This window comes from Rhodopirellula bahusiensis, from assembly GCF_002727185.1.
Lineage (GTDB): Bacteria > Planctomycetota > Planctomycetia > Pirellulales > Pirellulaceae > Rhodopirellula > Rhodopirellula bahusiensis.
Map to the genome: position 1 here is coordinate 1 of NZ_NIZW01000039.1, position 50,957 is coordinate 50,957.

26 protein-coding genes are annotated in these 50,957 nt (G+C 56.7%); 14 read left to right on the plus strand and 12 right to left on the minus strand.

Annotation, left to right across the window (positions count from 1 at the left end):
- Positions 1-367 precede the first annotated feature (367 nt).
- The gene (locus CEE69_RS29380; protein ID WP_099264099.1) at positions 368-748 is read left to right on the plus strand and encodes a response regulator; all 381 of its coding nucleotides are present in this window, start codon (positions 368-370) and stop codon (positions 746-748) included.
- A 207-nt stretch (positions 749-955) separates the two neighbouring features.
- Complete coding sequence (locus tag CEE69_RS29385) at positions 956-1,591, plus strand: leucine-rich repeat domain-containing protein (protein ID WP_099264100.1); 636 nt, start codon at positions 956-958, stop codon at positions 1,589-1,591.
- Between the two features lie 120 nt (positions 1,592-1,711).
- Here the strand turns inward: CEE69_RS29385 and CEE69_RS29390 are convergent, their stop codons facing one another.
- Both CEE69_RS29390 and CEE69_RS29395 read right to left on the minus strand, forming a co-directional pair.
- Complete coding sequence (locus tag CEE69_RS29390) at positions 1,712-2,590, minus strand: hypothetical protein (protein ID WP_099264120.1); 879 nt, start codon at positions 2,588-2,590, stop codon at positions 1,712-1,714.
- A gap of 368 nt (positions 2,591-2,958) precedes the next feature.
- The gene (locus tag CEE69_RS29395) at positions 2,959-4,269 is read right to left on the minus strand and encodes a cytochrome-c peroxidase (RefSeq protein ID WP_233215772.1); all 1,311 of its coding nucleotides are present in this window, start codon (positions 4,267-4,269) and stop codon (positions 2,959-2,961) included.
- 292 nt (positions 4,270-4,561) lie between these two features.
- On the opposite strand from CEE69_RS29395, the gene dnaE reads away from it, so the two are divergent.
- The gene (gene dnaE, locus CEE69_RS29400) at positions 4,562-8,158 is read left to right on the plus strand and encodes a DNA polymerase III subunit alpha (protein WP_099264101.1); all 3,597 of its coding nucleotides are present in this window, start codon (positions 4,562-4,564) and stop codon (positions 8,156-8,158) included.
- Between the two features lie 188 nt (positions 8,159-8,346).
- On the opposite strand, the gene CEE69_RS29405 is transcribed toward dnaE, so the two are convergent.
- A complete protein-coding gene (locus CEE69_RS29405) occupies positions 8,347-9,060 on the minus strand; it encodes a Spy/CpxP family protein refolding chaperone (RefSeq protein ID WP_233215773.1) in 714 nt (237 codons plus the stop codon).
- 294 nt (positions 9,061-9,354) lie between these two features.
- Between CEE69_RS29405 and CEE69_RS29415 the strand changes: the two genes are divergently transcribed.
- The 3 genes from CEE69_RS29415 (at position 9,355) to CEE69_RS29425 (ending at position 31,725) form a co-directional block, all read left to right on the plus strand.
- The gene (locus CEE69_RS29415) at positions 9,355-27,345 is read left to right on the plus strand and encodes a GEVED domain-containing protein (protein ID WP_099264104.1); all 17,991 of its coding nucleotides are present in this window, start codon (positions 9,355-9,357) and stop codon (positions 27,343-27,345) included.
- Positions 27,346-27,561: 216 nt separating this feature from the next.
- Complete coding sequence (locus CEE69_RS29420; RefSeq protein ID WP_233215774.1) at positions 27,562-30,042, plus strand: dockerin type I domain-containing protein; 2,481 nt, start codon at positions 27,562-27,564, stop codon at positions 30,040-30,042.
- A gap of 225 nt (positions 30,043-30,267) precedes the next feature.
- Positions 30,268-31,725, plus strand: a complete 1,458-nt coding sequence (locus CEE69_RS29425) for a Gfo/Idh/MocA family protein (protein WP_099264122.1) — start codon at positions 30,268-30,270, stop codon at positions 31,723-31,725.
- A gap of 453 nt (positions 31,726-32,178) precedes the next feature.
- On the opposite strand, the gene CEE69_RS29430 is transcribed toward CEE69_RS29425, so the two are convergent.
- The 3 genes from CEE69_RS29430 to CEE69_RS29440 all read right to left on the minus strand — a co-directional run bounded on the left by CEE69_RS29430 (position 32,179) and on the right by CEE69_RS29440 (position 35,859).
- Positions 32,179-34,023 (minus strand): chloride channel protein, encoded by a 1,845-nt coding sequence (locus CEE69_RS29430; RefSeq protein WP_099264105.1) that lies wholly within the window; start codon positions 34,021-34,023, stop codon positions 32,179-32,181.
- A 327-nt stretch (positions 34,024-34,350) separates the two neighbouring features.
- Positions 34,351-35,256 (minus strand): cytochrome c, encoded by a 906-nt coding sequence (locus CEE69_RS29435; RefSeq protein ID WP_233215776.1) that lies wholly within the window; start codon positions 35,254-35,256, stop codon positions 34,351-34,353.
- Between the two features lie 102 nt (positions 35,257-35,358).
- The gene (locus tag CEE69_RS29440) at positions 35,359-35,859 is read right to left on the minus strand and encodes a bis(5'-nucleosyl)-tetraphosphatase (RefSeq protein WP_099264123.1); all 501 of its coding nucleotides are present in this window, start codon (positions 35,857-35,859) and stop codon (positions 35,359-35,361) included.
- Positions 35,860-36,008: 149 nt separating this feature from the next.
- On the opposite strand from CEE69_RS29440, the gene CEE69_RS29445 reads away from it, so the two are divergent.
- From CEE69_RS29445 to glnD, 3 genes are all read left to right on the plus strand, one after another.
- Positions 36,009-36,599 (plus strand): cob(I)yrinic acid a,c-diamide adenosyltransferase, encoded by a 591-nt coding sequence (locus CEE69_RS29445; RefSeq protein ID WP_099264107.1) that lies wholly within the window; start codon positions 36,009-36,011, stop codon positions 36,597-36,599.
- Between the two features lie 75 nt (positions 36,600-36,674).
- Positions 36,675-37,034 carry a P-II family nitrogen regulator gene (locus CEE69_RS29450; protein ID WP_008655991.1) on the plus strand — a complete coding sequence of 120 codons (360 nt, stop codon included), beginning with the start codon at positions 36,675-36,677 and terminating at the stop codon, positions 37,032-37,034.
- Between the two features lie 8 nt (positions 37,035-37,042).
- A complete protein-coding gene (gene glnD / locus CEE69_RS29455; RefSeq protein WP_099264108.1) occupies positions 37,043-39,682 on the plus strand; it encodes a [protein-PII] uridylyltransferase in 2,640 nt (879 codons plus the stop codon).
- Between the two features lie 78 nt (positions 39,683-39,760).
- On the opposite strand, the gene CEE69_RS29460 is transcribed toward glnD, so the two are convergent.
- The 6 genes from CEE69_RS29460 to CEE69_RS29495 form a co-directional block, all read right to left on the minus strand.
- Positions 39,761-40,798, minus strand: coding sequence for a sugar phosphate isomerase/epimerase family protein (locus CEE69_RS29460; RefSeq protein WP_233215775.1), 1,038 nt, complete (start codon positions 40,796-40,798; stop codon positions 39,761-39,763).
- A complete protein-coding gene (locus tag CEE69_RS29465) occupies positions 40,738-41,523 on the minus strand; it encodes a class I SAM-dependent methyltransferase (RefSeq protein WP_099264110.1) in 786 nt (261 codons plus the stop codon). The genes CEE69_RS29460 and CEE69_RS29465 overlap by 61 nt, the downstream gene beginning before the upstream one ends.
- 168 nt (positions 41,524-41,691) lie before the next feature.
- Positions 41,692-42,852, minus strand: coding sequence for a ribosome small subunit-dependent GTPase A (gene rsgA / locus CEE69_RS29470; RefSeq protein ID WP_099264111.1), 1,161 nt, complete (start codon positions 42,850-42,852; stop codon positions 41,692-41,694).
- 3 nt (positions 42,853-42,855) lie between these two features.
- Positions 42,856-44,874, minus strand: a complete 2,019-nt coding sequence (ftsH, locus tag CEE69_RS29475; RefSeq protein ID WP_099264112.1) for an ATP-dependent zinc metalloprotease FtsH — start codon at positions 44,872-44,874, stop codon at positions 42,856-42,858.
- 484 nt (positions 44,875-45,358) lie between these two features.
- Positions 45,359-46,744 (minus strand): outer membrane protein assembly factor BamB family protein, encoded by a 1,386-nt coding sequence (locus tag CEE69_RS29485; RefSeq protein ID WP_099264124.1) that lies wholly within the window; start codon positions 46,742-46,744, stop codon positions 45,359-45,361.
- A gap of 302 nt (positions 46,745-47,046) precedes the next feature.
- Positions 47,047-47,262 (minus strand): hypothetical protein, encoded by a 216-nt coding sequence (locus CEE69_RS29495; RefSeq protein WP_099264114.1) that lies wholly within the window; start codon positions 47,260-47,262, stop codon positions 47,047-47,049.
- Positions 47,263-47,533: 271 nt separating this feature from the next.
- On the opposite strand from CEE69_RS29495, the gene CEE69_RS32240 reads away from it, so the two are divergent.
- From CEE69_RS32240 to CEE69_RS29525, 5 genes are all read left to right on the plus strand, one after another.
- Positions 47,534-47,974, plus strand: coding sequence for a hypothetical protein (locus CEE69_RS32240; RefSeq protein ID WP_143549372.1), 441 nt, complete (start codon positions 47,534-47,536; stop codon positions 47,972-47,974).
- Positions 47,975-48,125: 151 nt separating this feature from the next.
- Positions 48,126-48,464, plus strand: a complete 339-nt coding sequence (locus CEE69_RS29505; RefSeq protein ID WP_099264116.1) for a hypothetical protein — start codon at positions 48,126-48,128, stop codon at positions 48,462-48,464.
- 152 nt (positions 48,465-48,616) lie between these two features.
- Positions 48,617-49,558: an IS30 family transposase gene (locus CEE69_RS29515; protein ID WP_143549373.1), complete on the plus strand. Its 942-nt coding sequence runs from the start codon at positions 48,617-48,619 to the stop codon at positions 49,556-49,558.
- A 181-nt stretch (positions 49,559-49,739) separates the two neighbouring features.
- Positions 49,740-50,387 carry a trypsin-like peptidase domain-containing protein gene (locus CEE69_RS33780; RefSeq protein WP_390180009.1) on the plus strand — a complete coding sequence of 216 codons (648 nt, stop codon included), beginning with the start codon at positions 49,740-49,742 and terminating at the stop codon, positions 50,385-50,387.
- On the plus strand, positions 50,384-50,896 hold the full coding sequence (locus CEE69_RS29525; RefSeq protein ID WP_099264119.1) for a hypothetical protein: 513 nt from the start codon (positions 50,384-50,386) through the stop codon (positions 50,894-50,896). Before CEE69_RS33780 ends, CEE69_RS29525 begins: the two co-directional genes overlap by 4 nt.
- The last annotated feature ends 61 nt before the right edge of the window (positions 50,897-50,957 follow it).

Below are 50,957 nucleotides of genomic sequence, written 5' to 3' on the forward strand. Positions count from 1 at the left end.
GTTACGGACTGCTCATTCGCTTTTGGTTGCTCTCCACCCTTTCTGTTGAAAACGCAGTTACCATCAGCTACGGGGCGGTAACGAATTCCCCAATCAGGACTTTCACCTGACAATTCAATCGCCTTTGCAGGCGCACTAGCGGCGTCTCTCAGAGACGCTGTCATTTGCGAGTCTCAGAGAGACTCGCCTACGTGAGGTTCTACCCGATCATTCCTGCCGACCTGCTTAGGGAACCATTCGGAAACAACTTCGGGATTCAAAAAGTAGCGGAAGGGCGCGAGCCCTCCGGTGACACACCGGGCTGCTCGCGCCGCTCCGCTACAGCCGAACTTGATTCCGAACGATTCCTAGAAGTACTCGATCTAGAATGACCACCGCATACCGAATTCTAGCCGCCGGATGGTCGTGCAACGATGTCTCTCTACTGCGTGAAGCTGTCGCGGACTTTTTGTGTGACTTCAAAATCGCTCACGACGGAGCCGACTGCCTCGTGCAATTGCAACGATTTCAGCCACACCTCGTGCTGCTGGACACCAGCATCCTCGATCCTGACGCATTTGAACTTTGCCGCCGCATCAAGAACGATCACATGGCGATGGTCGTGATCGTCACTGCGCTCACAGAGTTTGGCGACATTGATCGCGCCGTTGATGCGGGAACGGATGACTTTTTGCCCAAACCAATCGATGGAATAGAACTTCGGCGGCGAGTGGCGATTCTCATTGCGTTGAACGACACTCTTCGCTGATCCAATAGAATTTCGAAGCAGAATTGAGAGTGACCATGGCGTTCCCTCTCGCGCGGACAGCGAGGCTTATTAAATTCGGCTTATCAAATTCTTTGTGCCCGACGATTGTGCCGCTACCCGATTTCGGCAATGAGATCCGGCGTGATAGGCTGTTCGCTTATGTCTTGATATCGCAGAACGCACCCTTCGAAAAGAACGGCATCAATCATGCATTCGGATCCTGCACGCATTTTCGCGTTCCTTGTGGCCTTGTCTTTCGTCGTCGATGCGAAGGCACAGGATGCGGAAACGCCGACCGAAATCTTGCGAGGGCTGGGGGCAACCATTCGTAGTGAAAAGGTCAAGCTCACGAGCGAGATAACACCGGAAGAGAAGGAGCAAGGAACGGTGTTCCGGTTCGTTGTAATCGGATCCAACTGGAAAGGCCGCGATACGGACTTGGCACAACTGAAGTCCATTCCGAATCTGGTGTACCTCGACCTGGACAATTGTCCATTCGACGGGACCGGTAAATTTCTCCGTTCCTTGAAGCAGGTTGAATACATTTCGGTGGATGAAACCGAGGCAAATGATAAATTCCTACAACACCTGACTCATCTCTCGGAACTGAGGTTTCTGTCACTCAAGCAGACAAATATCACCGATGCTGGGCTGAAGCATCTGAGCGGATTATCCAAGCTTCAGTCACTTTTCCTGAGTGGAAACAATGTGACGGATCGTGGACTCGCCGATATCGGCAAGCTGAAATCACTCGAGTACCTTCACCTCGACGGTACGAAGGTGAGTCCGAAGGGAATTGAAGACTTCAGGAAGGCTCTTCCGAAATTGAAGTTCATTCGATGAGGTTGGTTCGGTCGCTTCACGATCCAACTCGTCGTCAGTTCACAGTATTCGGATTGCCGTCACGCAGACTGAAAGAAGCGAACGCATCAAAATGGTTGGAAACGAGCATTCGGCTGGTGCTTAGCGGAACCACTGGGCGAGCGCGGTCGCGTGCAGTTGCTCGTAGGCGTTCACGGTGGTGGATTCGTTGACGTCAGGTCGGAGGAATTCTGCGATCATTTGATCGGTTTGGTCGACCTTGCTTTCGATTCGGTGCATCCACAAAGACTTCAGCGTCCCGATGCTGTCGAACAAGTCGGCTCGCATCATCATCATGACACTGTCGGCGACGCCTTGATTCGCGGCGGGCAAGGAGGCTTGCTTGGCAACGTGCTTTTGAAATCCCTCGGTCATCGCGGCGCGTGTCAGCCAAGCGACGGTTTCGTGCGACGGGGTGGTACTGCATTCTCTCGCTGCGGTCGCGTGAGATTGTGTCCGGGTGAGATCCATTCCAAATCGCGTGAGTTCAGAATCGTAGGCAGCCAGGCTGCCAATCAGAACATCGATCCATCGCTCGGTGACACGTCGTAGTCGGTTGAGCCTCACCGCGTCAGAGACGCTGCAACCGCGACGATCCAGGATCGCCCATTGGACTCGGTTGCGGGCTTCCAAGTGAGACAGATGAATCGCTTGGGTGATCGGCGAACACTCGTCGGTGCCATGTCGTCGATCGATGCCGTCACCGATCGCAGCGACGACGCGGGTCAGCACTTCGCTGGCCAAGATCTCCTCCAGGACTCCCATGTGGTCGGTCCACCAACACCGCATCCGGTAGAAATCCCCCGTCGCTTTGACGCGATTGAACCGTGCCATGACTTGATGCCACAGATCCAAGCGGTTGCGAGAAGCGGACCAATACTGCGCAATCGCCTCGGGCGAAATTGGGCTGCGTTGCAACAACATCGCTGGGCCGTGATAGGCCAGGACGGAAGCAAGTTCGGTGAGCTGGACAACGTGCATGCAGAAACACTGGAAAACAAGTCGGAAGACCTCCGCGGTCGAACCGGAACCGAATTGCAGACGCCGCGCCAACGGCACTCGCCCGCCAGTGTTTCTCTCGCAAGGCGTTGCGAACACGTGACTTAGAGAATGCGGATCGGATTCGCAGAAGCCTAGCTTCATCCCAGACGTTGTAAAAACGCCACATCAAGTGGATTCCTTGCAACGCGTTTCGTTGTCGATCCGAGGACGACTTGAAACCAGGGCGGGTGTAGCTCATCAGTCTGCACGGCAGCAGTTGGCTGATGAAGTTCAGACCCGGTGCATTGCGGAAACCGGTGCTAACGCACATCGGCTGACCTAGCGAAAGCTCGACCTGCGAACGCGTGTCACTTGATGTTTGACGTTTGTCCGCCTTGATCCACGGAGGATGCCGAGACAAACGGATCGCTCCATTTCTCTTCCGTCAAAACTGAGCGATCGGTCAATGTTCTCAAGAAAGCGACCAAGGCAACCTTGGGAACTTCCGGCAGGGCCATTCCGTTGGCGGCGAAGTTGTCCAAGCGACCGTCCAAATTCGGGTGTGGTTTGATGCTCCAGTTGTAGTGTTCAACCACCTGATCGAGAGTTCGGAACCGCCCGTCGTGCATGAACGGTCCCGTCAACTCAACGTTGCGGAGCGATGGCGACTTGAACCGGCCACGATCCATCTCAGCATTGCTGATCGCACCCACGCCCAAATCGACTTCGTCCGTGTCCGCGTCCACTCCGTTGACCGCCGGAGTCGTCATCGTGAAAAACGCGGCTTGCCGGGATGGGCGTTTGGACGAGTCATAGGGTTCATCGGGTCGATGCGGGTTGAACGGCAAAGCATTGCTCAAGTGGCACGACACGCAATTGGCTCGGCGAAGGAAAACGTCTTTCCCCAAGTTTTCCTGTTCAGTGAAGTTGGGAAACGACCTGCGATACGAACCGGCTTCCGCCAAACCGATGTCGTACTTCGATTGGTACGAGACTATTGAACGAACGAATTGGGCCAACGCCTTCGCCACCCGATCGATCGTGACCTCCGATGATCCAAATGCTTTGGTGAACAGAGGCGGGTAAATCGGATCGGCCGCCAACTGAGGGATCAACTCATCCAAGTCATGCCCCATCTCGATCGGGTTCTCGATCGGCATCAGGACTTGTTGTTCCAAGGTCCGAGCACGTTCGTCCCAGAAGAAACGACCACGTTGATAGAAGCGAGCGTTCACGAGGCTCATTGAGTTGCGAGCGACTTTCTCGCCGTCAAAGCCGACGCTCAAGGGTTCGTCATCTGTGAACGACAACTCCTGTTTGTGACACGATGCGCACGACACGGTTCCGTTGGCGGACAGCGACATGTCGTAGAACAGGACTCGTCCGAGCGTCGCGCCGTCATCGGTGAGCGAGTTGTCCGGTGGCGTGTTGTCGAAGCGTTCCACGGCGGACCGAAAGTGTTCCGGCCAATCGATATCGCTGTAGTTGAACGGAGTCTCGGGCAGTTCCAATCGCCGCGTCTCCGGTGCGGTGCCCTGCCCCACCGCAGAAGGTTCGGCGGCGACGCTGTAGCGAAAACCCATCACGCACGTGGCGAGCCCGAAAGCGATTGCCAATTGCCACACCGCCCTACCCTGCTGCGTTCTCGAATCAGTCCGTGCAAAATGCAGATTCGTCATGATTGGCATCGTGGCATGTCTCGGGAAGGCGGGAGATTCGACCGCGGCAGTTTAGCATTTTGACGAGGAATGCGAGACGCAATGTCCACCGCCCTGCCCTGCTCCGACCGCAAAACCGGACATCGCGAATCCTGACCGAAGATCACTGGTAGCTTGAATCGCCGCGGCTTTTTGGGCGGAAACGTCGTGCAAAACGGAGCGAAAGACGCAATCGCGAAATGCGAGTTTCTCTCGGATCGCTGAGCGGGTACAAACGTTGGCTGACGCGCACCCTCGAAAAGGATTTTGCTGAATGTCGGATACGATCATCGCCCCTGAAATGAGCATCGAAGCGGCGACGGAAATTCCCGAACCCCAACCGTTTGTTCACCTGCACTGCCACAGTCACTACAGCTTGCTCGATGGAGCCGGTGACATCGGAAAGTTGGTCAACCGAGCCGTTGATCATGGGATGAATGCGCTGGCGCTGACCGACCACGGAAACCTACACGGTGCACTCGAGTTCTATCGCAAAGCCAAAGACGCTGGCATCAATCCGATCATCGGATACGAAGCCTACATCGCACCGGGAAGTCGATTCGACAAAGGTGGAGCAAGTAGCAGCAAAGCGGCGAGCTATCACCTGACGCTATTGGCTCAGAACCGAACCGGGTTCAAGAACCTGATCAAGCTGGCGTCGGCCGCGTCACTGGAAGGTTTCTACTTCAAACCGCGAATCGATAAAGAGATTCTTGAGAAGTACAACGAGGGCATCGTGTGCTTGTCGGGTTGCGTGAGCAGTGAATTCAGCCGTGCGATTCTGAAAGGGATTCAAACCAAAGAACACGAACAAGAAGCCAAGAAGGTTGCCGGTTGGTTCCACAAGGTCTTCGGTGATCGTTACTTCATCGAGATCATGAACAACGACGTCGACATCCAACGCACCCAGCTCGAAGGCGCGGTCGACATTGCCAACAAGATGGGTTTGCCTTTGGTCGCGACCAGTGATTGCCACTACGTCAATCAAGAGGACGCGGAAGCCCAAGACATCATGTTGTGCATCAACACCGGGCGATTCAGAACCGACAACACGCGAATGAAAATGGAGAACGATCAGTTCTTCCTTCGCAGCCCGCAACAGATGTATGAGAAGTTCCCGGGACTCGAGGACGCGGTCGGTCGCAGCCAACAAATCGCCGACACCGTCGACATTCAGTTGGAGTTCAACCAGTACTTTTTCCCGAGCTTCCCCTGCCCCGACGAATTGACGCCGCTCGATTACCTGCGAAAGCTTTGCGAGCAGGGATTGATGGAGCGTTACGAAGGCGATGATGAACGCATCATCGACGGGAAGCTTTCCGACGAAGTGATGGCTCGTCTGGATCGCGAATTGGACGTGATCGAAAAGTTGGGCTATCCGACTTACTTCTTGATCGTTTGGGACTTCGTCAACCACGCTCGCGACATCGGCATCAGCGCGACGGCCCGGGGTTCGGGTGTGGGTGCGATCGTGTGTTATGCGCTTTACATGTCGCACGTTTGTCCGCTGCGTTATGACTTGCTGTTCGAACGATTTCTCGATGAGTCGCGGACCGAGCCGCCTGATATCGACATCGACTTCGAAAAAGAACGTCGGATCGAAGTCATTGACTATGTGAAGGAACGTTATGGCAGCGAGATGGTTTGCCAGATCGGAACGTTCGGAACGCTTGCCGCGAAGGCTGCGATCAAGGACACCGGTCGCGCTCTTGGCATTCCGCTTTCACGTGTCAACCAAATCACCGAGTTGGTTCCCGACGAGCTGAAGATCACCATTGCGAAGTCGCTCGACAAGAGCGCCGACCTGAAGATGATCTATGACGGCGATCCAGAAATTCGCGAACTGCTTGACCTGGCGATGAAGATCGAAGGTTTGGCTCGCAACGTCGGCACGCACGCCGCCGCGGTGGTGATCGCCGACAAACCGCTGACCGAATACGTGCCGCTTGGCCGCGTGCCGGGTAAGCAAGACGTGATTACCCAGTGGGCAATGGTCGATGTGGAAGCGTCGGGTCTGCTGAAGATGGACTTCCTGGGTCTTCGAAACCTGACGATCCTTTCGCGAACGGTGAAGTTGGTCGAGCAGACGACTGGCAACACGATTGATCCGCTGAAGTTCCCTCTGGACGACAAACCGTCCTACGCATTGCTGCAACGCGGCGAAACCAAGGGAGTTTTCCAGCTCGAGTCCGGCGGGATTCGCGATTTGCTTCAGCGGATGAAGCCCGACACGTTCAACGACATCATCGCGACGGCCGCGCTTTACCGTCCTGGTCCGCTCGAGGGCGGGATGGTCGACGATTACGTCAATATCAAACACGGTCGTCAGCAACCGGAGTACAAACACCCGGTCTTGAAAGAGATCTTGGAAGAGACCAACTCGATCATGGTCTACCAAGAACAGGTGATGCGGATTCTCAACCGCCTCGGAGACGTGCCGCTGGCCAAAGCGTACACGTGCATCAAGGCGATTAGTAAAAAGAAGCAGGCGTTGATCGATGCCAATCACGACGTCTTCATCGCCGGATCGGTCAAGAATGGTCTGGCAGAAAAAGACGCCGAGGACATTTGGAACCTGATCGTCAAGTTTGCCGGTTACGGTTTCAACAAGTCGCACTCGACCGCGTACGCTTTGGTCGCGTACCAGACCGCGTTTTTGAAAGCCCACTACCCCGTCGAGTTCATGGCGGCGTTGTTGTCCAGCGACATCTCGGGGCGGAACTTCAAACGCAAAGACGCGCTCGTCGAGCACATGGAAGATTGCGACCGGATGGACATCGAGGTGTTGCCACCAAATGTCAATCAATCCGACGCGGACTTTGGTGTTCTGGATGGCAAGATTCCGTTTGCGCTATCGGCCATCAAGGCTTGCGGTGGTTCGACCGCGATCAGCATCGAAGCCGAACGCCGAAAGAATGGTCCGTTCAAAGACATCTTTGACTTCTGCGAACGAATCGATCCGCATGATTGCAACCGAAGTGCGATCGAGACGCTGATCAAAGCCGGTGCGTTCGATTCTTTTGGTGCCAAACGCAGCCAATTGGCGTCCGTGATCGAACGAGCAATGCAAGCGGGTGCGAAGGTTCAAGCGGACAAGAAGACCGGGCAAGCGAGCTTCTTCGATGCATTCGACGAAGACGACGATGCCAGTGACGATGGCGATTCCGCCGCGGTGCCGCTTCCCGACATCGAAGAGTGGCCCGACCGCGAAAAGTTGTTGGCCGAGAAGGAAGTCTTGGGCTTCTATCTCGACAGTCACCCGCTGGCTGAGTTTGAAAACAAGCTGGCGACGTTCCGCACGCACACGACCGAATCGATGGCGGATTGCAAAGACCGCGATGAGGTCATCGTTGGCGGAATGATCAGCAGCATCAAAATCGCACACACCAAGAACCCGAAACCGGGTGCGCCCAGCAAATACGCCAACTTCGATTTGGAAGACATGGCAGGCAGTGTTCGTTGCATTTGTTGGCCGAAGGGGTTCGCGGTTTGTGGCGAACGAATTCAGCCCGATGCTGTGGTGCTGGCCAAAGCCAAAGTCGACCGTCGTGGCGGTGGTGATGAAATCAACCTGATCATCGACGAACTGACGCCGCTGGACGAGCTCGATTCACGCTACACCCACGGGATTCGGATCCGTTTGGACGAAGCGGAGCACGACGAGAAGACGGTGTCCAACGTGCGTGAAATCGTTCGCGGCTACCCGGGCAACAAGGATTTGTTGTTGGCGATGCAGTTGTGCGAAGGCGAGACGGTGCATTTCAAAGCTGACAAGTTCCGAGTCGATATCACGCCGCAATTGCGAGAACGATTGGACGATCTGCTGGGCACGGGCCACTACAAACTGCTGATGAGCAAACCCAAACGTTAGGAATCCAACGCCGTTCAAAAGTAGGGCCGGTTCCTACCGGCCGCTGCAGAAGAGTGCCGCGGAAATTGGCCGGTGAGGAGTGGCTGCCGAGGAGTGGCCGGTGGGAACCGGACCTACAAAAGAAAAACCACGTGGGCTCGATGAATCGGGCTTCCACGTGGCATGAGTCGATCGTTGAGTCAGCGAGCTCAATCGTTCTGTTTCTTCTTTCCTTTGCCTTTCCCCTTGCCCTTGCCCTGGCCTTTTCCTTTACCCTGGCCGCGTTCTTTGGCAGCGGTCATTTGCTTTTGGGCTTGCTCGGGCAGAGCCGCGATCTGTTCCGCGGTTAGCATCCCCGCCACAGAGGCTCGCATCGATCGAACGGCCTTTTGCTGCTTTGCGAAAAGGGCTTGTTCCTCTTCGCTGAAACCTTCTTTTAGCTTCGCGGCCAATTCTTTGCCCTTCACGCCGGCCTCACGAGCCTCCTTCTGAATCTCGGAACGTTTCTTCGTCAGTGCGGGGGTTAGTCCCTCCTCCTTCAGTTCTTTCATTTGGGCGGTGAAGGATTCTTTGGCTTCGTTCCACTTCTCTTTCTGCTCGTCGGTCAGATCGACCTTCTCGAGCGACTTGGCGACGTTCTGGGCGATCCAGGTGCCGGCACCCCGGTTTCCGGCTCGTTTTTTCTTACCTTCGGGTTTGTCGTCTGCGGTTGCCGAAGCAGCCAAGCAAGCAATCAGGGCCATCGCAATCAGGTGTCTCATCCGCGTCTCTCCAGGTTGGGAAGTGATGTTGGTGTTGATTTTACCGTCCTCAAACCCGTGCGGGGCATCAGGTTCCGCAAAACCGTTCCAAGGGGACTCGAATTCCGGCGACCGCATGTCCGCGTTGGCGGTCAAAAGCGTTCGGGAACTTTCCGGTCTCATTTTGCATCCAACGCCAGGTGAAAGTCATCGAAACCGGATGACCGTCACGACCGTCACGCAGCGACATAAACCCTGCCATAACAGCGTTTTTCGTTGCTTTGCGAGGCACCCCAAGTACACTCGACCCCCGCGGCCAAGCCCCAATTGCGCAGCCGCTGCAACTTATCCAAACTGCCAAAAACCAGCTTTTTCTCTGACTTTGGCATCCATTTTCGCAACTTCCCCCGCATCCTGCTCCGCCGCCGACCAGCCCCAAATTGGTTTGCCACGAGCGGCACGACGAGGCCAACACTGATGACGATCGGTACCCCGGGCAACTCTTCCAACATGCACAACGCCAACGAATCGGCCGCTAAGCGGCGTGATGATCGTCGCCGCCGCAGCGGATCTTCCTTGTTGGGAGGTCAATCACGACGCGGGAAAACGCAACGTGCCAAGCTGGAACGACGCCTCCAGTCGCAATCGCTCGAAGCTCGCCAATTGTTGGCTGGGCCCGAGTTGGTCGCGATCCAGCCCAACGCATCGGAGCTGATCGACAACAGCAGCACGATTCGTCCGGTCAATGGCCTCGAGCTTTTGAACGTGTCGCCGAATGAGCTGACGTTCCGTTTCGATGACGATTCGTCGATCGATCCAACCACACTCGGAACGGCTGACAATCCGCTTGCGATCAGCGTGACGCGTGCGGGCGAAGACGGTGGGTTTGAAGCGGCGACGGCCGTGACGGACTTCAACACCAATGGGAATGTGTTGCTCGAGTTCCGCGCCTCCGCGGCTGGTGTCAGTGGCAACGGAACAGTCGTCACCCTGACCGGGACGTCTCGTTCGCTGACGACCGCTCCCGTGATCATCACCCAAGATCCTGAGAACAAAACGCTCAGCATCAACCTGAACTCGAACCCAAGCCGCCCGGCAACCGTTCGTGATCTGACGCTTGCACTGCAAGATTACAACGCCACGCAGCGGAACCTAAACCGCGAGACCGTCGCCGACGGTTTCCAGGTCAGCGGCCCATCGTCGACTCCGATCGGCCCAGCGGTTGCCAGCAACCCAGTTTCGCTCACGTTGTCAGGTGCCAACGCCGCACAATCGGTCACCGACTTGGGTCTGGGCAATGCCTTCAGCACCAAGATCGTTGCCAACCAATCAGGTGTTGGTGGACAAGGCATCTCAGTCATCGTTCAGTCGCGTGACTTTGGTGGCCCAACGGCTCCGTTGGTTTCCGTCAGTGGCAAAATCATCACGGTTCAGGTCAATCGCAACGCGTCGAGCCCCACGACCGTGGCTGAGTTCATCGATGCACTCAACAACACGCCCACCGCAGCGGAATTGGTCACCGCGACCCAAGAACGCGGAAGCACCAGCCAAACGATTGGCACCTTCGCGGGCACGCTGCCGTTGACAGGCGCGACGGACACTCCCGTCAATGCGGGCTACATCGGTTTGGGCAGCAACCCCAACGAAGTCGTCTTCCGTTTCGCTGAACCACTTCCTGACGATGCCTATCAAGTCGAAATCTTTGGTGCCGGCGATCGTGCTTTGCGAAACCTCGCGGGCGAAGCGTTCAACGACGGTGTCGACTTTGCCGTTCCATTCATACTGAACAAACCACCGCAAGTTTTGGCAGTGGTTCCGGAACCAATCGACGTCGACAACCAAGGCCAACGCACACCTCGATTGAACATGATCGATGTGTACTTCACCGAAGATGTCAACGTTGCCGAACTGACGACTCAGTCCGAGTTGTTCCAACTGATTTACACCCGCGACACCGTCACGGGAGCAGACGACGACGTCTTCACTCCTACGGCAATCGCGTCGATCGCTGGCAAACCGAACGCGGTTCGATTGACCTTCGATGACTTTTTGAACGACGGCAACAGCAACTTCAGCTTCTCCGAAGTTCCTGACCTGACGCAACAAACCAATCCACCGATGCCGATCGATCAGTTGCCCAAGATCTCGGGCGCGATCCGATTGAAAGTCGGCAACGACAGTGCCTTGCCAATGACGCCGGGCAATGTTTCGGTTGCTGGCGATGCAGGCGACAGCTTTGACACCGCATCGGTCATCAACAACCTGGCGGGAATTGGCCAAGGCCAAACCGCCAGCGTTCGCCTGACTGGTGGCGAGATCGACAACCCCAATCCCAACGATCCTCTCTACACGCTCGATTTCCCAGGTGGAACCGACTACCAAGGTGTTCGAAATCTTCGTGAGGATGACCCAAGTCGCTTGGAACGCACCGTTCCTTTGGATGTGTGGCGTCGTGGTGCGGACACGTTTGATGGCGTGACAACCGCTTACTACAACTTCCCGACCAGTTGGTTGGGCGACGATCCCAGCAGCAGTGGCCTGGACCTCGACAAGACTTACATCAACCAAATCACCGCGGAACAACAGCAACGCGTTCGCGAAGTCATGTCGCTGTTCAGCGAATACTTGGGCGTTCAGTTTGTTGAGATTGGCGACACCGCATCGGGTGCCGTCACCAGCATTCCATCGGGAAGTCCTCTGCTGAGCATCACCCTGGGTGAGCTTTACGGCAGCGTTGACGACAACCTGACCGTGAACAGTGCCGTTGGTGGCGTGACGTTGGACACGCGTCCATTGGACATCAACGGTCAAACGTTCTTGGGCGTTGATCCCAATGCGGCTTCCATTGGCGACCGCCAGCTTTTGGTGATGGACGCGCAAGACTTCGACGCCAGCGTCGATGACCAAACCGGAGGCGAGTTCTTCCGCGGTGCGTTCTTGGGTGTCGGCCAATTGCTCGGCTACGGTTACTCCGATCACCTGCCGCAACCTGTCACGCAATCAACCGGATCGGTTCTCGATGGTTTGAACCCCGAGTCACCCGACGTGGTCGACTCATCGTCGCAACTGGGAGACGCGAACGAAGCGTTGTTCCCAAGCCCATCGGACATCGTCAACGGACAATACTTGTTCCGTCCCGAAGCCAACGACATCGACCTTTATCGATTCGAGTTGACGGAACCGGGCAAGCTCTCCATTTCGACAGTGGCTCAACGCCTGAGTCTTTCCAGCACGCTGGACACCGCCCTTCGCCTGTACAAGCAAGTCGGTGCTGACGAGTACGTCGAAATCGCGGCCAACGACGACTACTTCAGCGACGACTCGTTGATCGAAATCGACATTCTGGAAGCTGGCGACTATGTCGTCGGTGTCAGTGCCTCAGGCAACAATTCGTACAACCCTGTGATCGCCGGAACCGGTATCGGTGGCGTGACCGAGGGCACCTACGAATTGGTTATGTCCTACGAAACGGCCGCGTCCAGCAGTTTGTTGGACACTCCGGTCGGTGGAACAGCAGCACAACCGCTGGACGGTGACGCCGATGGTCAACCTGGCGGCGAATTCAACTTCTGGTTCAACCCAACCAATCCCGACGCCGTCATTTATGTCGACAGCGTCACGGGAACCAATTTGCCCGACCGCGACTTCACAACGAACGATGTCAATCAGTTCGACTTGTTCGTCACGATGGGCACGCCAACCAAGCCTGTTGCTGAGATCGACGACGCGATCCGTTTGGCTGAATTCCGTTTGAACAACGGCGGCACGCCCGTCACCAAGATTCGTGTGATCGGTGGCGGCAGCTATGAAATCGGTCGTTCGGACTTCGGCAACGCTTTGAAAGACGGTTCCAGCCTCGATGTTCCACAGGACATCGCGTTGGTCATCGACGGTGGTTCCGAATTCAAGATGTCACGCAGCCGAATTGGCGTTGGCAGTACCTCCGAATCAGTCGATCGCAGCAACTCGTCACTGCAAATCCTGGGCACACCTTACGACGCGGTCTCGTTCGTTGGACTGAACGGCCAAGTCGGCTCATGGGGCGGCATCGATCTGCGTGGAGACATCGACTACGCCGACGACAGCAAAATCAATATGGAAGACAACGCGGTCTTCCTGAACCACATCCAATACGCCGACATCCAACACGGTGGTGGTCAAGTTTCGGTCGACGGTCAAACGCTGACCATCTCGCCAATCGAGTTGGCAGACGTTCGCGCCACGATCCTGAACAACCAAATCCGCAATTCGGCCCAAGCCGCCATTGCCGCGACGCCAAACACGTTCGAAGAAACCCGATTCGACGAATCGCAGTACCAAAATCAAGTCGCCCCCGGTGCCTCGACTCCTTCATACTTCACCAGCGATGTCACCCGCGTTGGGCCTCACATTCGCGGCAACGTCCTGACGAACAACTCCATCAACGGGTTGCAAATTCGTTTGTTGACACCGACCGGTGGTGACTTGCAATCACTCGACGTCAACGCTCGGTTCGATGACACCGACATCGTTCACGTCCTGACCGAGAACTTGTTGATCGAAGGCAATCCCGGTGGCGTCAACGCTGCGAACGAAGCACCCAGCGTGTTGCTGGTTCGCACCGCTACCACAGCAACACCAGCCGCAGCGGATGGACTGGACGCGGGCAACTATGTCTACCGCATGACCTTCGTCGATCAGAATGGATTCGAATCGACACCGAGCGACAACACCTCAGCCGTGACCGTCGCCGCGAATGGTTCGGTTCAATTGTCGGGACTGCCAACCGTTTCCGCCTCCAGCGATTTCTCCGGTCGTCGCCTTTATCGTGCAACCGTGGACGCCAACGGAAACCCTGGTGAGTTCCGACTCGTCGGTCGATTGAACACCAGCGACACGTCGTACCGTGATTCGACTGCCGAAGGCAGCAACATACTGAACCCGAGCATCATCGCGGGCACATTGTTGGCTGGTGCCAGCAGCACGATCCAAACCAGTTCGGTGCCAAATCCGGCGGCGGGCGGAACCGGAATGGTGGAACCGGGGCAATACGTTTACCGCTTCACATTCGCGACCGCTGATGGCACCGAAGTCGGTCCAAGTAGCGAATCGCAAATCATCGAAGTCATCGATGAAGGTTCGATCAGCGTATCGGGAATCCCAGCCGCTCCAGCGGGCAGCGGATTCGCATCGCGAATCGTCTACCGTGCGGAAGTCTCCAGCAACGGAACCGTTGGCGAGTACCGTCAAGTCACCGTGCTCAACGCTTCGCAAACGTCCTTCACCGACGCCGCATCGATCGGTACGGATCGCTTGGATCTGTTGACCATCACGGCTCCATTGCAAGCCCGCGCCGGTCGTCTCGATCCAAGCTTGGTGATCGATCCAGGCATGATCGTCAAACTCGATGGTGCACGCATCGACGTGACCTTCGGATCGCACTTGTACGCGGAAGGCACCGCGAAAGAACCGATCATCCTGACCAGTCTGAACGATGACCGGTACGGGACCGGTGGAGCGTTCAACACGAACAACATCGCTCAAGGCACTAACGACGGACAGAACGAACTGTCACCTGGTGATTGGTCGGGCATCTACTTGGCCTTCGGAGCGGACGCATCGTTCGACCACGCGGTGCTGGCCGGCGGCGGTGGCACCTCGCGAATCGAAGGTGGTTTTGCCAGCTTCAACGTGTTGGAAGTTCATCAAAGTGGTTTGCGTGTCGCCAATTCGCGATTCGAAAGCAACGCCGATGGCCGTGGCTTCTTGAACGACAGCGGGAACGACAACAACAATCCTGACGACCCACGCGAACAACGCGTCGGACGGGTCAACAACGCCAGCGGCACGGTCTTCGTCCGCGGTGCTCAACCAGTCGTTGTGGACAATGAGTTCATCGACGGCAGTGGCCCTGCCTTGACGTTTGACGTCAACAGTTTCTCATGGCAAGAAGTCACCGACCCAGGCCGCTCGACCGCGTCGCGCGACTTTGGAATCGGTTCTCCGGTTGAAGACAGCCTCAATCGCTATGAGATCTCCGGCAACAGCGGTCCATTGATCGCTGGCAACGAAATCGATTCCGCGACTGTTTCCGATGAAGACGTCGCGGCGGGAATCATCACCGCTGGACTGAACGGGTTGGAAGTTCGCGGCGGCAGCGTCGCGACCGAAGTTGTTTGGGATGACACGGACATCGTCCACATCGTTCGCGACATGATCGAGATCCCGAACCAACACATCTACGGTGGGTTGCGTTTGGAAAGCGACGCTCGTGGATCGCTGGTTGTGAAGTTCCAGAACCAAGACCTCGACGTGGAAGACGTGTTGCTGCGTCGCCAAGCCGGCATCGTGGCTGGTGGTACGCTGCTGACCGCAGAAAACGAAATGCTGGACATCGCCGATCGCATCGGTGGCAGCTTGCAAATCGTTGGCCAACCTGACTTCCCAGTCGTCCTGACCAGCTTGCTCGACGACACCGTTGGTGCTGGCTTCACGCCCGACGGCATGGCCAACATCGACACCGATAACAACGGTGTTCGTGTGGATGCCGACGGCAATCCCATCTCGATTTTGACCAGCGATTCAGGCAGCGGACAAGAAACGCCAGCCTTGTTGCCGCTCGGCCAAGAATACGACCGAACCGATCGCACCGAAGTCGACAACGGCACGACGATCGACAACGACATCGATCCCAACTCGCCCGGTTACCTGAACACAACTGTGCTCGGCGGCGGCGAACTTCAGAACGTCGTTGTCACTGGAATCGACCAGAACAACGGCGGTGCTTTGCTGGCCCAGCAAAACTACGCGTTCCTGTACACGACCTTCATCGAAGTCACCAGCGACACCGGTGATCGCACACGCATTCCATTGATCAACGCGTTTGGTCCCAACGACAACCCGAACCCGATCTTGGTTGGTCCCGACCGAGTTCGCAGCAGTGGTGTCTTCACCGCGTTCGGCCGCGAAATTCGATTCACTGCTGAAACGTTCATCGTTAACAACCGCGCGGTTGCTTACACCAAGCTCGACTTCGAAACCGTCGACGGTGCAAACTTCACCGCCGGAAACATCGGTGCGATCCGAGTCATTAGCTATCTCGATCAAGGTGTCACCGCCGACGATGCGGATGTTCTCTATCAAATCGGAACGCCTGGCCAGGCAGACTTCCGCTTGATGACATTGAACGAAACCGCTCGCGTTGGATTCACTCACGGTGGTGTCTACGAAAACGATTCGATCAACCAGTTCAATGCTTCGTACAGCGGCTGGGTTACCGATGATGCGGGCGATCTGCTCAACCGTCTGAACAATGTTCAAACCGGTTTCAACTTCGACATTGCGGTCGATATTAATGGCGACATCCCGGGTGCGTTCGGACCAGTTGCTGGCTCGGCAAACTTCGACGGCGTCTCCGATGGCACCACCGCAATTAGCCAGAACGGCCAACCAGCCGACATCGAAACCGCTCACGTGTGGCAACTCAGCGGCGGCACCGATGCCGCTCGATTGACGTCGTTCGTCGAGTGGATTCCATTCGATCCAGCCAATCCCGCCAGCATCACATTGCCACAAAGCATCGACGGTGCCGGATCATGGGACGGGATCACGATTCGCGAAGCCGCTTCGGACTCCAACGTTTCGGTCACCAGCGAGAACGAACCGGGCAACGTCGGCAACAGCGACACCAATGCGACTCCTGCGACCTCGCAGTACCTGGGCGAACTCGCTCCTTCGATCGCAGCCGGTGACGAATCCCGTCGCATTGGCTTGATCGTCGAAGGCGAAATCAGCAGCCGCGGTGACGAGGATGTTTATGCCTTCGTCGCAGAAGCGGGCACGCAAATCTGGCTCGACATCGACCGCACGAATTCGAACCTCGACACGGTCATCGAACTGATCGATGCCAACGGCAACACAATCATTCTGTCGGACGACTCGCTCGAAGAAGCTCGTCAGATCGAAGAGTTGCTCTCCGTCGACCCGACCGATCCAAACGCCGCCGCACGTCGTGCCGCTCTGCGTGAAGAAGTCGCTCGTCGCAGCGGTGGTGGCTTGAACGGCTACGACATCGATCAAGTGTTGGGACTCGGCACCACGTTGGTGGACGCAACCGCCGACGACTCGATGTTCCAAGACAACTACTCAACCAACGCTCGCGACGCAGGCATGCGAATCACCCTGCCGGGCACTGTGGGACAGCGTTTGCTGTATCACGTTCGTGTTCGCAGCGGACTGACCGACACAGCCGAAGACGTGACTTTGGCCGACGGTGGCGGATTCCTGACCAGCGGCGATTCGCTGGGCAAAGGCCGCACCACGGGCAGCTATCAACTGCAAATTCGCTTGGGCGAAGACGACGTGTTCGCGGGAACACAAGTTCGCTACAGCGACGTTCGTTTCGCGACCAACGGCGTTCAGGTCATCGGTGGTCCGATGCACAGCCCATTGGCCGGCGACGACTTCGAAACCGAGTCGACCAACAACACGCTTGCTGACGCTCAACGTTTGGGATTGTACGACGGTCAGTACACCTCCGACGGAACCATCACGACGTTGGCCGATGGCAGCATCGTGATCAACCGTGACTCCGGTGGCATTGACCGCGTCGACATCGACCTGCAAAACGCTGCGGGTCCTCTGTCCAGCGACAGCCTGTCGAAGAACATCTCGGGATCGTTGACCGACGGCGGCGACGTCGATTGGTTTGAATTCGAAATCGACTACAAACAGCTCACGCGAGACGACGCGGCGTTGTACTTGGCGACCGTCTTCGACCTCGACTACTCCGACGGTTTGGCTCGTGCCGACACCGCTCTGTATGTTTTCAACTCGCTCGGCGAGCTGGTTCTAATCGGTGGCGACAGCAACGTTGCCGACGATCAAACTTCCGCCGGTGCAGGCTACGACCCATCCGATCTAACGCGTGGATCGTTCGGCAATGCGGATCCATACATCGGTTCCGCTGAGCTTCCTGAAGGCACCTACTACGTCGCGATTTCAAATCAATCGCGTCAACCTGCTGTCTTGGATCAATTCACCAACCGCGACACCGCCAACCCGTTGTTGCGTCTGGAACCGGTCGACTCGATCCAACGCATCGCGGAAGAGAACTTCTCCGGTTCGAGCTTCTTCTATCCAGGCACCGCGTCGACTCCCGTTCAGCCAGTCCTGTTCGATAACGACTCGATCCTCGACTACTCGCTGGATGACGTTGTCTTGTACGTCAACACTGGATCGACGTTGTTCGTCGTCAATCCATTCACCGGCGAAACCTACGGCACGATCGGCAACTTCGGTGACGAAGTTCGCGACATCGCGTTCACGGCCAATGGAGAACTGTTCGCCTACACGGGCTACGACGATCGCCCCGCCGGCGACACCACGTGGACTTACAATCGAATCGACACCGCGACGGGCCAGCTGAGTGCTCCGCTCAGCGTGGGTGCTGGCATCGAAACGTTCCACAACTTGGACGCGGAAGATCCACCAGCCCAGCAGATCCTGGACGAAGCCAGCGATGATGGAATCGAAGTCGAAGCCATCACGATTCGCGCCCGCTTCGGTGCTGAAACAGGCTTCTTCATCGGCAACCGTCCAACCGCTCAAGACGGTTTGGATTACATCGACAACATCCTGTACACCTTCAACGAAGAAACCGGTGAAGCAACTGGACCGGTCTTTGACCTTGCTCTGTTCAACGCCGGTGCCGGTACAGACCGTCGTGAAGTCGGTGCGATCGACACATCGATCCCGGTCGGAAACCAAGACACTCAGTTGGGCATCGCCGATGCAACCGCCAACAACGCCAGCGGTTTGCCTGTGGCTCGTCTGTTCGATGGCGACACTTTCAGCCTGACCAACGGTACCGAGACGGAAACGTTCGAGCTGAATCAAGGCTTCACGATCTTGGCCGCATCGCCAGCGGACGCCTCGACTGGTGCGACCCTCCCTAACGCCGCGATTCCGATCGCGACGGACACGACGTTGGACCCCGCCAGCATCGTCAACAACACGTTGTTGACGGTTGAAACACCCGGCAACGCTCCCGTGACCTTCCAAATCACGGACTCCACCGCGGCGATTCCACCGGGCAACATCCGCGTGCCACTGGATCGCACGTCCGATGCGGTTGTCTTCATCGACACGCTGGCATCGATCATCCGCCAAGAAGGTATTCCAGTTTCCGCCAAGGGAACACAATTGGCGCTGCCAACCGCGACCAACGTTCAGCTGACAGGCCCGGGTGCCACGGCAGCGGACGGAATCGCATTGGTCGGAACCAACAACGTCACCGCCGGTAACATCGCGGTCACCTTGTTGCCAACAGACACTGCCGAAACGATTGCCTTCCGCATCTCGCAAGCAGTCCAAGCGGCCAACACGGGAGGCTCCTTGCCAACCGTCACCGCAACACCGCAAGGCAACTCGCTGGCCATCACGGGGGCGATCGCCAACGTCAGCAGCGTGACCGGAGCTCTTCGTGCCGGTGGTTCGCCAAACGGCGGCACCATCACTGGCATCGAGATGATCGGCAGCGACTTGTACGGCGTCAGCGACAATGGTGGCTTGTACTTCGTGCCAAGCAACCAGCTCAACGGGACGGGCGCCCGCTTCGTTGGCAACTATGTCTCGACCGCCACCGACTTGCTCGGATTGAACTTCACCGGCCTTCGTGCCGGTCCAAACAGTGTCGAAGACGGTGCTTACAGCGACATTTTGTTCGGCACGACCAGCAACGGCCGCATCTATGCCTTCAACACACTTGGTGAATTGCAGCCCATCTTCGCCGGTGGCCGCAACTTCATCGAGACTGGCATCTTCGGTGCTCTGGGTCTCGACTTCAGCACGCTGGATTACAACTTGTGGCACGTCGCCGGGGCTCGTGCCGACGACGACGGTCATGGTTACAACCAAACCTTCAGTGACACTCGCGTCGGTTACACCGGCGGCAACTCGCTGCAGTTCAACTACACCGCGGGTGCCTTCAACGGCAACTACAACTTCGGTGAGGCACCTGTTCAGAACCTGAACACGGTCAACGAAAACGTCCGCCAGGACGGACAAGACGTCCAAAGCACGTACAACCTGCCTGGTGGTGCCAAGGGTATCGTACAATCCAACGCGTTCAGTTTGGAAGGCTATGCGTCGGCTGACTTGCCGACGATGTACTTCAACTACTTCTTGGAAACGGACGGCGTTGACGACGACTCTGCCGGTGACAACGACGATGATTTGTTCGCGGAAGATCGCGACACCATGCGTGTCTATGTCATCGATGAGTTCGGTGTCGAGCACTTGGTCGCAACAAACAACGAAACTCGTGGCAACTTTGACTTTGACGACGAGTTCGATGATCCGGCTCCAGTCGGCGTGTACGACGATGACATCGACGTGGACGTTCAGCAATTGTTCGACAACACGGGAACCTGGCGTCAGGCTCGCGTGCCACTGAACGAGTTCGCTGGTCAGAGCAACCTTGCACTGCGAATTGAGTTCTCATCCGCCGGCACGACCGCGACGAACACCGCCGAAATCCGCACGGTCGCCGCGAGTGGACTGACTGATGGTGAAACCTTCACGATCGGTGGCCAACTGTTCTCGGTCGACCTGTCGCCAACCATCGCGTTCCCATCGGGCGCTCAACTGTCGCAACTGTTCAACAGCGGTGCGACCGCCGAAGCAACCTTCACCGTCGACGGCCAAGAGTACATCTTGACCGACGGAACACGCACCGTGTCGGCCGGCCAAATTGAAATCGATGTGACCGACGGGCAACCCACCGCCCTGGCCACGTTGACTGCGGCCGACGTCGCCGCTGCTGTTAGCACCACGTTTGACACCAGCGTCAATGTTCAGCGATTGGTCCCATCAGGTGCCCAGCTCGCGGTCTTCTATCAGAACAACCCGGACGAATTCAGCACCGTCTTCATTAACGGCAACGAATACTTGTTGGACGATGGCTTCCGTGACACCTCCGATGCCACCGCCCAAATCACCGGCACCGCGTTGATTCCAGTCGACGTTTTGGCTGTCTATCAAACCTTCGAAGATGCTGACCCGGATGTCGAACAATTGGTCGACTTGTCGCAAGAAGACGTCGCTCGTGTCCTGTCCGCTGTCATCGGCGAAACCGATGGAACGGTCGACTACGATCAACTCGTCCCAACCGGCAACCAGTTGTCCGCTCTCTACAGCGACGCATCGGAAACCTTCGTCATCGAGATCGATGGTGTCGAATATGTGCTGAACGATGGCACACGTTCGATCCAAACCGGTCAAGTCTCAGTCGCGATCGCCGACTTTGCTCGATCGGACATTGGTGCTGAATTACAAGCCGTCGTCCAGCAGAACACCGGCGTCCAGTCGCCTCAGTTCACAACCGTTGACAACTTTGACTTCAGTGACGCGTCCGACCCCGTCGATCCATTCGGCAACCCCAACCCAGTGGGTGCTGTGGGCCGGAACGACTTGCTGTTCCAAGCAACACCGCTTCCGTACACCGATGGCAACACCGAAGTCTCCGGTCGTGGAACGCTCGGAACCGTCACGACGACGGGCGTCACCAACCTCGGCGATGTGGACTTGTCCAGCGTCGAAGTGGCTGCCGGAACAACGATCACCGTCAGCACGCTTGCAGATAACCCAGGCATCGACCTGAATGTTCGCTTCTTCGATGCAACCGGAGTCGAACTACGCAGCCCAACCGGTGGATTGCTCGCGATCGAAAACACAGCCAACGGCACCGTGTCCGTCACGGCTCCTTCGGACGGTGTGATCTACATTGGAATCAGCGGACCTGAGAACGGGGACTATGACCCACGCGTTTCGGGAACGACCAATGCGGCCCAAGTCGGCGGCTACGACGTCAGCGTTTCGATCAACCCACAACTGGACGTTCGTGCGAACTCCTCCGTGGTCGAATTCAACGGCGTCGGTTCGGTTTCCGTCTCCACCGGCAGCGGCCTGCGAGTCGGATCGCAGAACGCTCTGCCAGGAATCCCGATCCGGATCAGCCAATCGGCGACCTCGCAAGAAGTTGCGGAAGCCGTTCGCCAAGCGTTGGCCAACCGATTCACCGATGGCAATGAAACACTCATTCCATTGGCTGGATCCGCGGTTCGCCTGCCGAACCTGACGATCAATGACTCCGGACCATTCGCGTCGACCGCCCAACGATATGGCGACCAATTCGGTGCCAACGGCCAAGGTGCAGCCGCCGACAACGAAGGCAACGGAGCGTTCATCGACGACATCATCATCGGATTCGCCGAACGCGGCGAAATGGTCAGTGCGGCCAACCCGATCGGTGCCAACGAAGACTTCGTGCTGGATCAGTCGGTCAACTTGACCACCCCGGCTCAGCCGACTCAGCCAACCGTCTCGGGTTCCTATCAATTGGAAATTCGCGACGCGTCGGAATACGTCAGCAGCGGCGAAGTCCCTGCTTTCACACCGCAAGTCCAACGCAACGGAAACGGCACCGCCGTGCAAGTCGCTGTTGCAGCAGACGGAACGCAGGTGCAAGCCAATGCGAATGGTCAGTTCTTGGACGGCACCGGTGCAGCTCTGGATCTCACCGGCTTCACCGGCCCATTCGGAATCAGCATCGATGATGGATCGCTGGTTGCCCTGGACGTCTCCGGAGAGCCGATCCAACTTCGCGGTGTCGCCTTCGACGCTCGCTTCCGAACCTTCGACACCAACGAACGGCTCGACAGCGGCATCACGTTGACCGCCCTGCCCGCTTCGGAAATCGAAGACGGAGCGACGTTCACACTGGCCGACGCCAACACTCGCCTGACGTTCGAATTCGACATCTTGAACGACTTCGGTGCCAGCGATGGATTCGTCAACGATGACAACCGAGTCGTCGTCCGACTGCCACGCACCGCTTCGGCCGCCGAAGTCGCCAACGAAATCATCCGCTTGATCAACTCCAATCAAGTCCAAGCGGTCATCGACGGCAGTGCCACTCGGTCCAACGGCACCGTGCCTCCGGCCAGTGCCAGCTCCGCGAACGCGTTGGTCAACGCTGACACCCGAATCAACTTATACGGTGACCTCAGCATTCGACCTGACACGGCCGGACGCCCCACTTTCGAGAACATCGAAATCGCGGATCTGCGTGGTGACTCCAACCGCGTCGACGAGTCACAAGGCGTGATCATGATCGAGAACAACCGGTTCTTGTTCAGCTCCAACGCCGGTGTCGATATCAACCGTGACGCTTCCGCTCGAGTCACTTCGGACGACCTGCGTGACGCCACACCGTCGATCCTGACCTACGCTCGCAGCTTGATCGAACTCAACACCGAGAACTTGATTCCAGGTGTGGTCGTTCAGAACAACGTCATCGCGTTCAACGCTGACGCCGGAATCCGAATCACCGGGTTGGACGGCAATGGTGCCTCGGCACAGGACCCGGTCGGCTTCGACCGTATCGTCAACAACACGTTGGTCGGCGGCCCCATCCAAAGCGGTGCGGAACTCGGCCCACAAGTTTTCGAATCGATCTTGTTCGACCAAGGCGGCATCTCGTTCGCCGATGCGGTTGTACAAGACACACTGTCGCTCGGCCCAGACGTGAGCTCGGAATTCACGGATTCCGAAGCCGCCTTGGGATCGCCTGATTGTCACGGAATCGGTCCTGAACCAACGTCCGGGCAATTCACGTTCTCGCTGGGATCCGGCGGACAAGCGACCTTCCTGTTCCAAGACAACTTGTTGGTCGGCGACGGAACCTCCGCTCCCGACTTGGTCATCTTCGAATCGGGAACGCCCGAACGCGTTGCGGTCGAAATCAGCCGCGATGGCGTGACGTTCTTCTCCGTTGGCCAGATCTTCGGCTCTGACAACACGATCGACTTGGATTCCTTCGGCTTTGGCCCGAACGATCAATTCGGCTTCGTTCGCCTGACTGACTTGTCCACCTCGGGCACGTTCGAATTCGGTGCCGCAGGTGCTGACATCGACGGCATCGGAGCGATCTCCACGATCGCTCGTGAGATCTACACACCCGGCAGCCAAGGCATCGTTGTTCAACAGAACTCGGCTCCGACGATCTTGAACAATATCGTTGCGAACTTCCAAACCGGAATCGCAATCGCGTCACCGCAGAACAATGTCCCCGGTGACGTGGATGTCTCGAACGACCTGACCGTCGTTGGTGGCAACACGTTCTTCCGGAACGCAAACAATGCGACTGCGGGTGACACGGGACTGTTCTCACAATTCATCAGCCCGTTCCAACAGATCTTCGTTGACCCGGTCAACTTGGTGTTCACACCACAAGCCGGCACGGCAACGATCGACAGCGGCATCAGCTCGCTGGAAGATCGTTCGTCACTCGAAACCGTTCGCGGTGCGATTGGATTGCCACCAAGCCCGATCATCGCTCCGGTCTACGATCTCAATGGACAACTCCGAACAGATGATCCAAACGTCGCCTCTCCAAACGGCCTCGGTTTCAACGTCTTCGTTGACCGTGGAGCCGAAGAACGTGGCGACAATGACGGACCTCGCTTTGTTGTCACCTCACCTCGCGGAGACGACCTGTTCAACTTGGCTGGTCAAGCCTTCAGCGTGGGAACGATCAACGACGCGTTTGAAATCCAACTCATCGACGGAATCGCACCTGCCGACGCTGCTCCTGGCGTTGGCATCGATGACTCGACCGTTCGCTCCGAACTGGTTCGTGTCACCCGATTCTTCTCCGACAGTTCCGAAGTTGAACTGCTGTCCGAAGGCGTTGACTACCGATTCAGCTACGAGCCCGGCGACAACAAAATCCGCCTGACTCCGATCGGTGGCGTGTGGCCGAACAATGCCACCTACACCGTTGAATTGCTTGGCAGCACGCAATCCGGCGACAACGTGGGTGTCTTGAGTGCCGAACAAGGTCGTGTTTACGCCGATGGTGCAACCACGCAGGTCGGCGACAAGATCTTCGAAGCCGACACCGGCATCGGACTGTCGATTCTGCCCAGCGAGTTGACTCGGGTGAATCCGATCACCAACCTGATCGAGTCCAACATCGATGGACAACTCGTGACGATCTTCGATGGCGTCAACGAAGTCACCTTCGAATTTGACACCGAAGCGATCGCCAACGTCGCCGATGGAAACGTCGCCGTTCGATTGCCTGCCGCAGCAACGGCGGAACAAATCAGCGACATCTTCGCTCGTGCGATCAACGCGACTGAATTGCAACTCGTTGCGATTCACATGCAAGTCGACGACGACGCTACGATCGAAACCGGACGTCTGCAACTGCTCGGCACAACCGAAGCCAGCGAAAACAGCTTCGTTTCGTTCGAATCTGACAGCTTCCTGCGTCACACCAACCATGTGTTGGACGTCACGCTGCTGATCACAACCGACAACGGAATCAACAACTTCGACGGTCAACAAGTCTCGATCTTCGACGGACAACAAGAACTGACCTTCGAATTCGATTCCAACGGTGCCGCCGCGGCCAACGCTGACGTGGTTGTCGCGATCCGAGCCGATTCAACCGCCCGTCAAATCACGGCTGAACTGCTCGCCGCAATCAGCACCGCGGGACTCAATGTCGAATCGTCGGGAGCCACCGGCAATTTCCGAATCTCGGGAACCAACGGTCCGATCTCGGTCACCTCGCTGACTGATTCGATCATCGTCGAAGGCAACAGTGAAATCGGAACCTCGTTCGGTTTCGGAATCATCGTGCCATCCGAAGAAGGCAACCTGGCAACGACCATCTCGGATGGTCAGACATTCACGGTCTCGCGTGGAACAGCCGAAGCCGTCACGTTTGAACTCGACTTCGACGGATTCCTCAACGATCCGGACGCGGTTGCGGTGTCGATCGCCGGTGGCGGATTCGGTGGATCGTCGCCCGATCAAGTTGCCAACGCTTTGGTGGCTGCGATCTCGGCCAACATCGTCGGGTTGAACCCCGTCAACATCGGTGGCGGTCGTGTGACTCTGGGCGGCGATGATCAGTACAGCTTGAACCTCGCCAACACCGGTTTGTCACAATCCGGATTTGCGGGGCAACCAGCTTCGATCCCAGTGATCGTGCCTCTGGATGATGTCCGAAGTGCAGTCGTCACTGGACTGGAACAATCCAGCCCAACCAAGTTGGCTGCGATCCAGCCGATCATTGACATTCTGTCCATGTCGCAAACCGGCGAGAAACGAATCGCTGGCTTGTACGGCGAAGCTATCTCGGATGCATTCGCGGCTGAGATTGCTGCTGGCACGATCGTGGTTCAACAACCTGACTCACGCATCTTGATCGAAGGAGCCTCTTTGGTTCGCGGTCAATCTGTGATCAGCGATCGCATCACCGATGAAGTCGGCAACCAACTGCTCGCTGGCGAAGCAATCATCTTCGTGGGCAGCCCGCTCGACTTTGGCGATGCGGCCGACCCTCGCACTCCGGTCAGCGTCGACGACAACGGTCCTCGCCACGTTATCACCGAAGGTTTCCAACTTGGCGACCAAATCAGTGCCGACGCCGGCGGAGTCGACAACGGCAGTGGAACCGCGGACTCGAACGCCGACGGAGACGACGGTGTCGCGATCCTCGGTGCCATGCGACCTGGGTTCTCCACCCAGTTCGTCATCGATGTGCAATCGCCAACTGTTGGTGGAGTCACTCCGGCCTTCTACTTGGACGCTTGGTTCGATTGGAACGGCGACGGAACCTTCGACGAAACCGAAGTGGAACGCTTTGGCAGCATCGGCTCCGGCGTCGCTCGAGTCATCGGAACCGGTGGCACGACCGTCAACATCAACGTTCCGTCGACAGCGGTCACCGGAGCGATCCAAACTCGCTTCCGTTTGTCCAACGAAGCGGGACTGGGATCGGGCGGATTGGCTCAATCGGGCGAGGTCGAGGACTACACGTTCACGATCAACAACAACCCGTACCAGAACCCATCGTTGATTCAAGACGTCAACGCCAGCGGAGCGATCACGCCACTCGACGCCCTGTTGATCATCAACGCGATCAACGCGGCCGACGGCGACATCGATCTGGCAAACATTCCTGCGGGAATCACCTTGCCTCAGTACCCCGATGTCAACGGAAACGGTGTTGTCTCCGCCCTGGACGCCTTGATCGTCATCAACCGACTCAACGAGTTGACCAGTCCTGGCCAAGACCCAACCGGTGCCGGCGAACCATTGCTCGCATCGACGTCGTCCACGACTTCGGTTTACACATCAGTCTCCGACGGCGTGCTGGCATCCAGTGCCACGATCGCATTCGATCCAACCTCGCGAAGCGATGACGATTCTCGATCGTCCGAAGCGGCTGGCGAGCCAATTGTCGAATCGGAAACGAAAATCGTCGCCGATGCGGCCAGCGTCTTCGATTCCGCAGCCGTAATCAGCCTCGATGACGTGGTGGAAACCTTGGCAAGTGATCGGGATCAGGCCGATCAATCCGAGGAATCGGAAATTTCGGCATTGGACTCAATCTTCGCGTCGATGAATTAATCGTCGCGAAGAAAAGCTTCGGCCAGAAATCAATTTTCGCGAGCGTGACGTAAAGTTCGAATGGACGGTTCCCCCCGTATCGATTCGAACCTTGCGTCACGCTCGCTTCTTTTGTTTCTGGATTGAGTTGGGAACAAAATGCACGTTCGCCGGCTCCAAGGAACTAGGAAACGGCGGCCACACACGAATTCAACGCTTTCCCTGCAATCGGCCGACATGCGAAAACGGGCTCCCAGCAAGAAATCCAGCCAACGAAACGCCAGTGCTCGCCGCAAAGCGACCCGGCGACCGCTGACGCTCCAGCCGTTGGAAACGCGGCGAGTCATGACGGCTGGCATTCCTGTCGGAGCCACCACCAGCGACACAGCCGAGTTTTTCCTGGGCAAAATCGCCGTCACGCCGATCTTTCTGGATTCCACCGGCCAAACCGATCCCAAGACCCAAAACTGGACCGAGGGCGAGATCGATGAGGTGATGTCGAAGATCACCACCGGCCTGAATTGGTGGGTCGAGGCCCTCGACCGTCTCGACACCGTTCACACGCTGGAATTCGTGATCGACGACACGTTCGCCAACGATCCGTTGGAAATTCCCATCGAACCGATCGATCGAACCAGCAACAACTACAGCACCTACGTCGGACACTTCCTCAACGAGATGAACATTCCTTCGTCGCTGTCGTTGGACGAAGCCATGTTCGCCTACAACGATTCGCAACGCGAACTGCACGACACAGATTGGTCGTTCTCGCTTTTCATCAGCGATTCATCCGACGACCCCGATGGATTCTTCGCCTCGGGCGGATCCTTCTCCGGTGCCTTCGCATTCCCCGGCGGCTTGTACGTGGTCGCGCCCTCGACTCGCCCGGCGAGAACGTTCGCCCACGAGTTCTCACACATGTTCTGGGGACTCGACGAATACAACGGTGGTGGCTCGTACAACCAAAGCCGTGGCTACTACAACACACCCAACGACAACGCGGCCGACAACCCTACCCCGGGGTTCACTCAACAACCCAGCATCATGGCCGGCGGCAACAACTTGGTGAACGGCTACCAAGACTTCGTCTCCCCCGAGTCCACTTTCGCGATGATCGGATGGCAAGACTCAGACGGCGACGGCATCTTCGACGTGCTCGATGTGCCGCTCAACTTCGAAGGCACCGGCCACTACGATTCCGAAACCAATCAACTGCACTTTCAAGGCGAAGCGTCCTCCGCGACCCTGATCAACCAAAACTCATCGGGACCGCAGAGCGACATCACACTCAATGTCGTCTCCGAACTGCAAGTCTCCATCGACGGCGGCCAGTGGACGACTTTGCAAAGTCCCGACAGCCCCACGGCGACGTTCGACTTTTCGCTCGATGTTCCACCAACAATGACCAGCGTCTCGCTTCGAGTCATGGACGCAGCGACCGGCATCACCAGCCAAACGTTGACCGCCTCACGTTCGACGCCGCTGATCTCCGAAGCACCGGTCGCCGGCTACGTCTACCTCGATGAAAACGGCGATTTCGACCGTAGCGAATTCGAGACTCTGCTCGCGGGAGTCCAATTTGAGGTTTTGGACGTCAATGGAACTGAACTCAACAACGGATCATTCAGTATCGATGATGTCGCATTGGACACCGACATCGCGCCCACCAATGGGATGACCTTCTCAGCAATCGGCGACAACGTCCGCACCAACGTCCAAGTCCAACTGGACACACGGTACATCGACGAGCCGTTGATTCACGTGATGGATGAGAACCTCAATCGTTGGTGGGCCGGACTCGATTCTCGTCTCGGACTCGAAGTCGCCTTCGACGAACCAGTCGGCCATGTCGCCGTCGACATCGTTGGCTTGCAAGACGACAGCTACGGACGAGTCCAAGCCTTTGACTCCGCCGGCAACCTGATCACGCGAACCACCACCGACATTCGCAACACCGCAAACGGCAGTCTCGCGGAAGGTCAAACGTCAACGTTGGTCGTCATCGATCCGCTGTCACAAATTGCACGCATCGAAATCGCTGGTCATGCTTCGACACAGATCGGAGTCACCGGCGTTCGCCACGGCGTCGAACCACAAGTCGTGACCGATGAATCCGGAGCCTTCGCTCAAACCAATTTGCCTGACGGCCAGTACCAACTGCACTGGCAACCCTCCCAGGTCATTCACTCGATCGCTGATGCAACCATCACCGTCGCAGGTGGTGAAATCACATCGGGAGTGACCACAACGGCAGGTCTGGTTTCCGTCGCCGCAACACGAGTCGACAGCCCACGATACAACACGGACCTTGGCGAAGACGTCAACGGCGACGGAGTCATCACCGCCTTGGACGCACTGCAAGTCATCAACGACTTGAACACCAACGGCGATCGATCGCTGTCCTTCGCTGAAACAGCGGGCTTCAAGATCGATGTCACCAACGATGGCAACGTTTCTGCCTTGGACGCACTTCGCGTCATCAACAAACTCAACGAACTCGATGGTGGTTCCGAGCCCGCGGGCGAATACATCGCCTCCACGCAATCGGGCGACGACACAGACTCGTCCGACAATTCGCTCGTCAACACGTTCGCATCGCAAAACGTGCCGCAGCCGACCTTCCGGCAATCGAGCACCAACGACTCGATCTTCCGCGACGACGAAACCCTCGGCGAGATCCTCGCTGTCGAAGACAAAGTGGTCGGCACCAACGCCTGATCTCGCCTTCTTATCAAGTCGCATCCGCAGCGGGACTCGACCAATCGCGGGAGTGCGCTGGTACCGGTTTCAGAATTCAACCGCGCCCACCGGCATGCCAATCCGGTCCGGTTTGAAAGAGCGATTTGAGCTGCGATCGTCACGCTGGAAATTGCCCCAGCGTTGCTGGCGGGTTAGTCTATGGGCCTGAACGTTTCCCCAGTCCCCACCCCGGAAGATCCCGCCATGAGCGACCGACGCGAATTCCTCAAAACCTCCGCCGCTGCCGCGACCCTCACCGCAGCGACCATCTCCAGCCAACCCGCCTCCGCGGCCCCCGCTGGCAGCAACGAACGCATGCGAATCGGCTTCATCGGCCCCGGCGGTCGCGGCTTCGGCGCTCACGTCAAATCGCTCTGTAAACATCATCAAGCGGGCCGCAAAATCGAACTGGTCGCCGTCGCTGAGGTCTTCGAAACTCAACGCGACACGGTCGCCGACTACATCGAAAAGGCCACCAAAACCAAACCGGCCAAGTACGTCGACTACCGCGAGATGATCGAGAAAGAGAATCTCGACGCAGTCTGCATCGGCACCCCCGATCACTGGCACCATCGCCAAACGATCGACGCACTCGAAGCCGGCTTGAACGTCTACTGCGAAAAGCCGATGACCAAAACGGTCCAAGAAGCTTTCGACGTGGAAGACAAATGGCGTGCCAGCGGCAAGGTGATGCAGGTCGGCGTGCAATCGACCAGCCTCCCGGTTTGGAACGAAGTCAATGCGTTGCTTCGCGAAGGCAAACTCGGCAAGGTGCTCGGTTTCCAAACCGAATACTTCCGCAACTCCGACGTCGGCCAGTGGCGTTATTACAAACTCACGCCCGACATGAACCCCAAAACGATCGATTGGAAACGTTGGCTCGGCACCGAACATGATCTCGCCGAAGACGTCCCCTTCGATCGCGAAGTCTACAAGCAATGGCGTCGTTTCTGGCCGTTTGGCAGCGGCATGTTCACCGACTTGTTCGTTCACCGCACCACTTCCATGTTGAAAGCGACTGGCCTTCGCGTTCCCGGCCGAGTCGTCGGCGCAGGCGGGATCTACCTCGAGTACGATGGCCGCGATGTTCCCGACGTTGCCACCGTGGTCGCTGACTTCAACGAAGGTGTCCAAGGCCTGGTCACCGCGACGATGTGCAACGAAGCTTCCCGAGTCAACCAGCTGATCCGCGGCCACTACGGCACATTCGCGTTCGGCAACGGTGAATCCTTCGACGGATTTGACTTCATTCCCGAACGTGGCCCCGTCACACACGTGCGACAGGAAGCCGAGCGGATCACCACCAACCCAATCGACAACACCACAATGGCTCACTTTGCCAACTGGTTGGACGCTTGCGAAGCCGGTGATCCCTCGCTCTGCAACAACCAACCCGACCTGGGTGCCGCCGCGATGTCCGTCGTCAACTTGGGTGCTCAAAGCTACCGGCAAGGCAAAGTCTTCTTCGTCGACGACGACCACAAGATCTCCGACCAAGACCCCGGTTGGGCATCCAAATGGGAAAAGCGATCCGCCAGTGGCGGCCCCGCAGTCCACATTCCCGGATGGGACGCTGGCGACTACGGCAGCACACAACGCGATCCGGACTACATGCAATACGGCGGCCCTTGGATCAACGGCAAAGACCCGTCCGAAGGCTAGTCGCGTCTGAAGGCATAAGCCGAACGCCAAGAAGCAGACCCTCTCCAAACCTTGGAGGTCATGCAGTTTTTAACTGCTGATTTCCGGGCGTTTATCATCATCCTCCCTCTGGGAGGGTCGAGCGAAGCAAGGGGAGGGTCGAGCATTGGATCCAGCGCGTAACCCTCCCCGGCCCGAAGCGGGCCGGGGAGGGTAGAACGAAGCAAATCGACATTCGAGTTTCCAGCAAGCTTTCAGCACATTGACCGTCTTGGCGTCAGCCACTTGTTGATTCAGTAGTCAACGACGTTTGAAAGCACGTAGGACTTTTGAAAGCACGTAGGATGGGCACTCTTGCCCGTCACAATACTGAACGTCAGCCAAGAGTGGCCAACCTACAACAAGCTGTTAGCCAACGTTCCCTCAACACATTAGCCGTTTTGGCGTTAGCCACGGTTCTCCCACTACCCAAACCTACGACTCATCAGCCGTTTGCTTGTGCTCTACCAATCGGCGGTTGTAGGCCGAGATGGTTTCTTTGCGACGCAACATCCCGAGCAACTTGCCGGGCTCATCGATGTCGATCACGGGCAACTCTTCCAAGTTCAACGACGTGAATCGCTTGAGCGCTGTGTTCAGGTCATCCTCCGGCGTCACGCTGACCAAATCGGTGGTCATGACGTCATTGGCAACCGCCAGTCGCCAAATGGAGTCGTTGAACAAATACGTTCGCACATCGTCATCGCTGAAGATCCCAACGATGCGTTTCTGCTTGTCCACCACGGGGAAGTAATGCTGTTGGTTGTCCGCCAAACAGTGAACGATCTCGTCCAGCGTCGTGGCTTCCGGAATCAGTAGGACTTTGCGGTCAGGGTCAAAGACGTCGCCCACCTTCAATCCTTCCAACACATCCACGATGAAGTCACCCCGGTGTGCCTTCGAATCCATCCGAGTGGGGACCTGTCCGCGATACAAGTTCCAACGACTGCACATCACGAAACTCAGCGTCGTCACCAGCATCGTTGGCACCAACAAACCAAAGTCACCCGTCAACGCACGCACCATGATGATCGTTGAGATCGGTGCCCTCGCCACTCCCGCAAAGAATCCCGCGGTGCCGACCACCGCGTAGGCTTCCGGCTGAGTCACAACCCCGGGGAACAAAGCTTGAAAACCGAGCCCAATGGCGGCCCCCAAACAACCGCCGATCACCATCGATGGACCAAACACACCGCCGGATCCGCCCGATCCAATCGTCAGTGCCGTGGTCAAGATTTTCGCGAACACGATGATCATCAACATCGGAATGCCGAGCTGCGCCGCATGGGTCAGTGCCAGCTGCAACGTTCCGTATCCCGTGCCCAACACACCCAGGGCGTGCATGTCGTTGCCCAGCGTCTTGAACAATCCGATTCCAACCAAACCGGCCAAAGCGGCACCGATGGCAGGTTTGACATGCGGCCAAAGCGGCAACGCCTGAAACCGTTCGCGGGTTCCATAAAACAGTTTGACGTAGATCACACCGACGACCGTGACCGCGATTGCCAAGAACGCATACGGCAGCAGTTCCAGAGGCGACGTCAACGTGTGGTGCAGGTCGTCTCCGAACAACGGCAAGTACCGATACTCGATCGGCAACGCTTGCGTGAACAAACTGTATGCAACGATTGATGCGGTCGCGGATGGAACGATGACGTCCGCTTCCATGTCCGCGTCGCTGTAAAGAATCTCGGCGGCAAAGACAGCACCGGCCAGCGGAGCACGAAAGATCGCACCAACACCGGCACCCATTCCCGCTGCCATCAAGATCCGACGGTCTCGCGGCGACAAATGCAATCGATCAGCCAGCATCGCACCCAGCCCGGCACCAACCTGCGAGATCGGACCTTCGCGGCCACCTGAGCCACCCGTTCCAAGCGTGATCGCGGAAGCAATCGTTTTGACCAACGGAATGCGGGCTCGCATTTTTCCGCGGCGATTGTGGAAGGCATCGATGACCGCATCGGCACCGGAGCCTTCCGCCTCGGGAGCGAACCAGTGCACGATGGCCCCCGAAACCAAACCGCCCAAGGTCATCACCAGGACCAGCATCCACGGCGAAAAAACGGAATCCGGCGGCATCACGACGGCTTCTTCGCCGGCAGCCTCCATCGGTGCATAACCGGTGTACTGAGCCATTGCGAATCGCACGACGACTCGGCCCAATCGGTCAAAGACGATCGCGCCGAAACCGACCATCACGCCGACAATGGACGCCAGAACGATCCACTTTCCAGACGATTGCCCGAAGACTTCTAGAAACTCGCGGATCTTTTTCACAAGGCAGGTCGGGGGCGTTCGTCTCGCGGGGGAAGGGACACAGAGTGCGGGCTCGGTGGGATCCCATCAAAGACAAATGCAGGCCGCCCCCAAGCGGCCGTCATTAAAAGGGCCCCAGCCGAAATTTTCCAGGGACTCGTTGCGAATCTTACAAAATGATTTGCGAGGAAGACACAAAGCATCTCGCAGCATGGAAAACCAATGGCCGTGTTTGGAAAAGACAGCCGACGAGCGTTAGCACCGTTTTCTGCGACGCCCCCGGGCTGAGCGGCGATCTGCCAATTGCTCCAGCTTGATCAACGATCGGTTTCTGCTTCCAACGACTGATCAGCGATACTGTTCGTGGCACGCAGCACAACTTTGCGACACATTGCCGACGGCCTCTCGAACGCCGTCCCAATCCTGCCGTTCGATCGCATTGACCACGCCGCTGGAACTGGTCGTCATCGCTCGACTCAGTTCGGTGTAATCCGGGTCGTCGTAATCATCCATGCCTTCCTGAACCAACACTTCACCCAACATCGCCAGCAATTCCGCTTCACGCTTCACTGCGTCCAAGTTGTCTTGTGTCGTGGCCGCATCGCGAGTGTGATCGCCCAACGTATCGAGCAACTGCTCGGCGTATTCCATCAACGGCGAACGGTCAGCGATCATGTGCCACTCGTTGACCTTCTCTGACGGCTGCGTCGCTGTGATACTGGCTCCGCTCACCAAATCCTGCAGGTCCGCCTTGCGAAGTTTCGCTTCGTTGTACACCTGAGTCGATCCCGCCGCGCTGTTGCGAGCCGTTCGTGCCATCACGTCACGGGCGGTGTGAGCATCCGACTTCCATCGCACGTTCTCTTTGTGATCCGAGACGACAGCGAAAAGCGTCGCCAAGACCGAGAGGTTCAATCGGGCGTCTTGATAGCCACCGCCATTGAACGCCCCCGGTGTCGTGATGACCGAATCATATCGCAACTTGATCCGTTTGATCTCGTCTTCCAACGAAGGGGGCGAGATGATCTTCGCCCATGTCGATCCACCGCCGGCGTCTTCTTCCGCCGCGGCTTCCGCCTGAGCCATCACCTTCTCAGCCCCCGCGTCACGCAGATTCGCCAGCGAAGGTCGCTCACCACGGAACGCGGTCGACGGATCCGCAAAAAAGACTCGCGAAACTTCGTCTGCATCAAACTTGGGCGGGCGAGCACGTTGATCCTGCGCGTCCAGACTGGACGACAGCCCCAAGGACATCCCGAAGACAATCAGGACAAGAGTCAAACGTTGAAGAACGTGCGATCGCATGAGGTCACAATGAGAAGAGATAGGTGGCAGAGATGTTCGGCATCGTTCGATTCAGCCCGACTGATTCGCGGACAGGTGATCCGCAACCGCGGCCAGCAACGGATCGATCGTTTGCGATTGGATTTGATGTGGAGGTGACCACGGCCACCATCGGGACATCTCATGTTCGGTCAACTCAATTTTAACGACTTGCGGTAGGAACGCCAAAAAATACCGGACGTGCTTTTGAAACGTTTTGTCTGGTTGCTTGCGATAGGTGCCCGGCTGTTTGCGATAGGTGCCCGACTGCTTGCGATAAGTGACCGGGTAGTGCAGATCGAATTGAAAATCCGGGTCGAATTCGCAATCGTCCCCGGAGATGCCCGTCTCCTCGACCAGCTCTCGCTTCGCCGCGGTCAAAAAATCTTCTCCGTCATCGCAATGCCCCTTCGGCAGATCCCAACGGTCGGGATGCCGCATCAACAGGAAGTGAGGCGAGGATTCGCGGGTCAACAACAACACACCGGCGGCACACACCTTTGGCAGCGCCGGTTCTTTCTTCTCACTTGCCATCTTGCTCCAATGCAATTCCGGTTCGACTCGTGGACCAAGTCCCGCGATGTCCAAACCAAGCCTCAATAGTTTGGCGGATCAACCTTTTCTCTCGCCAACACTTCCGTCGACCTCTTCCGTCCATCGCCACTCACTTTCAAGCAGCACTCATGAAAATCTACACTCGCACGGGCGACTCCGGGACCACTGGTTTGTTTGGCGGGCCTCGCGTGGCAAAAGACGACACCCGGATCGAAGCCTACGGAACGGTCGACGAACTGAATGCGACACTCGGACAGGTTTGCTCCGCACTTCAGTCCTCGATCGTCGATTCACCTGACGCGAAGGAAGCCTTGAGCGAACTGGATGCGCGTATCGTTCAAGTCCAACACGAGCTGTTCTCAATCGGCGCTGAACTGGCTTCGCCGCACCCGGACCAATTCGACCTGCGAGTCATCGGGCAACCTCACATCCTGCGAATGGAGGGTTGGATCGATGACGCCGAACAACAGTTGCCACCGCTGAAGCAATTCATCCTTCCGGGTGGCTCGATTTTGGCGTCCCACGTTCACCTGTCACGAGCCGTTTGCAGACGAGCCGAACGGCGGGTCATTTCGCTGGCAGACGCCGTTCAAACGGAAACTCCGATCAGCGATTCCGTGATCATCTATCTCAATCGGCTGAGCGACTGGTTGTTCGTTGTGTCCCGATTGGTGAACCAAATTCTGAATGTTCCGGATCAAATCTGGGAAAAACCCTGAGATTCCCCGTCTTGACCTTGCCCGTCTGGTTCAATGCCGTGGCGGGTGTACAATGATCTGAAATTCTCTGTTCGCATGTTTGTCGGAGCCGCTCCTGTGAAAAAAGTCGAAGCCATTGTTCGTCACTTCAAACTCGAAGACGTCAAGAACGCGTTGACCGAGCAGGGGATTCACGGAATGACCGTCAGCGAAGTCCGCGGATTCGGTCGACAAAAGGGTCACACCGAAATCTATCGCGGTACGGAATACGCCATCGATTTCGTTCCCAAGGTCAAAATCGAAGTGGTTTGCACCAGCGATAATCTGCAAACGGTGATCGACACGATCTTGCAAACCGCACAAACCGGCCAAATTGGCGACGGAAAAATCTTCGTCACCAACCTCGAAGACTCCGTTCGAATTCGAACCGGCGAGCGTGGCGAAGAGGCCCTGTAGCTCACCTGATGGCGTCCTCTGGTTCTCTTCCTTCGTTGGCACGGCAATGTCGTGACCGACTGAACGATGGACGCGGTCGTATCGAGTCTCGATTTCGAGCCGGTTTGCCCAGTGTTCAAACGGCGACCGCGCTGACGGATCTCTATGACGATGTCATCGAGAAAATCTGGCAGGCTTCGTTGGAGCGTGCCGCCACCACAGTCAAAGCATCGCAACTCGCTCAATTGAGCCTGGTTGCACATGGCGGTTACGGCCGCCGCGATCTCTCGCCGTTCAGCGACGCCGATCTGATGCTGCTGACAACGCGGCGTAGTGCCGCGGCTGCGGCTCAAGTCGCCAGCACATTCGTGCGTGATGTCACCGACGCGGGAATCGATTGCGGGTTCTCTGTTCGCACGCCTCGCGAATGTTGCACGTTGGCCTGGGCGGACGCGAAAATTTACACTTCGCTGACTGAATCGCGGCTGTGCTTGGGCAGCGAGCAAACTTTCGATCGCTACTTCGATCGCTTTCGCGCGGGGGCACGTCGTCGCCGAAACTACCTGAACCATCAGTCACTGATGGCTCGCCGAGAAGAGCGACACAAATGGGGCGAGACGAACTACTTGCTGCGTCCCAACGTCAAACGCTCTCGCGGCGGTTTGCGTGACATTCAATTGGTCCGCTGGCTCGGTTTCGCGACTCACGGTGCGACCAGCCTCGAACAACTGAACAAACTCAACGCGTTGTCGGACGAAGACTACGGAACGCTGCGACGCGCCCACGCCTTCATGTTGCGACTGCGTCACGAACTGCACTTCCGCACCAAACGTGCCCAAGACGTCTTGGACCGCCCGACCCAATTGGACATCGCTGAGGACTGGGGATACCAGGGGCGATCCGGCGTGTTGCCAGTCGAAGACTTCATGCAGGACTACTTCGAACACACGCGAGGTGTTCGCTATGTGGCTGCTTACTTCCACGATGACACTCGCATTCGTTCGCGAGCAGCCGGCGCCGTCGAATCCGTCATGTCGCGGCGATTGGATGAAAACATCCGCATGGGCCCGACCCACATCTGGGTCAAAGCGACTGCGTTGGAGTCGTTTGCCCAAAGCCTTCCGGACGTTCTGCGATTGATTCAGTTAGCGAACCGCCACTCGCGCCGAATCGCTCACCCGACCTGGCAAGCGATTCGCAAATCGATGCAAGATCGCGAAGCGACACCGCCGGATCAGCCTACCGTCGACGCTTTCTTGGAACTGTTGAAAGATCCCGGGCGACTCGCATCGTTGCTCCGTCGATTGCACGAACTTCGGATCCTCGACCAATTGATCCCGGCCATGGGACGTTGCCGAGGCCTGCTGCAATTCAACGCTTACCACAAATACACCGTCGACGCGCACTGCATCCGAGCGGTCGAAGCGGCCACCGACTTCATCGACGCCGAAACATCGATGGGCCGCCGATACCGACGGCTGAAAGACAAAACGCTTCTGCACCTGGCGTTGTTGATTCACGATCTCGGCAAGGGCTACGAAGAGGACCACAGCGAAGTCGGGCGGCGAATCGCCGGCGACGTTGCCGACCTCTTCCACATGAGCGCCGACGACAAAGACACGTTGCAGTGGCTCATTCACAGACACTTGCTGGTCAACGAAGTTGCGTTTCGCCACGATTTGAACGACCCCGAAGTGGTCCACAAATTCGCTGCCGAAGTTGGCTCGATCGCACGGTTGGAGCTGTTGCTGATTCACACGGTGGCCGATCTGCAAGCCGTCGGTCCCGACGTGCTCAATGATTGGAAGATGGGTTTGATCGAAGACCTTTATCTTCGAACACGCCGTTACTTCGAAACCGGAAACTTGCCCGGCGAAAACGAAGCCGACTTGGATTCAAAGATCGAACAGGTCAAAGAATCGCTCGCCGAAAAGCAGCTCGACCCTTCGCTCATCGAATTCGCCAAAGACATGCCGTTGTCGCTGCTGCGGCAACACTCGACCGATGATTTGATCCATGAGATGCATCAAGTCGGCGAATGGCTGACAGCGAACCCCGGCTGCTACTGTGCCGGAGCGGTCGACCCGGCCGCCTCCGCTGTGCGGTACACCATCGTGCTTCGCCAAGGCGAGCGTCGCGTCGGAGTGTTCGCTCGCATCACCGCCGCGTTCAGCGCATGCGGACTTTCGATCATGCGAGCCAACGTGGAAACGGTTGGCGAAGATTTACTGTGGGATCAATTCTGGGTCAACGATCCTGAACTGAAACAACGCCAACCCGAATTGCGAATCGAAGAAGTCTGTCGCGTGGTAACCAAAGCCATCGACGATCCCGATTCAGTCATGCCCACGCCGCGACGAGTCTGGCAAACACAAGGTGCCAAAGAACCGTCCAGTGTGCTGCTACTGCCGACCAAGGTCGTGTTCGACAACGACACGTTCGACCATCAAACCATTCTGTCGATGTTCACCTACGACCGCCCCAGTCTGCTGTCAGACATCTCCGGGACGTTGTCGCAACTCGATGTCGTGATTCAGTTCGCAAAGATCGACACGCACCTGGATCAAATCGCCGACGTCTTCTACGTCACCAACATGGACGGCAGCCCAATCACCGATCCATCCCGACAAGAGACCATCCGAAACGCCTTGGTTGAAGCAGTCCGCTAGCCAGCCACATATAACAGCACCAACACCCCGTAGTTCGGTGGTCCCCACCGAGAAACCCACCACCAAAGTCAAAACGACCTAAGCCAACGCCTCGCGCAACCGCCCCAGATGCTTCGGCAACTCTTCCAACACGTCTGCGTCTTCATACTCCAACACGACGTAACCTTGGTAACCCGAGTCGCGAAGAATCTTCGCGATGCGTCCGTAGTCCGCCGGACTCTTCTCACCCGAAGGCGACTTCGTAACCGGTTTGACTTGCACGTTAACCGCGTAAGGAGCACAAGCCTCCAAGTCCGCGTAGGGATCGTCTGATTCAAAGTTGCCCGTGTCGAGGTTGATCCCAACCCATGGCGAATCAACTCGTTCCATGATCTCGAGCATCTGAGCGGCCGACAAACGGCCGTGGTTCTCGACGCCCAAGAACACACCCTTCTTCGCCGCGTGTTCCGCGCATCGATTGACCGCCGCGACGGCTTCGTCCATGCGAGTCGGTGACTTTGCCAACTGAGCAGCCGTTCCCGCGAAGAACCGAATGTGCGGTGCACCCAACGTGGCCGCCAAATCGATCCATCGAATCGCATCATTGACCTCCTGCTCGTACCGTTCGCCCAACCCGACCGTGAAGTTGTTTCCGATGGCGGTCCCGCTGATCACCACACCGCGAGTGAACGCCTGCCGTCGCAATTCCAACAACGATTCTTCAGCCGGAAAACCATCTGGTCCCGGTGTCATGAAGTACCCGGTCAATTCCGCCGCTTCGACGCCCATCGAAACGCAGTAGTCGAGAAAATCGACCTGGGTCATTCCGCCTGACACGTCACGGTCAGTGAACGACGCATCATCCGGTACCGGCTGAAACTTTTGTTCCTTGCCCTTCATGTAGCGGAAGTAAGGACGCAGAGAATAACCCGCGATGCCGATGCGAAATCGCGGCGGGCCGGATCGTTCAATCGGCTGCCGAGCCTGCACCAATGGAGAAGATGCAAACCCACTGAATGTCGCCAAAGTCGCGGCGGCGGTGGATTTTAGAAACGTCCGCCGCTTCGCGGAACAGCCTACGCTTTGCGTTCGGCGATCAGGACTCGAAACAGAGACAGTGGGTTGGACTTTTGGCATCGCATGACCTGGATTGGCAATTCGTTGAGCAATTCATCGACATTCAAATCCGTGCGCCATCCTAAATGACGAGTCAAACTGCCCGCCGAATCGACAACTCGTGCGATCAGAGGATTGGGGCTGCGGAAATGATTGATGACCAAAATCTTACCACCCGGGCGGCACACACGCACAAGCTCTCGCATCATTCGCTCAGGATGCGAAACGACGCTGATCGTGTGAAACGAAGTCACCAAATCAAAACTCGCGTCTTCGAACGTCAACTTTTCCGCGTTCATCGGTTGAACCGAGATGTGGTCCCATCCACGCTGCTCGATCAAGTCTTCCGCTTCGGACAACATCGATTCGGACAAATCCACGCCCGTGATATCCGCGTGCCTGGGATAGGCGTCCAAGGACAACCCGGTGCCGACGCCAACCTCCAGGACCTTGGTCCCCGCCGCGATGTTGAGCGAATTGACGTTGTGCAAAATTCGACGACGAGCCACCGCGGGCCAAAGAGCCTGATAGGCCGGCACGAGGTTGTCGTACAGTTTGCTTTCGTGAGGCTTGGGTTTCGCCCCGCGAGTCTTCTTCGCCGTTCCGCCGTTCATCTTCCCGTTTTGTTTGCGATCACCATCGCGAGATGGAACCGATTCGTCGCAGCTCTTCACACACGCGGTGCCCGCCTGGGAACCCGTTTCCGACGATTGATTCGAATGTGACTCGGAATCCAACTCTAACATTTCAACCTCGTCCTCGGCGAACCGATCGCGGCCTCCGACTTCCTGCTGAAATCACGAGTTGCAATCGAAAATGAACTTGAATCACGACAGCAGTTTCGCAGAATTCCAGCCGCTGTCATGCCCGAACCGTTCCATGGAGCCCAAAAGCTGGCGAATTTTGCGCCGCAATTACATAAGTTCTTCTTCTAGCAAATGACAGTACGCGTCGTAACGCCGCGCATCAATTCGTGCGTCAGCCACCGCGTTCTTCACCGCACAATCGTCTTCCGCCAAGTGCAAGCAATCCGGGTAGCGACATCCGCTCACGTACGGACGCAGATCGGGCATCAAACCAGCCACCTCGCTGGCGCTGATGTCCCACAACTGAAATTGCCGAATCCCCGGCGTATCGAACACCGCCCCCCCGTCAGCCAGCGGAATCAGCTGAGACGCCGTGGTGGTGTGCTTGCCTTTGTCGTTGTCGCTGCTGACCGCACCGATCGCCAACCCCAGACCAGGCTGCACAGCGTTCAGCAAGCTGCTCTTCCCCACACCGCTCTGGCCAGCCAAGGCCGTCTGACGGTTCTTCAGCAAAGCACGCAGGAACTCAACATTCTGCCCAGTCTCGGCGGAAGTCGGCAAAACGCGGTAACCAAGTGCCGAGTAAACGCCAATCAACGGCTGCAGATCCACCAAATCGATCAAGTCGACTTTGTTAATGATCACGATCGGTTCGATTTCGCACTGATGCGCCGTCAGGATCATTCGGTCGATCAACGCGGGCTTGATCCCCGGTTGTTCCGCACTGGCGATGATCAACATCGCATCGATGTTCGATACCAAAACGTGTTGTCGGCCACGACTGGTCCGGCTGATCATTCCAGTCCGCGGCTCAACCCGCTCGATCATCCCGTCGGCTTCGGACTTCAGCGACACACCGTCGCGTGATTCAGAACGAAACCAAACGCGATCGCCCGCGACGATTACATTGCGCTGACTGGTGCTGAGAGATTTCAGGACCTGCCGAACTGCACATGCGTAGAGCACACCGTTGTCGCCCAGCACCTTGCTTTGCAATCCGTGAACACTCAGCACGCGGCCTTGCAACAAATTGACTTCGTCGACCGATACCTGAACGTGCATTCCAGCAGCCGAGTCGGGCGTCGAGTCCGCACCTTGAATCGTGCGTTTTCGCGTCAGCTCGCCTTTGCCCGTCAGCCGTTCGGATTGAACGGCGTCATCTTGCGAATCACCTTCGCGAAAATCACGAGTCAAATCACCACGCCGCACGCGGCCTTGGTGCTTCTTACGAAAGTTCGCTCGGAGGTTTCCACTTCGCTTCTTCGCCAAGGGTCACTCTTCGCGTCGTGCGGATGCGTTCGAAGTTCGCTCAGCGGCGCCTTCGGGAGCCATGATCTGTTCGACCTTGCCCTCTTCGTCACCCATCCGTTTGTGGATCGAAGGACCAATCAACTCCGTCAATTCGACTTCGTTGAGTTCTTCGCGATCCAGCAAAGCACGCGTGATTGTTTCCAACTGACCGCGATGCTCTCGCAGAAGTTGTTCCGCCTTTTGATCGGCTTCCATCAAAATGCGAGCGACCTCTTCATCGATCAATTCCTGCGTGTGTTCGCTGAACTGACGCTGCTGATGAATTTCGCGACCCAAGAACGGATCCTCATCGCTGGTCTTGTAACTGACCGGACCAATCTTCGGACTCATGCCCCAGTGGGTCACCATCCGCCGAGCAATGCTGGTGGCTCGTTCGAGGTCGTTCTCTGCACCGACACAGGTTTCCGTGTAGATGATTTTCTCAGCGGCACGGCCACCCAGCAGAACGATCAATTGATGCTCGAGCTCCTTCTTGCTCATGCTCAAACGATCTTCGTTCGGCACGTACTGCGTCACGCCCAAAGCGCGCCCGCGAGGGATGATCGTGACTTTGTGGACGATGTGCGAACCTTCCAAGTGCCAAGCCGTCAGTGTGTGACCAGCTTCGTGGTAAGCGGTTTTTTCCTTCTCGCTATCCAGCAACACTTCTTCGCGTTTGGCACCCATCAAAATCTTGTCGCGAGCGTAATCGAAGTCGCTCATCTCGACGATTTTCTTATCGCCACGAGCCGCCCATAGTGCGGCCTCGTTGACCATATTCCGAATGTCCGCACCGGTCAGTCCGACCGTACCGGCTGCCAAACGACGCAAATCGACATCGTCGCCCAGCGGCACATCGCGAACGTGAACCTTGAAGATCTCTTCGCGGCCTTTCATCGTCGGACGGCCCACCGTCACGTGACGGTCAAAACGACCAGGACGAAGCAAGGCGGGGTCCAAAACATCAGGACGGTTGGTCGCCGCGATGACAATCACAGCTTGAGCGCCACCGAAACCATCCATCTCACCAAGGATCTGATTCAACGTCTGCTCGCGTTCGTCATGTCCGCCGCCCAGCCCAGCACCGCGTTGACGACCGACCGCATCGATCTCGTCAATGAAGATGATCGATGGCGACTGCTCTTTCGCGGTCTTGAACAAGTCACGAACGCGACTGGCACCGACACCGACAAACATCTGAATGAATTCACTACCGTTGACGCTGAAGAACGGCACATCAGCCTCTCCCGCAACGGCGCGAGCCAACAACGTTTTGCCTGTACCGGGAGGCCCATTGAGCAGCACGCCCTTGGGAACCTGTCCGCCAAGCTTTTGAAACTTCTCGGGCGTCTTCAAGAAATCGACGATCTCTTGCAGGTCAGCTTTCACGCCTTCCAACCCAGCCACATCGCTGAACGTGATGACTTTATCAGTCGCTTCAAACTTTTTCGCGGGACTCTTGCTGAACCCCGACAAAAAGCCGCCGCCCATCATGTCGTTGCGAGTTCGGCGGATCATCATGAAGATGAAGAAGAAAATCGCGAGCGGCAAACCGACCAGGATCAACAAGTTCAAAATCGCGGCCGTGTTGTCCGGCGGCGCGAACTTCCAATCCTTGATATTCCGCTTCTCGAGGTCTTCCGACAACTGAACGGCGTAGTCCGCTCCGGCCGGTCGAGTGAACCGGAATCGCTTCAGCAATTCCTTTGGCTTCGCATCCGCGTCGGCCGACTCGCTGGCTGGCACTTCGGGGCGGTCTTTGAATGTCCCCGAAACCTCGATGTCGCCGATTTCAACGGATCGAATGTTGTTCTTCTCGAGCTGACTACGAAAGAAGCTCGCCGAGATCAGAGAAGATGGCTCAGGCTGGTTGAAAAACAGCATCGCGGCCAGCACGGTGATCACCAAAGCGATGATCATCGGATTGCCACCACGGCGTCCCGTCGAGACCTCTTCCTTGTTGGATTTGTCCGAAGAGTTCGATTCGGAATCCTTTTTCATACCGTTTTATCCTCAAAAGTCACTGTTCGTTGGCACTGGCGATGGCTAGTTGCATCCCGCCAGTGCAAGGAGTGTACCGCGACGGCGGATTGTTGCCTAACCGGATGTCTCGCGTGGGACCTTTTGCCCGTCGCAATCCATGAAACGACAGCCAATCCCGCCAGAAATCCGGATTGTCCGCTCTGCGTCACCCATTCGCGAAACTGAAGTCTAGCTTTCAAACCGTCTCATTCGCCCAATCAACCGATTTTCGCATCTCGAATTCGATGAGCCGCGACAGTTGTTTCCCAAGTCGTTTTTTCAAAGATCCTGACCACTGCGCCACAATGGCAGCTTTCACGTGCCTCGTTGTCACATTCGCCGGCAGTGAATCACTGCAACAAATGCAATTTCCGACGCAACCAGGTCACGACGACTCGGCCTCAGCCCGACTTCCGAGCGGTTTGAAACCCGGCTCGTTTTACGCCGCCCCCGAACACTTCGTTCAGCGTGTCACTTTGTAGAGATGACTTTTCGTTCGCAACAACAACCCATCCGCAAACGGTACCGGGCTGGCAACGGTGAATTGCTCGTCGTCATCGACCTCGTTGGTCTGAATCAGCTCGGGTTCGGAATCACCGCTGATCCCCTGCACAACCGATGTCGTGCCCGCTTCATCAGTGACGTACAAACGATCGCCAACGATCAACGGTGAACTGCTGTAACTCGCCCGCGTCCGTTCCAACTTGGTATCCCAAAGAACTTCGCCGGTCTCGGCAGCGAGCGCGGACAGGGTTCCCTTTGGCCGCGGTGCATCCTTCTTCTTCTTGCTATCAGAAATCAGATAAACGACCCCGTCACGAGCGGCGGGAGTGGGCACATCTGAACCGGCATCATCACGCATCCACAGAATCGCGTTTTTCGCGGCGTTCTCATCCTCACCCGCTTCGATCAACTGTTTCATGTCGACGCCCGTCAACGTGCCGCCTCGCGAATAAGGACAAACGATGACGTTCCCCGTGATCACGGGCGACGCGATGGAACGAAAGTACTTTTCTTGGTTCGGATTGAATCCGCCAAGCGTTCCTAAACGCTTGCCCGTCTTGGCATCGGTTAGCGTCAGGTGGTCAGCCCCCAGGACCGCAACGACGGCCTCGCCATCGATTTCCGTCGCAAGCGGTGTCGAATAACTTTGGGCAGCTTCCTCCGGTGCGGGAACCATCCGATCGTCCTTCCAAGCCATATCGCCCGACTCGATGTCATACGCCACGATGTAGCTGGGCCCCGTCTGCATGACAGCGACCACGACCAAGTTGTCGACGATCATCGGCGACGAACCCAAGTCCCACCAAAGCGTGTCTTCGCCAAACTGTTCTTGCAGGTTGATGTGCCAAACCGGTTTTCCTTCCAAGTCACAGCACGCCAAATCGCCGCTTCGGAAATAGGAAATCACGTGCTTGCCATCGGTGACGGGTGACGGGTTGCTGCCGCTACCTTTCCGGTGCTTGTTGCCGCGGTCTTCGCCGAGCGGCGTTTGAAACACGAACTCCAACGAATCAATGTCCACGCCCAACAAATGATTCTTCCCATCGATACCGCTGGTCAAAAACGCTCGGTTTCCAACAACGACCGGCGTGCTCGCGCCACTACCGGGAACCATGCATTTTGTCGAATCCGCTTCCGACCATTCGATCGGGTAATCGCCCTCGGGAGCGACGCCTTGTTGAGATCCACCTCGCCACTGCGACCAAACCGCGTCGGACTTCGATTTAGCTGAAACCGATTCAGCGGCCATGACGGCTGGACTCGAGAAAACCAAACTTGCCAAACACGCGGCAAAAGCAGCCAGGCGAGCGGACAAAAGCGATGCCGAAAGGTGGGTCTGGGACATCAAACGGTCTCCACGAAGAAGGGCGGAAGGAGGCGGGGTGGGAAACCGCCATTGTGAAGCACCCGGCGAGCAAATGAAACCACGCAAGCCCGCTGTTCAAACCAAATCATCCGCAGGGCGAAGGATTACTCACCGATGCGCGTTCGCACCGGTTCCGACCTGAGATCAAGCACTCCCCCATCACAACCCGCCGCGTCAGCAAGCCATCGCCCAAGTGGCCCAACCTTCCAGCCTGAGATCAAACACTCCCCCATCCTAACCCGCCGCGTCAGCAAGGCATCCCCTCACCGATCGACTTCGCCTCAGCAGCCGATCCAGTGATCCAACACCATCGCTTCATGCGGGTTTAGCACACGAGTGTCGTTCTCCAACTTATTCACGCCACAGTACCGAGCAACAGCTCGACAATCCATCGGACCTCGGGACCAGCCGACTTGTGCCGCCTCTGAACGGATCGATTTTGATTGCCAGGTTCGCATCACGTTCCGTTCGACCAACCAAGCTGCGAGCTTGCTCATGTTTGATCTCAGTCAAGCAACTTCGGCTCGTTCTCCCCAAGCGGTTTCGCCGAATTTGCTTGCAACGTCTTGGCGAATCGGACAAACTTGCCCAGCCTCAACCGGGGGAGGCCCCACTGAGAACAAGTCCCCAACCACTGAGAACAAGTCTCCGCGAAGCCAAAACGCTCGAATTGTTCTCACCGCCGAACAAGCAGAAACCCCCCCAAAACACCTATTCTCAGTCGGTCCAACTGCTGAGAAACAAGTTCGTCGAATGAAAGGAACACTCATGGACATCAAACCTCGAAAATTGAAAGTCGGACGCGACTCGGTTGTTATGGGAAACGTAACAGGCGATGTCGGCGACGGCTCCGTCGTGATTGGCCCCACGGACGATCGCGGGAATACGATTATTGACACACCCATGGCTGTTGGACGTGGCGCTGCGGCTGGCCCCGGATCAATCGCAATCGGCGCTGGTGCATACGCGGGCGGACAACCACAGTTGCCCTACCTCGTAAATCAACTATCAGATGCAGTAGCGGCAACAGACGATGATGCCGTCGCAGCGAAATTCAACGAACTGATTGCAGAATTAAGCGGTGAGAATGGCAAGCCGGACAAAGAGAAAGCGTCGACGATCATGGCGCAACTACGGAACTTTGCAACGCTCAACGGTGTGGTTTCGCTGATTGATCGCATACAAGAACAGATCACACAGTACTTCTGAAAACCAAATTCACGACGAACCATGGGTTGCAACGGAGCCGGGCTTGCGCGTGTTTCGGCAATGGTTGATCAATCGTCCCGGCCCGCTGAACCCTGCCGTTCCCCGACTGGGATGATTCCACTCTTGAACTTCGCACCGACGCTGTAACTTTGTGAAACGTCCAGATGTTGTCGCTGAACTCGTACTCGCTGGAAACCAAAGCGTTGTCGGCGTGAAAATCCAAGGAGACAACTACGAAATCAACGTTCTGCTATCCGCTGATGACGTTGATCGTCTCAATCGTGAGGAATTGCCCGTCGCGCCGGATGACCATGCCGTCACGGCCGGGACTTGTTTCAACGCCCCCACGTACTGGTCCCGTTGCGACGGCAAAGTTATGGCCATCGTGGTCGGACAAGACGATGTCACCTGGGACTTTGGAGTCTGGATGCCAGTTGATACATTCACGGAAATCAAACGACTGATCCTAGCACTTCGTCCGTCGCTCTGAGCCTGTAAGAGTGTGAATTCAAACCCGAAACGCAATTTTTAGAGCGTTGAAAAAACGAAAGGTTTTTCAACGCCCCCTGGCGAAAGACCGACTGAGCCCGCCAAATTGTTTGGAGCTTCAAATCCCAACAACTCAGACGGACTCAGCCAGCTATGGCACATCTTACCTTTCACCAACGCGTTGTCATCTCTGTTATGCAACGAGACGGCAAGAAACAGAAAGAGATCGCGGAAGCAATTGAAGTATCTCCCTCCACGGTTTCTCGTGAACTGGCAAGGAACCACGTCACTGGCAAGCACTATCATCCATTGCATGCTGAACGCCGAGCCAATTTCCTGAAGAAGAGACCATCGGTCATCAGCAAGTTGGAGGACCCGGAGCTCTTTGAGGTCGTGTCTGAGAAGCTCGCTCTCAACTGGAGTCCAGAGCAGATCAGTGGGTATCTTTGGAAGCAGGCTGGTAAGCATCAAATAAGCCACCAAACGATTTACAAGTATCTTTGGTCTCTGGATCGAAACCACCCAATTCGCAAAGCGATGCGGCGGAGCGGGCGTCGCAATCGCAAGCAAAAGCCAGGCTTTATCCGCAAGCAGGCTGCTGACCGTGTGTCGATTCACGACCGCCCAAAAGTCGCCAGTAACCGGAAACGGGTTGGCGACTGGGAGCTCGATCTCGTGGTCTGCAAGAAGAGCACGGGCTACTTGGTAACTGCCGTGGACCGCAAGACTGGATACACTTTGGTTGGTCGCTGCAGGAAGAAGTCATCGCGTTTGGTGATGGATACAATCCGGTCGATGTTCAACAAGGTTCCGGAGAAACACATCAAGACGATGACCTTCGACAATGGAACGGAGTTCTTCTACCATCGATTGCTCCCCTCATGGTTCAAAGTCAAGGTATTCTTCGCAGATCCATACTGCAGTGGCCAGCGAGGGACCAATGAGAACACCAATGGTCTTCTTCGGCAGTACTTTCCAAAGGGAGTGGACTATGGTTCGATCAGCTGGCAGCAGGTACGCAAAGCCGCTATGCTACTAAACTCAAGACCCCGTAAACGTCACGGCTATCAGACACCAGCATCGCTCTTCGAATGATTTCGCAAAAAATTGCGTTTCGGATTTGAATTCACAGAGCGGGGGAACCATCGCGTGCACCCGAGTACGCGAGCTGGGCGGTTTTGAAATGGAAAATCTTTCGCGCGTACCGGGTGACGCGTGCCGTTATCCGATTTAGATTCATCCATCACGAGACGTCGCATTGATACCTGCATTTCCATTGATTGCTGATGGTCGCCTGATCTCGACTGCGTTTTTATGCGGTAACCACAGAGGCCGCGCTTACATTGCAACGACACTCCATCAGATTGGCCGCGCGAAGCAGTATTCGCTTGCTATCCCAAGCAACGAAGGCAATGTCGCCGCACCCCAGGTTTACCCAGTAGACGGAGTTCCAACTATTCCTCTTGAGCTTTGCACGTGTGACCCGGCTGTTGATCTCGCGGTTTTTCGCACGGCTGTTCCTCAGCCAGTCCCTGTTCAAGTTCCAGAAGCTCTGCCACGTGGATTGTCAGTAGGCATTGGTGAGCCCGTGTTCGTTGTAGGGTATCCATTTTGCCCGATTGGATCATTGCTTCAGACGCTTTCGGTAAGCCATGTTTCCGCGTTTGGAAGGCGTGTTATCGGTGGGATTCCACTTGTAAACGAATACATCATTCAGTTGCACTCCCATACTGGGATGTCAGGCTCGCCCGTGGTCAGGAAAGACGATGGATCTTTGTTCGCTATAGTCCGTGGGTGCCTTTCACCTCCGTCCATGATGTCATTCGGCGATTTACCAGTTGGATCCGATTCTAGTATCGCATACTGTGTTTCCACCGAACATCTTTGGCCACTTCTCGACTTCGCAAAGGCGATTCCCGAATGAAAAGCATTGTCTCGCAGTTCACAACCGATGATTACGTTTCCATGCTTCCCCCGGCTTCTCGGCAACTTGCAATTCAACGACTCGCAATGGTGCAAAATCCGGCGGATCTGATTGCTGAGGTAGCAGCACAGCCTGGTACCGGGCTTGCTACCAAGGGGCAATCGCTTTGGCCACGGGAACTAGTTGAGCAAATCTCCAAGGAGATCTATCTTGTCATATGCACAGAAGACGAGAAGTATGCCGATTTGCGTAAGAAGGTTAAGGAGCAGAAAGAGATTTCTGCGACGGTTTTGATCACTTTGATGTCGTCAACAATCGCTACGTACGTTGATGCGATGGCCGCCATGTGCGTTCCGCTTGTGACTTGGATAATGGCAGCGTTGAGCAAGACGGGAGTTGAGGGATGGTGTCTCGCGTTTTCAAAGCAAGCTGGTAACGGTGAACAGAAATCCGACGTAACCAAAGAGCCAGGCACCGACGGATCTCCAGGAACAACAGGTATCCAGTGAGTGTTGCCATCGTTGATAGTGACGATGGCTGGTCGAAGGGATTGTCAACGTGCTTTGGTTG

Coding starts and splice junctions, on each gene's coding strand:
- CEE69_RS29380 (WP_099264099.1), top strand. CDS start 368: ATGACCACCGCATACCGAATTCTAGCCGCCGGATGGTCGTGCAACGAT.
- CEE69_RS29385 (WP_099264100.1), top strand. CDS start 956: ATGCATTCGGATCCTGCACGCATTTTCGCGTTCCTTGTGGCCTTGTCT.
- CEE69_RS29390 (WP_099264120.1), bottom strand. CDS start 2,590: ATGCACGTTGTCCAGCTCACCGAACTTGCTTCCGTCCTGGCCTATCAC.
- CEE69_RS29395 (WP_233215772.1), bottom strand. CDS start 4,269: ATGACGAATCTGCATTTTGCACGGACTGATTCGAGAACGCAGCAGGGT.
- dnaE (WP_099264101.1), top strand. CDS start 4,562: ATGTCGGATACGATCATCGCCCCTGAAATGAGCATCGAAGCGGCGACG.
- CEE69_RS29405 (WP_233215773.1), bottom strand. CDS start 9,060: ATGAGACCGGAAAGTTCCCGAACGCTTTTGACCGCCAACGCGGACATG.
- CEE69_RS29415 (WP_099264104.1), top strand. CDS start 9,355: ATGACGATCGGTACCCCGGGCAACTCTTCCAACATGCACAACGCCAAC.
- CEE69_RS29420 (WP_233215774.1), top strand. CDS start 27,562: ATGCGAAAACGGGCTCCCAGCAAGAAATCCAGCCAACGAAACGCCAGT.
- CEE69_RS29425 (WP_099264122.1), top strand. CDS start 30,268: ATGAGCGACCGACGCGAATTCCTCAAAACCTCCGCCGCTGCCGCGACC.
- CEE69_RS29435 (WP_233215776.1), bottom strand. CDS start 35,256: ATGTCCTTGGGGCTGTCGTCCAGTCTGGACGCGCAGGATCAACGTGCT.
- CEE69_RS29440 (WP_099264123.1), bottom strand. CDS start 35,859: ATGGCAAGTGAGAAGAAAGAACCGGCGCTGCCAAAGGTGTGTGCCGCC.
- CEE69_RS29445 (WP_099264107.1), top strand. CDS start 36,009: ATGAAAATCTACACTCGCACGGGCGACTCCGGGACCACTGGTTTGTTT.
- CEE69_RS29450 (WP_008655991.1), top strand. CDS start 36,675: ATGTTTGTCGGAGCCGCTCCTGTGAAAAAAGTCGAAGCCATTGTTCGT.
- glnD (WP_099264108.1), top strand. CDS start 37,043: ATGGCGTCCTCTGGTTCTCTTCCTTCGTTGGCACGGCAATGTCGTGAC.
- CEE69_RS29460 (WP_233215775.1), bottom strand. CDS start 40,798: ATGCCAAAAGTCCAACCCACTGTCTCTGTTTCGAGTCCTGATCGCCGA.
- CEE69_RS29465 (WP_099264110.1), bottom strand. CDS start 41,523: ATGTTAGAGTTGGATTCCGAGTCACATTCGAATCAATCGTCGGAAACG.
- ftsH (WP_099264112.1), bottom strand. CDS start 44,874: ATGAAAAAGGATTCCGAATCGAACTCTTCGGACAAATCCAACAAGGAA.
- CEE69_RS29485 (WP_099264124.1), bottom strand. CDS start 46,744: ATGTCCCAGACCCACCTTTCGGCATCGCTTTTGTCCGCTCGCCTGGCT.
- CEE69_RS29495 (WP_099264114.1), bottom strand. CDS start 47,262: ATGAGCAAGCTCGCAGCTTGGTTGGTCGAACGGAACGTGATGCGAACC.
- CEE69_RS32240 (WP_143549372.1), top strand. CDS start 47,534: ATGGACATCAAACCTCGAAAATTGAAAGTCGGACGCGACTCGGTTGTT.
- CEE69_RS29515 (WP_143549373.1), top strand. CDS start 48,617: ATGGCACATCTTACCTTTCACCAACGCGTTGTCATCTCTGTTATGCAA.
- CEE69_RS29525 (WP_099264119.1), top strand. CDS start 50,384: ATGAAAAGCATTGTCTCGCAGTTCACAACCGATGATTACGTTTCCATG.